Genomic DNA, 56,145 nt, shown 5'->3' with positions numbered 1-56,145 from the left:
GGCGATTGCTCCACCGGAGCTGGCCACCGCGCGGGCCGACGAAGATGTGTCCGTCACGGCCGGGCGGGGCAAACTGGTCCAGGTGGCGCGTGACGTCCTCGAGCAATTCGGCGGGGAACGAGACGACGCCGAACGGGTAGCCCGCTTGCAACGAGCCGCCGAAGACGGCCGACGCATTGCGGAAGCCCGCAGCCCAAAAACGGATCAAAACGGCGGCCCAGCGAGTGAGTTGCGACTTTTCTGTACGGGTTCGATGCGGCTCATTCCGCTCCCCGCGCGCACACGAGACGTGAGAAGTACCCAGGGGGTCTGCCCAGGCAGGTTCGCATCCTGCCGGGTGACACGATGAAGGGCCAGACCACGAGCCGCTGTGGCCCGGGCGTGTCATCAGCTCCGGATCTGCTGCCTGTACCCGGAAGGTCGTGGAGGTTCAACTCGCCTGCGACTCACCGGCTGCCACCCGAGCAGGACGTGACCGCATACCGCCAGGCGAAGCACGTGTCGTGTGCGCGCCGCGGGGTCGGCGAACTACCGGGTCCAGGCGCCGAGTCCCGTCAGCGGGGAGTCGGCGCCCTGTGCGTCACTGTCTGACGGTGAAGTACTGCCATACGCCCCAGGTGCTGAGGTTGCCGGCGTCCTTGCTGCTGTGGACGTACTCGGCCCGCATACGGAACTTGTTGTCGACCGAATGGATCAGGCTCAGAGTCGCGTAGCCGGTGCTCTTGGTGCTGAGGGTATGGCAGGGGGAGGTGCTCTGCGTGTGCCAGGCACCGCCGTAGTACCGCTGGGTCTGGAATCGCACGCACTGACCGGCCTTGTCGGGCGTGACCGTGGCGTTCAGCTTGGCCTTGGCGGTGTGCTGGTAGACGCGGTAGACGCGGCTGCCGTAGTGGGTGCTCCCGTAGTAGCCGCTCAGCGACTCGGACACCTTGGCGTGGGCCGACGCGGTGCGGGCAGCCGTGGCAGGGGCGTAACGGTAGTCACCGGCGAAGGCTGCGGTGAATGTGGTTTTGCGGGTGAGCTTGTAGGTCGCAGCCAGGTTGCCGTGGCTGTCCACCGTGCCGGTCTTGATCAACGCCTGCTTGCCGCCGTAGGGCTGGGCGTAGATCGCGAGAGTGCGGCCGTTGTAGGTCGTGCCAAGGTGGGCGGTGACCTTGGCGGTCGCGCCGTAGTCGTACGACGGAGCGTTGGTGGTGACGGACACCGCGGTGGCGCTGCGGGAGACCTGGACGGTCGCGGACGCGTTGACGGCCTGGTGGCCGTAGTCACCCGGGTAGGTCACGGTGTAGGTGTTGGCTCCCCCGACCTGCGGGACATCGGCGATCCGGAAGGTGCCGTCGGAGGACAACGGCGCATCGGGCAGTGCCACGCCCTCGGGATGGGCCAGGTCGTTCTTGACGACGTGCACGGCCTCACCGGATAGGTACGGAGCCGCCGACAGCTGACCGGAGACGTCCAGTTGGGCCGCTCGGCCGGATGTCGCCGGGGTGGTGAGGGCGAGGGTGGGCGAAGCCGGGGGCGGGAGCTGCGAAGGAACCGCGACCTCGTACCCGGTCGGCTGCGACCTGTTCCCGGCCGCGTCGACCCCCACGACCTTCAAGGTGTGGACACCCCAGGGGAGGGTGGTCGTGAGGCTCCCTTGTCCCTCGGCATCGGCAGGAACCTGAGCGGCGCCGGTGCCCGGCTCCTGGTCGAGGGCGTACTCGAAGTGTTCCAGGCCGCTGAGCCGGCAGTCCGAAGCTTCCGTCTCGGCGCACCCGCTGGGCAGGGAGTCGCTGGAGCCGAACTGGAACGTGGTGAGCTGGCCGGCAGCCTTCGTGGGCGTTCCCGGGCTGCCCACCGGGGGGAAGTCCGGGTCGGTGACGACGGGGGCGAGGGGCGCACTTCCGTCCACCCCGAAGTAGCAGGGTGTCGACGGATTCGAGTACGCCGTCCCGTCGTAAGTCGACGCGTGCCAGCCGTAGGTGTGCCCGTCCGACAAGGGCAGCGGGACGTACACGGTTTGGGAAAGCACCGGCAGCCCGGAGACGGACCCGTCCGCCGTCTGTGAACCGTCCACGTCCCACGCGTGGACGACTCCCTGATACGTCACCCCGTTCACTGTCGGCCGTGGTACGCCGATGGAGACGGTCATGCCCGCGGGAGGCGGACTGGACTGGGCGGTCCAGACCGGGGCGCTGTCGCTGCCGCAGTTCGCTCCGGCCGGCACCGTGGGTGTCGGCAGTGCCGGGTCGATCGGCGTCTCGTCGGCGGCTGCTGCCGCCGGTAGCGCCATCACCACCGCGCCGGCCAGCAGAAGCGCGAGCCAGCCGCGTTGGTGCACGGTTCGATGCACAGGTGTCTTCATTTCGGGCTGGGCCGAGCCGGCCGGTCGGTGTCGAGTGCCTACGCTCACGCGGGGGTCGACGCGCTGGATCCGGCCGCGCGTACGCGGGTTGCCCGTCTTTCCGGCACACCCGCGCGTCCGTCCCCCCTTTGCTACGGCACAGAACCGCAGAGCAGGCGGAGCCTAACACCGCCTCTGACCACCTCAGCGATCCTTGATCAACCATTTACTGGACGGGGTGCGGTGGCTGTCCGCGCGTCGTCCGCGGCGCCGCTGCCGAGCCTCTGGTCGGCCCCAGGCGGTCTTTCCAGCAGCTCCCTGGCGCTGCGCCAAGCAGCAGCCCCCCGGCATTCACTACTCCGGGTTCGTGCGGTTGTGCTGGTGGATGGCACGGCAGAGCTCGAAGCTCTCGCCACCGTCGTCGGCCCTGCGGGGGAGCTCACCGAGACCGACCATGCCTGCTGGACCGCTGGGACACCGACTCGGCCGCGGCCGCATCGCCGAGGGCCACGCATCCCTTGTCGCTGAGTCGGCTCATGGCGATGTCCCTGGGGAACGGAGCCGGCACATCGCCGACTTCGTGCCGATGAACGAGCGCAACGGCGGCTCGGCGCGCCTGTCCGATCGGCAGATACGGCAGCACATCCGGCTGGTCGCCCGGACCGACCGGTCGTTCACCGCGCTCGGTGGCCGGGACCTCTCGGTGGCTGTCATGACGGTCGTCGGCCGTCAGCTCCCAGGGCCGGCACTCGTCAGGATCACCAACCGCTGTGTCGCCCTGGTCATCGCCACATACCGGTCCACCGCCCCCTCGACGCCCTCGCCGAAGTTCTGCGGGTCCACGAGGATCACCAGGTCGAACTCGAGGCCCTTCGACAGGGCCGGGGTCAGGGAGCGGACCCGGGGGGCCGGCTCGAAGTCCGGGGCGCCGATGACGCAGGCGATGCCCTCGGGGTGGTCCGCGAGCCACGTGTCCAGCAGCGCGGTCAGGTCCGTCACCGGGCCGTACGTCACCGGGATGCCGGTGCTGCGGATCGAGGTGGGGACGTTGGCGTCCGGGAGGGCGGCGCGGATGACCGGCTCGGCCTCCTTCATGATCTCTTCCGGGGTGCGGTAGTTGACGGTCAAGGAGGCCATGTCGACGCGGTCCAGGCCCACCCGCTCCAGCCTTTCCTGCCAGGACTCCGTGAAGCCGTGTCTGGCCTGAGCGCGGTCGCCGACGATGGTGAAGCTGCGGGACGGGCAGCGCAGCAGCAGCATCTGCCACTCGGCGTCGGTCAGTTCCTGTGCCTCGTCCACGACGACGTGTGCGAACGGGCCGGCGAGCAGGTCCGGGTCGGCGATGTGCAGGGCGGCCTCGTCGACCAGCGCGTCGTGGAAGTCCTCGCCGCGGAGCATCGTCACCAGGCCCATCCCGTACTCGTCGTCGGCGACCGCGCTCAGGCTCTCCACGACCGTGGCCATGCGTTCGCGTTCGGCGGCGAGGGTGGTCTCGTTACGGCGTCTGCGGCGGGAGATCTCCGGGTCGCCGAGCCGCTGCCGTGCCGCGTCCAGGAGCGGCAGGTCGGACACCGTCCAGGCGTGGCCGTCCGCGCGCTGCAGGGTCCGTACCTCGTCGCGGTCCAGCCAGGGGGCGCACATCCGCAGATAGGCCGGGACGGTCCACAGGTCCGAGACCAGGTCGGCCGCCTCCAGGAGCGGCCACGCCCGGTTGAACGCGGTGAGCAGTTCGCGGTTCTGGCGCAGGGACTTGCGGAGGAGGGCCTCCGGGGCGTCGCCCTCGTGCTTGTCCACGAGGATCGTGAGGAGTTCGTTCCAGACCTGGTCGCGGGCGTCGTTGTGCGGGGCGCCCTCCGCCGCGTCGAACGCCTCGGCCCAGTCGGTGGCGGTCAGCCGGATGTCGGACCAGTGGGTGGTGACGGTCATGCCCTCGGTGGGCGGCTCCTCGTAGAACCGGACGGCCTTCTCGATCGCCTTGACCAGGTCCGCCGAGGACTTGAGGCGAGCCACCTCCGGGTCGGTCTCGACCCCTGCCGTGGCTCCTTCGGCCACGAGGTCCCTGAGGACGCAGGTCTGCACGCCCTCCTCGCCGAGGCTGGGCAGGACGTCGGAGACGTAGGCCAGGTAGGGCCGGTGCGGGCCGACGAACAGGACACCGCCGCGGCGGTGTCCCAGGCGCGGATCGGAGTGCAGGAGGTAGGCGGAGCGGTGCAGGGCGACGACGGTCTTGCCGGTGCCGGGGCCGCCGTCGACGACGAGCGCGCCGCGGGATCCCGCGCGGATGATGGCGTCCTGGTCGGCCTGGATGGTGCCGAGGACGTCGCGCATCCGTTCCGAGCGGTCGCTGCCCAGGCTGGCGATGAAGGCGGACTGGTCGTCGAGTGAGGCGTGGTGCCCGGCGAAGCCGTCCGGGGCGAACACCTCGTCCCAGTAGTCGCCGATCCGGCCGTTCTTCCAGCGGTACCTGCGGCGGCTGGCCAGGCCCATCGGGTTGGCGTGGGTGGCCCCGAAGAACGGCTCGGCGGCGGGGGAACGCCAGTCGACGAGCAGTCTGCGGCCCGTGCTGTCGGTGAGGCCGAGTCGTCCGACGTACACGGGCTCGGGGTCGTCGGCGCCGACCATGTGCCCGAGGCACAGGTCCAGGCCGAAGCGGCGCAGGGTGCGCAGCCGGGCGCTGAGGCGGTGGATCTCGGTGTCCCGGTCCATGGCTTCCTGGCCGATGCCGCCGGGCGCCCGGAGGGTGGTGGCGAGGGTGTCGGACAGTTCGGCGATCGTCTGCTCCAGGCACTCCGCGATGGCCGCGAAGTGCCGCTCGTCGGCGGCGATCAGTGCGGGGTCGGCCTTGGCGGCGAGGCGGTCGGGGAGATCGAACACGCTCGTGGGCAGGGAATTCAAGTCAGCAGCTCCGGTTTCGGGTACGGCCGGTAAGTGTGCGCCCACCCCGGGGCCTTGCCGCAAGCCCCCTAGTACGCTATACGTTGAACATGGCAAGGAGGTGCTGACCTCCCTGCCTTTTTCTTTTGCCTCAGCCGTCCGGAAGGTCTTCGAAACATTCGAAGAAATACATCGGTTCTTTGAGGTGCTCCGCACGAAAGATGATCAGGTATCGCCAGCTCACGGCTACCGAATCATTCGAAACATGTGCCGAAACTGTTGACGCTTGACAGGGGCAGACCAAAACTGTGGGGCATGACTCACACACCCGCACACCCCACGCGCCGCAGCGTCTGCGGCCTCCTGCTGGCCACCGGGGCCACCCTGGCCCTGCCCGGCACCGCCGAGGCGGCCACGGTCATCACCACGAACCAGACCGGGACCAACAACGGCTACTACTACTCGTTCTGGACGGACGCCCAGGGCACCGTCTCCATGACCCTCAACTCCGGCGGGAACTACAGCACTTCCTGGCACAACACCGGCAACTTCGTGGCCGGCAAGGGCTGGAGCAACGGCTCCCGCAGGACCGTGAACTACTCCGGCAGCTTCAACCCGTCCGGCAACGCCTACCTGGCCCTCTACGGCTGGACGTCGAATCCGCTCGTCGAGTACTACATCGTCGACAACTGGGGCACCTACCGGCCCACCGGAACGTACAAGGGCACCGTCACCAGCGACGGCGGGACGTACGACATCTACCAGACCACCCGGTACAACGCCCCGTCCGTGGAGGGCACCAGGACCTTCAACCAGTACTGGAGCGTCCGGCAGTCCAGGCGGACCGGCGGCTCCATCACCACCGGCAACCACTTCGACGCGTGGGCCCGCGCCGGCATGCCGATGGGCAGCTTCAAGTACTACATGATCCTCGCGACCGAGGGTTATCAGAGCAGCGGCAGTTCCAACATCACGGTGGCGTGATGCGGGCCCGGGCGCACCTGCCGTTACTGGCCGCCGCCGCTCTGGCCGCCGCCGGCACCCTCGCCGTCCCCGCCTCCGCCGCCCCCGCGCAGGCCGCCGCCTGCTCCGGATACGTCGGCCTCACCTTCGACGACGGCCCGGGCAGCGGCACCATCACCCTGCTCAACTCCCTGAGGCAGTACGGCCTCAGGGCCACCATGTTCAACACGGGCCAGAACGCCGCCGCCAACCCGGCGCTCGTCAGGGCCCAGGTCAGCGCCGGGATGTGGGTCGGCAACCACAGTTACACGCACCCGCATCTGACCCAGCAGAGCCAGGCCACGGTCGACTCGGAGATCTCCCGCACCCAGCAGGCGATCGCGAACGCCGGTGGTGGCACACCGAGGCTGTTCCGGCCGCCGTACGGCGAGACCAACGCGACGGTGAAGGCCGTGGAGGCCAAGTACGGGCTGACCGAGGTCATCTGGCAGGTCGACTCGCAGGACTGGAACAACGCCAGTACCGACGCGATCGTCGCGGCGGTCGGCCGGCTCACCAACGGGCAGGTCATCCTCATGCACGACTGGCCCGCCAACACCCGCGCGGCGATCCCGCGCATCGCACAGACACTGGCCGCCAAGGGGCTGTGCTCCGGCATGATCTCGCCCCAGACCGGCCGCGCGGTGGCACCGGGCTGATCCAAGGCCACGGCGATCCACCCGGTCGTCCGGCCACAGCGATCCGGCCTCGGCGATCCGGCCTCGGCGCGGCGGTCGTTCCCCCTCGGGCCGCCGCGCCGAACACGGGTCACCGAAACACCGCGCGTGTACGACGCCGGGGACCCCCTTCGGCTGTGAATACCGCGATTCCCCTTCGGGGCGGGCCGTTGCCCGCAATTATGAGCGGCGAGTGGGGCGAGCACGTACCACTGCATGCCCTTCCCGCGCCTCAACTCACGAGATTCGGCCTCTACTTGACGCGTTCTCGGCGCGTCGCCCGGAAGGAACCGCAGCCATGGCCACACCCCTGTCCGCCGCGAAGATGCTCGCCGCGCTGAAGGCCGAGGGCCTCACCGTGCACGAGCACGCCGGCTGGAAGACCCACAACCGCGACGCGGCGTCCGGCAAGCCCTTCGGACCCGTCATCGGGGTACTGATCCACCACACCGGCGGTCACAACGACAAGGAGCTCTGCTACAAGGGCAGATCCGGCCTGCCGGGACCGCTGTGCCACGCCTGGCTCGGCAAGACCGCCGGACTGTGGATGATCGGCAACGGCCGTACCAACCACGCGGGTTACGCCGACATCGATGTCCTCAACGCGCTCCGCAACGAGAAGCCGCTGCCCCACGACGACGCGGCGACGGCGGACGGCAACGACTGTCTGTACGGCCTGGAGATCGAGAACCTCGGCAAGAGCGGCGACCCCTACCCGACAGCGCAGTACCGGCAGGCCGTGCTGTGGGCGGCGGCGATCTGCCGGGCACACGGCTGGAGCGAGAAGTCCGTCGCCGGGCACAAGGAGTGCCAGCCCGGCAAGATCGACCCGAGCTTCGACATGGACGACTTCCGGGCCGCCGTGAAGAAGCAGTTGGCCGCGGGAGCCGGAAAGACGGAGCCGACGAAGCCGGCGGGCAAGCCCCGCGTCGACCTGTCCCGGCTGGTCAAGGCCGCGAAGACCGACCCCGGAGCCAAGCAGGGCCACGTCAGCTACATGGCCGGCACCAACCTCACGGAGGCCGCCCTCGTCGAACTCGGCTATCTCTCCAAGTCCCACGCCGGAGACGGCTCCTTCGGCACCACCACCGTCGCCGCCTACGCCAAGTGGCAGCGCCACCTGGGCTACAGCGGCGCCGACGCCAACGGCATCCCGGGCAAGGTCTCGCTGGCGCGGCTGGGCGAGAAGACGGGACTGTTCACGGTCGTGGCCTGACCGCCGGTCCGCCGCCGACCCGTCACCGGGCTCCGAGTTGCGGGTCGGCGCGGTCCCTGCGGTACTGGCTGTATCTGCCGAGCAGTCGTGCGGTCCTCTCCGCAGGGGCTACGGGTGGAGGAGGCACAGGATGGCCAAGCGTCTGGTGGTCTGCTGCGACGGGACGTGGAATCTCGCCGACCAGCCGAGCAAGACGAATGTCGCCAAGGTGGCCCTGGCCGTACGGCGACGCTCCGCTGACGGAACGGAACAGCGGGTGTACTACCACAGCGGGGTCGGCACGAACCGGCGGGAACGGCTGCGGGGCGGGGCCTTCGGGGTTGGTCTGTCACGCAACGTGCTCGACGCCTACCGCTTCCTGATCCACACCTACGAACCCGGCGACGCCCTGTATCTGTTCGGCTTCAGCCGGGGCGCGTTCACCGCGCGCAGCCTCGCCGGGATGGTGCGCAACTGCGGCATCCTGCGCCCGGAACAGGCCGACCGGATCGACGAGGCGTGGACGCTGTACCGCAGCCGCGCCCACAAACCGACCAGCGTGGCCGCCACACTGTTCCGCGGGGCGTACTCGTACGAGACGGAGATCCGTTTCGTGGGCGTCTGGGACACGGTCGGCTCCCTGGGCATCCCGGTTCCGGCGCCCCGGTTCCTCCAGCCGCTCGTCGACCGCTTCAACCACCGCTGGGCCTTCCACGACACCACCCTCAGCAAGTCGGTGAACGGTGCCTTCCAGGCCCTGGCCGTCGACGAGGAGCGCTCGGCGTTCCCGCCGACCCTGTGGCAGCAGGAGAAGGACGCCGGCAACCATCAGGAGCTGCTGCAGATGTGGTTCTCCGGGGTGCATCTCTCCGCCGGGGGCGGCGAGAAGGACTCGGGCCTGTCCGACATCACCCTCCTGTGGATGGTCCAGCAGGCCGTCCGGTACGGCCTGGAGTTCGAGCCCGGGATCCTCAGCGCGAAGGGGCCGGACAGCATGAACCCGCAGGAGTGCGTCGACTTCGCCGTCCAGCCGAACCCGATGGGGCCGTGGGTCCCCTCCCGGAAGGGCTTCTACCGGCTCTTCCGGCCCCTGCACCGCCCGATCGGACAGGAGAGGGACAAGCAGGGCCGCCTCGTCGGCGACGAGCACCTGGCCGACACGGTCCTGCGCCGCCGCGAGGGCGACCCCGGCTACCGCCCGCCGACGCTCGAGACCTACCTGAAGAACGTCAGGGACCAGGACATCGTGAAGGTCCCCCTCGCCTTCAACGACGTGCCCGTCCGCACTCCCTGAGATCCGTGCTCACGCCGCCCGGGCCATGACGCCTCTCCAGCGCGAAGAGCGTCAGGGTCACCGCGATCGACGCGGCCGCCATGAGGGTCATCGCCGTGGCCGGGGAGGTGAGTTGGGCCAGGGTGCCGGCCATGAGGGCGCCGATGCCCTGGAGGGCGACCATGCCGGTGGTGTGCAGGCCGAGCGCCTGGCCCGCGAGGTCGTCGGGGGTGAGCGACATCAGGCGTTCCTGGAGGACCAGGCTCGCGGCGAAGCCGACGGAGGCGACGGCGGCCGCCGCGGCCGACAGCGGCACGGAGGGCCGTAGGACGAAGAACAGATAGGGCACGGCCAGCAGCAGGCGCAGCGGGGTCGCGAGGCGGGGCCGCAGCGCGGGCGGCACCAGACGGCCGACCGCCAGATCGCCCGCGAACATGCCCAGCGCCCCGCACGCGTACATCGTGCCGGCGGCCGCGGGGGCGTAGGAGATGTAGAGCGAATCGCCGCCGACCACCAGGCCGTTGGGGACCCACAGGCCCAGGTAGACCAGGCGGCGGGGGCGGGAGGACCACAGGAGGGCGTTGGTGCGCCAGGTCGCGGAGAAGGACGGGCGGCCGGCCGAGCGCGGCGGGCGGGGCGTGAGGCCCAAGTGGTTGACGAGGGCCGAGGCCAGGTAGAACGCCGCCGCGAGGAGCAGGCACAGGCGCGGGGTCAGGAATGCCAGCAGGGCGCCGCCCGCCGCGAAGCCGGTCATCTGCACCAGGCCCCACCGCATGTTGAAGACCGAACGGCCCAGCACATAGCCGTTCGCGGGCAGGATCTCGTTCATCAGTCCGCCGCGCACTCCCCCGCCCAGCGACGCGACCAGGCCCTGCAGGAGCAGCACGACGAAGACGGCCCACACCGGCAGGCCGGGCAGCGCCAGCACCGCCGTACCGGCCGCGAAGGCGAGGGAGATGACGGTCAGGACCGCGCGCGGGGGCAGCCGGTCCGCGCCCGAGAGCAGGAACGCGGCCCCCAGTAACTGCGCGAGCTGCGGTCCGAACATGCTCAGCGCCGACAGCAGCGGAGAGCCGGTGGCCCGGTAGACCAGCGTGCCGAGGGCCAGGCCGCCGATCGTCTGGGCCGCGGCGTGGGCGGCGAAGGAGAGGAGGAAGGGGCTGTATTCCGGGGTGCGGAAGAGGGTGCGGTAGCTGCGCATGCGGGGGAGTCTCGGAGCGCGCGGCGGCTGACGGTTAGTGTTTCGCGCGGTCGCGAAACCACGGGGGGCTTCATGGGCTGGTGGCAGGTCGACGGGGACACCCTCGTCCGCAGCCGGTTCGTGGTCTGCCCGTTCACCGAGACCTTCGCGGCCCTGCGACTGCTGAACACGGGCACCGCTGCCCACCCGGGCGAGGAGGCCTGGCTCCGCGCCCATCTGCCCGGCTACCGCGCGCGCCTCGCGGCCGATCCGGTGACCGCGCTGCTCGTGCGCTCCGGGGTGGGCACGTCCTGGATCGCCGACTTCCTCGCGCCCCTGCCGCGTGACGGCACGCCCCTGGAGGAGACCCTGGCACGGATCCGGGCCACCGACCCCGCCGAGGCCCGCGCGAACCTCCGGGTCTCCCTGCGCGGCCCGCTGCCCGCCGCCCTGGAGCGCGACGACCTCCCCGAGCGGGCGGCCGCGCTCCTCGCCCACGTCTGGACGGCGACGGTACGGCCGTACTGGCACCGTCGGCGGCGGATCCTGGAGGCGGACGTCGTGGCCCGGACCGCGCAGGTGAGCCGGGGTGGCTGGGCGGCCGTCATCGACTCCCTGCTGCCGGGCCAGACCCGCTGGCTCGGCGACAACCGGCTCCAGGTGAACCGGCACGAGCGCCCGCCCCGCGACATCCGCGGGGCGGAACTCCTCTTCCTCCCGGTCACGGCCGGGCGCGGCTGGGCCACGTGGGAGGAGCCGGGACGGTACGCCCTGGTCTACGGCTGCGCGGGCGCCCTCGCCGACCCGGGCGCCCGGAGCGTGCCCGCGGGTCTCGGCACGCTGCTCGGGGCCGGGCGGGCCAGGGTGTTCGTCCTCCTGGACTCCCCGCTGAGCACCAGCCAGCTGGTCGCCGTGACCGGGCAGGGGCTGGGGTCGGTGGGACGGCATCTGCGGGTGCTGCGGGACGCGGGGTTGGTGGAGCGGCGGCGGGCCGGACGGTCGGTGCTGTATGTGCGGACGGCGGCCGGGGAGGTGCTGGTGAAGGCTTCGGGGGCCGCTATCGGCGAACGGGGGCCGGGGCCGGGAATTCGCTGAGCGGAGTTAGCATCCGCTCATGACGACTACAGATGGTTCCTCTCCCCTCGACACCGAGATCGGGGCCCTCACGGGCGGCTCCGCCGACCTCGCCCAGTACGCCGGCAAGGCCGTCCTCATCGTGAACGTGGCCTCCAAGTGCGGACTCACCCCGCAGTACAACGGCCTGGAGAAGCTCCAGGAGCGGTACGCGGAGCGGGGCTTCACCGTCCTCGGCGTGCCCTGCAACCAGTTCATGGGCCAGGAGCCCGGCAGCGCCGAGGAGATCGCGGAGTTCTGCTCGGCGACGTACGGCGTGACCTTCCCGCTGACCGAGAAGGTCGAGGTGAACGGGGAAGGGCGGCACGCGCTGTACGAGCGGCTCGTGGACTTCGCCGACGCGGAGGGGCACACCGGGGACATCCGCTGGAACTTCGAGAAGTTCCTGATCGGCCGGGACGGATCGGTCGTGGCGAGGTTCTCTCCGCAGACGGAGCCGGAGTCGGACGAGCTCGTCACCGCCGTGGAGGGCGCGCTGGCGTAGGCCAAAGCACCGCAGGCACGGGCACACGCCGAGCCCCCTCGGCAAGGACGGCGATCTGGTCGAGAGGGCTCTGTGGTGGTGCTTGTGCTGTTGTCGTGAGCAGTTGTGGTGTGCAGTTGTGGGTGAAGGGGGCGGGGATCAGACCGGTCCGCCCCTCACACCTTGACCGAGGCCACGAAGGCGCTCCACGCCTCGGCGGGGAAGGCCAGCTTGGGACCCTCGGGGATCTTGGTGTCGCCGAGTTCGAGTGCTTCCTCTTCGGTCGACCTCACCATCAGGCATGCCCCGTTGGCGTTGGTGTAGGTGGAGGTCGTCCATGTGTCCAGGTTGCCCAGACGAATTGCCATATTCGCTCCGTAGCCAGATGCGCAGTGTTCGGATTACGCCAACCTTTACTGATCGTTGGCGTGATCGACGCTACTCGCCGACTTCCTCTTTCGGAGCAGCCGTTCACTCTTCTGGTGGCATATTCCAAGGGACTCTTCCAGACGGGCAAGGCCGGGGTGTACCATCCGGCCCGCCCTGTCCGGAAGCGGCTCAGACGTGGTTCACCGGGCGTACTCCCGGGCGTACTCCTTGGCGATGTCCTCGATCATCTGGCGCGACTGGTCGACGTTGAGCGCCTGCGCCCTCAAGTGCTCGTACATCACGGTGTACTTCTGCACGTCGTGCGCCTTCTCCAGGTACAGGTCGCTGGTGACGCCCTCGATGTAGACGACGCTGGAGTCCGCCGCGTCCGAGAACTCCAAGATGGAGTACTGGCCGCTCAGCCCCGGATGGGCGCCGACGTCGAACGGCAGTACCTGCACGGTGATGTGGGGCTGCTGGGACATCTCCACGAGGTACTCCAGCTGCTCGCGCATCACCTGCCGGCTGCCCACGACCCGGCGCAGGGACGCCTCGTCCAGAACGACCCACAGCCGCAGCGGATCCCGTTCGGCCGCGACCCGGCTCTGCCGCCGCAGCCGTACCTCGACCCGCTTGTCGTTCTCCGTCTCGGTGGCCTCCGGCGCGCCGCCGCGCACGATGGCCTCGGCGTACGGCCGGGTCTGCAACAGGCCCGTGATGATCTGGGGTTCGTACACGCGCAGCGACTCGGCGTCGGTCTCCAGGCCGATGTAGACGCTGTACGGGATGTCCCCGAACGCGTGCCACCAGCCCTGCTGCCGCGAGTCCTTGGCCATCTGCATCAGGGATTCGACGATGCGCTGGTCCTCGACCTCGTAGACCCCGCACAGGTCGCGGACGTCGCGCTGGCTGATGCTGCGCCGGCCGTTCTCCAGCCGGCTGATCTTCGACTGCGACACGAGCAGCCGCTCCGCCACCTCTTCGGCCGTCATGCCCTTGAGCTCGCGGAGCCTGCGCAGCTCCTGGCCCAGCCGGCGTCGCCTGACGGTGGGATTGACACTGGACGCCACGGGACGTGCACCTCCGGCTGCTGCCTCGTTCTTGACTTTGCGTATCTGCTGTTGAGCAGACTGCCACCAAGGTGCTTATTACCGCTGGGAAACGGTGTATATGCGCCGCATGCAGGTCAGTTGGGGCCGCTCGTCCGGCAGTGCCCGGACATGCGGCCGGACATGCGGCCGCGCGGGGCGTCGGAACCCGGCGACGCCCGATGTACGGACGTACGGTTCCGTCGCCCCGCGCGGACCAGCGGCTCCCGAACCGGTCTCTGGGGACTGACGGTGCGGCGGCTCAGTGGTGCGTGGTGCGGGTCGTGCCTGGTCGTGCTGCCGACGGTGCGTGCCGTGGGACTGCGGCTCAGTGAGCCACGGCGCGCGCCATCGGTCCTCGGCGCGGTTGCATCGGAACGCCACGAGCGGGTTCCGGCGCGGGCCTGGCTCCGGGGGCGGCCTGACGGCCGGCCGGTGCCGGGCTGCGACGTGGCTGTGCGGCCACGCCGTTCTGGACGTCCATCACGGCGTGCGCGACGAGTCCGCCCATGGGGTCGTGCCTGATCAGGTCCCGCAGCCGGGAGCGCGAGGAACGTCCCTCGTTGCCCGGGTACAGGTGCTTGCCGAGGCCGACCGCGTGTGCCAGGGCGGCGAGCGCCGCGGTCCGCGGGTCCGGCGGTACGCCGGTGCGGATCGCCGAGTCCAGTCGGGCCTTGATCTCCCGGCTGATCTCGTTGTCCGTCGCCTGGTAGCGAGTCGTCGGCAGCACTCCGCACATCTGACCCGCCACGGCATGCACCATGCCGCACCGCTCCAGATGCGAGAGGTAGGTCTGGCGGAGCCCAAGGCGCGGCCCGCCGATCCAGTTCACTGCCCGCACGGGAGCGCCACGCCTTCGCAGCAACTCCAACGCGCAGTCCAAAGTCGGATCTCCTGTCGGCCGTGGGGCTACCACGGCTATACGATCCCCGTCTGGGGCTATCCGTCCGGCCAGCGCCAGCTCCACTAGCTGTGCTCCGGCCAGACCGAGGTCGAGCGACTGCGGCTGTGCGGTGGTACCCGTGGTCGGGTCCAACGCCAGCAGCAGAAGCTCTTCCGGAAGTGTTCTGCGGCTCCTGCCCATCCATGCCTCCCCGCGTGGATGAAAGACAGGGTGACCCCTCTCACATTGGTCTGTCGAGGGTGCGTGACCTGTTTGTAGTGGAACCAGTAGGTATGTCGTTCTCGTCTACCGCCTGGGACAGGGCCACACACAGGACACTGGTACATGGTTCGGACAGCGTGGTGTGGCGGCTGCCCGGGCGGCGATTCAACGGTTCGGCAGACGCAGGGTGACGGATACCGATCACCTGCGGCACATGGAGGAGGCATCGGTGGCGGGCGAGTCCCCCGACAGGTCGAAGCAGCGCGAGTCGTCGGCAGAACCGACGTCGGGGAGCGGGAGCCCGGTTCCCGGGGCGAGGAGTTCCGCACCCGACCCCCGGCTCGCGGTCGCACGCGAGTCCATCTCCCTCGCAGGCATCGACACGGCCACGAGGGTCTTCTCGGTACGCGACCTCCCGAAGACGCCCGAGGACGGCGCCGGCGGCCCCGCAGAGGCCGGGACGGGTGGTTCCGGGTCCGCGGGGGCCGGGGACACGCGTTCGGCCGTGGACGGGGCCGAGGAGCTCGAGGAGCTCGAGGACGAGGCTGAGGCCGGGAAGTCCGCGGGCGAGGCCGACGCCGAGGAGGAAGCCGGCGGGGCCGAGAACGAGACCGGGGCCGAGGCCGGCGGTTCGGACGCGGCGGAGGACACGGGCACGGCGGAGCCCCGGGACGATGTGGATACGACCGGGGACTCGGGCGACCCCGGGACGGCCGGGGGCCCGGACGACGCCGGGACGGGTGACGGCGGTTCGGACGCAGCGGAGGACACGGGCACGGCGGAGCTCAGGGACGATGTGGATACGACCGGGGACTCGGGCGACTCCGGGACGGCCGGGGGCCCGGACGACGCCGGGACGGGTGACGGCTTGAGCGGCACGGGCGGGGCGGCCGAGGGCTCGGAGGGCCCCGGTAAGGCCAAGGCGCCGGGCGCCACGGGCACGGCCGGAGGCGCGGGTGACACGGGTGCAGTCGGCGGCTCGGGCGATACGGGCACGGCGGAGGCTCCGGGCGCCACGGGCGCGGTCGGCGGCTCAGGTGCCGCCGAGGACTCGGGTGACACCAGCACGGACGATTCGGGCACGGCTGAGGTCTCGGACGACGCCAGTACATCCGGGGGCTCGGACGAATCCGGTACGGCCGGCGGCTCGGACGGCCCCGACACCGGGTCCGGTGACTCCGGTACCGGCGAGAGCGACGAGTCGGCCCCCTCGGGCGACGCGCGGCTGCGGGACGCGGTGGCGGCGTGGGTGGCCACGGGGGACGGGGCCGGTCCCACGGAGGGTTCCGGCAAGGCGGAGGCCGCGGAGAAGGCCGCGGGCCAGGACGGTGAACCCGCGGAGGACGAGCCCGGCCCCGACACCGGGTCGAAGACCGGCAGCGAGCCGACGCCGGCACCCGAGAGCGACGCCGCCGAGAAGGCCGTAGCCGAGGAAGCCCCTGCCGACGACGAGGATCAGGATCCGGACACCGGCGACTCGACCCCCTCAGGGGCGCGAGGAACTGCGCGACCGGCCCCCACCGACCCGCGCACGGACCACAAGCCCGGCCAAGCCGACGTAACCGACAAGGCACCCACCGACTCGCAGACGGACGACGAGGCCGGTGACGGTGACGCAGACGTGGCCGACGCGCCCCCCGTCGACCAGCCCACCGCCGTCTTCAAGGCACCCCGGCCCCCCGTGGACCAGCCCACCACCATGCTGAAGCTCGGCAAGGCACCGGAGGCCGCGCCGAAGACCGAGCCCAAGCCCAAGCCGGAGACCCCCGCGGAGCGGACGAGCAAGTTCGTCGCACTGAAGGGCCTCGACGAGCCCCGCGAGGCGCGGCCGAAGGTGGACGCGACCGCCGCCGTCCCCCAGGTCGGCCCGGAGCGGACCACGCAGCAGCCCCTGCCGCCGAAGCCTCCCCTCGACCTGCTCGCGGAGCTCACCAACACTCCGCCGCCCCCGCCCAGCCCCCTGCGCACCCTCGGCCGCCGGGTCAAGATCTGGACCCCGATCCTCATCCTCCTGGTCGTCGCGTTTGCGATCGCGCAGGCCCTGCGCCCGCTGCCGGACCCCACGCTCAGCCTCACCGCCAAGGACTCCTACACCTTCGACGGCAGCAAGGCGCCCCTCCCCTGGCCCACCCAGGGCCAGGGCTGGATGGACGTGACCGGCATCGGCACGATGGGCGACTTCGGCAAGCAGACCCCCGTAGCGATCGGCTCCGTGGCCAAGGCCATGACCGCCTACATCGTCCTGAAGGACCACCCCCTCAAGTCCGGCGAGGAGGGCGCGAAGATCACCGTCGACGCGCTCGCCGAGAAGGAGGGCGGCTACAACAAGCAGGGTGAGTCCACCCTCAACACCGTCAAGCAGGGCGACGTCCTCACCCAGAAGCAGGCGATCTCGGCGATCATGATCCCCTCCGCCAACAACATCGCCCGGCTGCTCGCCCGCTGGGACGCCGGTTCCGAGGCCGCGTTCATCAAGAAGATGAACGACACCGCCAAGGAACTCGGTATGAAGAACACGAAGTACACCGACGCCTCGGGCCTCAAGGAGACCACCGTCTCCACCGCCGAGGACCAGGTGAAGCTCGGCAACGAGCTCGTGAAGATCCCGGCGCTGATGGAGATCACCAAGCTGCCGTACTGGTTCGACCCGTCGGGCCAGAAGTGGAGGAACTACAACGAGCTGGTCCCCTTCAACGGCGCCATCGGCATCAAGACCGGCACCACCAGCGCGGCCGGCGGCAACCTCCTCTTCGCCGCCACCAAGGAGGTCGGCGGGCAGACGGTCACCGTGGTCGGCGCGATCCTCGGCCAGCACACGGCGCCGATCATCGACACCGTGAACGCGGTCAGCAAGACGGCGATGCTCGCCGCCCGGGACGCCCTGACCTCGACGAAGATCCTGAAGAAGGGCGACGTCGTCGGGTACGTGGACGACGGCCTCGGCGGCCAGACCCCCGTCGTGCTCACCAAGGACGTCACCGCCATCGGCTGGGCCGGCTACAAGGTGAAGCTGTCCTTCGCCGCCGACGACGTACCGCACACCGCGAAGGCCGGCACCAAGGTCGGCTCCCTCACCGTCGGTGACGGCGAGGGCGGCGCGGTCAAGGTCCCGGTCACCCTCCAGAAGGATCTGACGGAACCGGGTCTCACCGACAAGCTGACCCGCGTCGGCTGATCCGGAAACGGGACAGACGCCCCACCCGGCCCGTCGACCGGACCCCGCCCGGGGTTCCGGACGGCGGGCCGCGTGCTAGCGTCACGAAGCGGGGCAGGTCGACGCTGGGGCGCGGCCGAGAAACGAAGACGGGACACCACGGGGAGTGCCTTCAGGTGGCCACTGCGGAGCCGACACGCGCCGACGACACCGACCCGGGCCCGGGAACCGGCCCGCGAATAGGCGTGCCCGCGGAACCTGAGACCGGGAACGGCGGCCCTCCCGAGGACCCCAAGGACCCCAAGAGGACCAGAACCCGGACCGCCCTCCTCGCCCTGCGCGAGCGGCTGCTGCGTCACCCCGTCCTCTCCATGACCGCGCTCTCCGGCGTCCTCCACATCGTCTGGTTCTTCACGTTCGCGAACAGTGGCGGCGACCTCGCGGCACAGGACGCCTGGGCCGAGTTCGTCGGCCGGCACCCGGACTCCGCGTACAACCTGGCCTGGTACGGCGGCATGCACCCGGTGTCGTACAGCATCGTCTCGCCGTATCTGATGTCGGTGCTCGGCGTCCGTACGACGATGATGCTGGCCGGGACCGTCTCGGCCGGGCTGCTGACGCTGATCCTCATCCGCAGCCGGTCGGTGCGGAACCCGCTGTGGGCCTCGCTGGCGGGTGTGTTCGCCTTCCTGTGCAACGCGGCCTCGGGCCGGGTGACCTTCGGTCTCGGCACGATGTTCGCGCTCGGCGCGGTCGCCGTCGTCTTCTGCTGGCCGCACCGCTGGCGCTTCAAACGCTGGGCCAAGGCTTCCTGCGCGGCCCCGCTCGCCGCCCTCGCCACCATGGCCTCCCCCGTCGCCGGCCTGTTCGTGGGCCTGGTGGCGGTCGCCCTCTTCCTGCAGAAACGGCGTCCCGGCGCCTGGGCGCTGGGCATCGCGCCCACGGCCGTCGTCGCCCTCTCCGCCTGGCTCTTCCCGTTCGCCGGCACCCAGCCGATGAAGATCGCCTCGGTGCTGCTGCCGCTGGCGTACGGTCTCCTGGTCTACTTCCTCGTCCCGCGCGAGTGGACGACGGTCCGGATCACCGCCGGTGTCTACAGCCTGTCGGTCGTGCTGGTCTGGCTGGTCAGCTCCCAGATCGGCTCCAACATCTCGCGGCTGCCGATGCTGTTCGCGGGGGTGGCCCTGGCGGCCGCGCTGCCGTTCACGGTGCCGCGCTCCCGCAAGTGGTACGCCGTCGTCGTCGCCTTCGCCGGCTTCACCGTCTGGATCGGCTTCAAGTCGGTCGACGACGTCGTCCACACGACCCCCACGGCGTCCTGGGCACGCGAGCTGGCCCCCCTCGTCAACGAGCTCCAGGAGGTCGGCGCCGAGAAGGGCCGCGTCGAGGTCGTACCGGCCGCCTCCCACCGCGAGGCGTCCGCGCTCGCGCCGTACGTCAACCTGGCCCGGGGCTGGAACCGGCAGGCCGACATGGAGCGCAACCCGCTCTTCTACGACGACACCCTGAACTCCGCGAACTACCACGAGTGGCTCCAGCGCTGGGCCGTGCACTTCGTGGTCGTGCCGAAGGACGAGCCCGACGGGGACGGGGGCGAGCGGGAGCGGGAGCTGGTTCAGCGCGGGATGCCGTATCTGAAGCAGATCTGGGGCGACGCGAACTGGCAGCTGTTCCAGGTGACCGACCCGGCACCGCTGGCCTCCCCGAACACGGTCGTCGACCGGGCCGCGCAGGGCGAGATGACCATGCGGGTGAAGAAGGCCGGGCGGATTCTGATCCGGATCCCGTACTCGCCGTGGCTGTCGATCGTCGACGCCGAGGGCAAGAAGCTGCAGGCCCCGCAGGAGACGGACGCATCGAAGGAGCGGGGGGACGGGGAGCCGAAGACGTTCGACAACGTCAACGGCTGCCTGATGGAGACACCGGAGGACGCGGACGGGGACAAGTGGACGATGCTGCTCGCCCCGAAGGCGGGGACGTACCGGCTGGCCGCGCCCTACACCGTGCCGCGGGGTACGCCCTGTCCCGATGAGTGGAAGTAGTCGTGCGGCCCCGGGTCAGCGCAGCCGGTCCACGTAGGTGTCCGTGCCCGGAACTGTCGGGACGAACGGCGCCAGCAGCTCCACCCTGCCCATCGGCGGTTCCTCCAGGTCCGTGAAGTACTGCTCCCAGCGCTCCCTGGGGTCCGTCTCCAGGAACCACAGCAGCGTGAGCCGCGTGTCGACGCCCTCCACCTGCTTGACATAGGTCATGCGGTCGCCGGGGAGGGGGGTCGGGCGGAAGATCGTCACCATGGCCGCCGGGGAGCCCGCCAGACGCCTGGGCAGGTGCCGCGAGACCAGCCACTCCAGCAACTCCGGTCGCCGCTCCGGGGATTCGGCGTCGATGACCTCCAGCACCAGCCCGGCGTACGGGTGGTCCAGGGCGTGGAAGTCCCTCGGGCCCGCCGCCCCGTCGCGGTAGACCGTGGACTCGTGGTCCTGGAACGCGGTGAAGACGTGGGTGCGGTCGTGGTAGACGCGGGCGTCGCGGTTGAGGCGTTTGTTGATGGCCACCGTCCACTTCATGTGGTCGTCGTAGCGGCCGTCGGTGACCCAGTAGGTGGAGAGGTAGCAGCCCGCCGTCACCGGCTGGGCCACCGCCGACTTCTCCGGGACGCGCAGGAGTTGGAGGTCCCGGGTGGCCACCCAGCGGCGGCCCGCGAACATCCAGGGCATGGCCATCGCGCCCGCGTAGTAGTGGTCGTCCTCGTACCAGCGGTTGTAGGCGTACTCGTGGCCGGGATGCGGTTCGACCATGGTGATCAGCGCGTGGCCGGGTCGGACTCCGTAGGGTCCTGTGGCGGCCAGTTCGGCGTACGTCTCGCTGTTGGTCTCTTCTGACACGGTCTCTTCTGACATGGAACCTTCCCTCCTCCAGCGCTCGCCCATACTCTGACGCCCCGTCAGATAATGCGCCAGGGCAGGGAGGCCGCCGGTATGTCACTTCTCTCCGGGAAGACCGTCGTGGTGTCGGGAGTCGGTGCCGGGCTCGGTCATCAGGTCGCGGCGGCCGTCGTGCGGGACGGCGGGAACGCCGTGCTGGGTGCGCGGACCGAGGCGAACCTCGCGAAGAGCGCCGCGGAGATCGATCCGGACGGGGCGCACACGGCGTACCGGTCGACGGACATCACCGACGAGCAACAGTGCACGGCACTCGCGGAGTTGGCGCTGGAGCGGTTCGGGCGGCTGGACGCGATGGTGCAGGTGGCCGCGTGGGACAGCTACTTCGGCGGGCTCGAGGACGCGGACTTCGCGACCTGGCAGTCGGTCATCGATGTGAATCTGCTCGGGTCGCTGCGGATGACCCGGGCGTGCCTGGCGGGACTGAGGGCGGCGGGCGGCGGATCGGTCGTGTTCGTCGGGACACAGTCCGCCGTGTCCGCCCCCTCGCAGGTACGGCAGGCCGCGTACGCCGCCTCGAAGGGGGCGCTGACCAGCGCGATGTACTCGCTGGCGCGGGAGCTCGGGCCGTACCGGATCCGGGTCAACACCGTGCTGCCGGGCTGGATGTGGGGGCCGCCGGTGCAGGCGTACGTGCAGTTCACGGCGCACACCGAGAAGGTGCCGGAGGCCGACGTGCTGAAGCGGCTCACCGACCGGATGGCGCTGCCCGATCTGGCGACCGACGGGGACGTGGCGGACGCGACGGTGTTCCTGGCCTCGGACCGGGCGCGGGCGATCACCGGACAGTCGTTGCTGGTCAACGCCGGGGAGCTGATGCGGTGAGTTCAGATAGATGAACGCAGGCCATCAGCTCGAATATCTTTACCTCCCTTTGACCTGACGCCAGCTTGTCGTGTCCACGTGGTGGCACCCACGATGAGCGCCGGGCTGATCCGTGGGAGGGCGCATATGAACGGTCTCGACTGGGCCGTGCTCATCGGCTATTTCGGCGTGATGGTCGCCATCGGCGTCTGGTCGCACAAACGCGTCGACGACGTCAGCGACTTCTTCACCGCCGGCGGCAAGATGCCGTGGTGGCTGTCGGGCATCTCGCACCACATGTCGGGCTACAGCGCGGTGATGTTCACCGGGTACGCGGGCATCGCCTACACCTACGGCGTCACCTCCTTCATCACCTGGTCCTTCCCCATCGCCCTCGGCATCGCGATCGGCTCCAAGCTGTTCGCGCCGCGCATCAACCGGCTGCGTTCACGACTTCATGTGGCTTCCCCGCTGGAGTATCTGAAGAACCGTTACGACCTGAAGACCCAGCAGGCGCTGGCCTGGTCGGGCATGCTGCTGAAGATCGTGGACGTGGGCGCGAAGTGGGCCGCGATCGCGACCCTGTTGTCGGTGTTCACCGGGCTCTCGCTCAACCAGGGCATCCTGATCACCGGCGCCATCACCGCCGTCTACTGCACGATCGGCGGGCTGTGGGCCGACGCGCTCACGGAGCTGGGCCAGTTCGTCATCCAACTCCTCGCCGGCGTCGCGATGTTCGTCGCCGTCGTCCTCAAGCTCAACGACAAGGGCATCGGCTTCTTCGGCGCCTGGGACGAGCCGGCGCTCCAGGGTCACGGAAAGCCGCTGGTGGGACCGTACGGAACGGTCTTCCTGCTCGCCTTCCTCTTCATCAAGCTCTTCGAGTACAACGGCGGCATGCTCAACCAGGCCCAGCGCTACATGGCCACGGCCAACGCACACCAGGCCGAGCGGTCGGCACGGCTGTCGGCGATCCTGTGGCTGGTGTGGCCGGTCGTCCTGTTCTTCCCCATGTGGATGTCACCGCTGCTGGTCCGGTCGAACAAGCCGGACGGCTCCGACTCCTACGGCCTGATGACCGAACAACTGCTTCCGCACGGCCTGTTGGGCCTGGTGATCGTCGGCTTCTTCTCGCACACGATGGCCATGTGCTCCTCCGACGCCAACGCGATCGCGTCCGTCTTCACCCGGGACTGCGCACCGGTGGTCTGGCGCAGGGCGCGCAGCTGGAATCAGGGTCAGGGGCTGCGGGTCGCGCGTATCACGACGGTCGTCTTCCTCGGCCTGTCGATGGCGGCGGCCACCCAGGTCAACTCCCCCGCGTTCAAGGACATCATCACCGTCGTGATCAAGTGGGTGGCCGGCCTCATGGGCCCGATGGCCATCCCGATGATGCTCGGCCTGCTCCGCCCGTTCCGCCGCTCCGGCCCGACGGCCGCGCTCACCAGCTGGTCGATGGGCCTGCTCACCTTCTGGCTGGTCAACTACCCGATCAACTGGAACGTCGACGGCGGTGTCCCGCTCCAGTACCAGGTCTCGATCCCGCTGGCCGTCTCCCTGGTCCTCTACATCGCCATCGGGTTCATCAAGCCCGAGGACACCCCGGAGCGCCTCGCGATCATCGAGAAGATCAACACGGACGACGACGGGGCGGCGGGTGTGGCGATCCCGGCTCCGGTGGGCCCGGCGGACCGTACACCGGTGAAGGACTGACCTCGGCCTCCTGACGCACCCCCTCTCCTCCAACACTCGATCCCCTCAACCTCCCCGCCTTCTGGGACGGTTGAGGGGATTGCTTTGCCGGATCATTGCCGCCTGTGTACTCCAGAGTTCAAGCAGCTCCTGTGTGATCACTGGCATGAACCTGAGCCTCCCCCCAACGGGCGTACGGGCGGCCGTCGTTGCCGCCTGCGCCCTGCTCCTGGTCGCGGGCCGCGCCGATGCCGCCTCGCCCGCCCCCCACGACCACCTCAGATCGGGCCCGGTCGACCCCACGACGACCACCGCCGTCACCGCCCTGACCGCCCAGGCCGACGACGGCGACGGCGACGGCACCGACCGCGACGACCCGACCGCCGGGTTCGCCCAGCAGGCCCGTATGAAGACGGCTCCCGGCGACTCGATCGGGCCCGGTGCGCTGACCCACGCCTACGCGCAGGCAGGGAAACTGCCGACCGTGCCGACCCGGTGGTCGGAGGTCACGAACGTCCCGCTCCAGCAGGAGGACAAGGAGTACGCCGACCCGGTCTCGTCGAACTTCGGCTCCGGGTTCGGCCTCGTCAGCGGCCGGGTCGCCTCGCTCGCCGTGGACGGGCACACCGTGTACGAGGGTGCCGCCGACGGTGGCCTGTGGCGTTCGGACGACGACGGGCGGCACTGGAAGCCGCTGTCCGACCAGCAGCAGACCCTCGCCATGGGCGCCCTGGCCGTGAACCCGGCCGACCACTCCCTGTGGATCGGCACCGGCGAGCCCAGCAACTCCGGCGACTCCTACACCGGCCTCGGCATCTACCGCTCCACCGACCGGGGCCGGACCTGGAAGCAGGTGGGCAGGCGCATCGACGGCAGCATCGTGCCCCGGATCACCTTCGACGGCCGGGGACACGTCTACGCGGCCACCAACGAGGGCGTCCTGCGCCGGGCCGCCGACGACATCCGCGCCGACTGGACGGTGGCCCTCGCCCCCGGCGCCCCGGACACCAGCTGGTCCTCGGCCGCCACCGACGTCGCCGTACGCCCGGGGACCGGCGGACGGCAGGTGACCGCCGTGATCGCGCGCCAGTTCACCGGCCCCGGGGACGCCAACGGCGTCTACGAGTCCGACGATTACGGAAAGCCCGGCACCTGGCACAAGGTCACCCCGACCGGTGATCTGGCGGGCGTCGTTCCCGGCCGGTCGACCCTGTCGTACTCGGCCGACGGCCGTGAACTGTTCGCCGTCGTCGGCGACGCCACGAACGGCAGCAGCGACGGCGACGTCTTCCGCTCGGCCACCGGTGACGCGGCCGGCCCCTGGACGACGGTCGCCGACGAGGACGTCCTCAAGGCCTCGGGCGCGCAGAACAGCGACGCGGCCGGCGCCGCCTGGTACAACCAGTACGTCGCCGTGGACCCCGCCGACCCCGACCACGTCTACGCCGGCTTCTCCGAGGTGTTCGAGAGCTGGGACGCCGGGAAGACGTGGGCGACCATCGGCCCGTACTGGAACTACGGCCTGAAGTGCTACACCGACGGACTGATAGCGGGCGGCTGCCCGATGACCACCCATGCCGACCAGCACGCCATCGCCTTCGGCCCGGGCCACCGCGTCTACTTCGGCAACGATGGCGGTGTGTACGAGCGTTCGGCGACCCTGCGTCCGGACCCCGAGCTGCCCTCGAAGGGCTGGAGCAACCTCAACCAGGACCTGCGCACCCTCCAGTACTACGACGCCGCCTACGGGACCGACCCGAAGACCGGCGCCCTGTCCACCTGGGGCGGCACCCAGGACAACGGCAACGTGCTGAGCCTGCCCGGCGCCCATGAGCTGTACCAGCCCTCGGGCGGTGACGGCGGTTTCGTCGTCGTCGATCCGCACGACGCCGACCGCGCCGTCAACGAGTACGTGGACCTGGACATGGTGCTGACCACCAACGGCGGCCGCTCCGACGGCACCACGCCCTCCTTCACCGGCATCTCCCCCGCCTGCGACTGGAACGCCGACCTCGAGGGCTGCGACCCGGGCCCCGAGTTCATCGCCCCCTACACCTCCGACCTCGCCGACGTGAACCACTGGGTCGCGGGCGGCCGTTACGTGTGGGACAACGCCGGCAAGGGCTGGGACACCCGCTGCACCGCCGACTCCTGCGACTGGACCGCCGTCCACGACACCGGCGAGGACCACTCGATCACCGCCCTCGGCGTGAACGGCTCCGTGACGTACGCGGGCTGGGAGGACTGGAGCGGCGAGCAGTACGCCAGCGGTATCGACACGAATGCGGGCGGCACCTGGCACCGGCTCACCGCGCCGCTGCCGAACCGGTACGTCACCTCGCTCACCGTCGACCCGCACGACGCCCGCCATGTCTGGGCCACGTACGGCGGCTTCACCCGCTCCTACGTCTCCGGCGCGGGCGAGGGTCACGTCTTCGAGAGCACCGACGGCGGCACCACCTGGACCGACCGCACCGGCGACCTGCCGGACGCGCCGACCGGGGCGCTCGCCCTGTGGCACGGGCACGTGGTCGTCGGCACGGACGTCGGCGTCTTCGCCGCCGCACCCACCGCGACCGGCTCGTGCACCTGGCACCGGCTCGGCGGCGCACTGCCGCACGCCGGGATCGTCTCCCTGGACGTCTCGCCCGACGGGGGACGCTTGCTGGTGGCGACCCACGGACGCGGGCTCTGGTCCGCGCCGCTGTAAGAGCAGCGGGTCTCACCCCCGCGGGTAGCGCGCCAGCCACCCGGGAGACGCTCCCGCGGGACCGTGCAGCGCGGGCCCCTGGGTCATCTCCATGGCGAAGTCGTCGGCGAGTTCCAGGAGTGTGGGGCGGCCCTCCAGTTCGGCCAGCCAGGCCGGCGGGAGGGCCGTCTCCCCGTGCAGGGCACCCAGCAGACCGCCCGTGAGCGCGCCGGCCGCGGCGGAGGGCCCGTCGTGGTTCACGGCGAGGCACAGGCCGTGCCGTACGTCCTCCCCGACCAGCGCGCAGTACACGGCGGCGGACAGCAGCCCGTCCGCCGAACCGTCGGCGGCGAGTTCCTCGACCCGCGCCGGGGTGGGCATCCCCTGCCGTACGGCCCCGAGCGCGTGCTGGAGCGCGTCCGACACGGGCTCGTGCCCGGGCCGCGCGGCCAGCAGTGCGAGGGCCCGCTGCACCGCCCCGTCCAGGCTGTCGCCGAGGGCCAGCGCGTGCACGATCAGGGCGTACGCGCCGGCCGACAGATAGGCGACGGGGTGCCCGTGGGTCTGCGCCGCGCACTCGACGGCCAGCTGTACGACGAGCTGCGGCTCCCATCCGACGAGGAGCCCGAAGGGCGCGGAACGGGCTGTGGCCTCGGGCCCGAGTTCGTTCGGGTTCTTGGGCGACTCCAGGGTCCCCATGGTGTCGTCGCCGAACCCGACCAGCAGGGACCGGGTCGGGTCGCGGCGGGCGTACAGCCACTCCTCCCGGGCCAGCCAGCCGTCCTCCTTGCGCCGCTCGTCGGGCCCCCAGTCCCGCTGGGTGGCGGCCCAGCGCAGATACGCCCGGTGCAGGTCGGTGGGCGGATGCCAGGCGCCGGTGTCCCGGCGGACCTGGGCCCGTATGAGCCCGTCCACGGTGAAGAGGCTGAGCTGGGTGAGATGGGTGACGGCGCCGCGCCGGCCGTATCCGAACCCGAGGTCCACGAGGCCCTCGGCGCCGTACGCCTCGCGGATCTCGTCCAGTCCGAGCCCGTCGACCGGCGCGCCCAGCGCGTCACCCACGGCCACCCCGAGGAGCGTCCCGCGCACCCGGCTCCGGAAGTCCTGCTGCTCGGCACGCCCCCAGACGACGGCCCCGGTTGTCGCACCCACCAAGACCTCCCATGGCGACCGTCCGTATGTACGACGCCCTGCACTGTAATCGACGGGAGGTGGGAGGTTCAGGGGGCGTGGGGGTATGCGGGGTGTGACCCGGTTGGTCCTCGAACGGACCGATCACCCCGCATAGCGAGCCCGTATCGCGTCCCTCGCCTCGGTCACCGCTGTCAGGCAGGCGTGGACGTGGTGACGGTCCCCGTCGGGGCCTGTCAGCAGTTCGGTGAGGATGCCGGCCAGGGAGGCCAGGTCGTCCCATTCCGGGGCGAGGACGAGGAGTTCGGACAGGCCCCGGTCCGCCGCCGGGCCGTCGGACAGGGCGCAGCCCAGGAAGCAGTGGGCCTGGGCCCGCATCACCGGGGTGATGTCGGGATCCTGCTCGACCAGGCGGGCGAGGTCGCGCCACAGGGGTTCGGCGGCGGCCGGGCCTTCGGAGCCGTGGACCGTCATGGCCAGTTGGAAGGTGCCGACGAGGGGGTTGGTGGTGCGCAGGTGCTCGGCGAGAGCGCGGGCCTGCGCCCACTCGCCGTAGTGACGGTGGAGTTCCGCCCCTACGTCGTCCACCTCCGTGGAGTGGGTCGACGCCAGCCGCTCCCTCGCCTCCTCCCATCTCCCGCACCACATCAGCAGTTCGATCGCCGCGCCCCGCTCCCACGTCACCTCGGCGTCCAGCTCCACGCAGCGGTCCAGGTCGGACAGAGCCTGTTCCGTGCGGCCGATCGCCAGGCACACCCGGCCTCGCAGGCCGTAGGCCCACGCGTACTCCGGGTCGGCCGCCAGGGCGCGGTCCAGGTGGTGCAGGGCCTCCTCGTAGGACTTGCGGGCGTGGTGAATCGCTCCCAGGCCGGCCAGGGCGGTCTCGTGGGCCGGGTCCTGTGCCAGGAGGGCGTGGAAGACGGCCACCGCCTCGTCGGGCCGGCCCGCGATCCGGTACGCCGAGCCCAGCTCGGCCTGGATCCAGTGGGCGCCGGGCTCCGCTCCCGCCGCTCGCCGCAGGTCCTCCAACATGCCGTCCTGGTCGTCCAGTCGGCGCCGCACCCGGGATCTCATCACCAGCGCCCAGGCGTAATCGGGGATCATCCCGACGGCCCGGTCGAAGTCGGCCAACGCGGCCTCGTACCGGCCGAGTTCGTACAGAGTCTGAGCGCGGCTCGCCAGTGCCGACGCGTAGCCCGGCTCCAGGGTCACCGCGCGCCCCAGTTCTGCCACCGCCTCCTCGTACCGCCCGGCGAGCCGGTACGCGTCGCCGCGTTCCGACGCGACCCAGGCCACCTCGGGCGCGAGCGCGGCCGCCCGGTCGAGGTCGGCGAACGCCTTGTCCAGGTCGCCGCGTGCGCGGTGCAGCCGGGACCTGCGCACGAGCGCCCACAGGTACTCGGGGTCGATGCTCAGCGCACGGTTGAAGTCGGCGAGTGCCTCGTCGAGCCGGCCCATGGTGTGCCGGCACACCGCCCGCCCGGTCAGGGCGATGTCGTCGGTGGGGTCGAGGGCGACGGCACGGCTGAAGTCGGCGTCCGCCTCGTCGAGCCGGGACGCCAGACGGTAGGTCTCGGCCCGCTCGGCGAGGATCCACCCGGTGTCGGGGGCCAGTTCGACGGCCCGGTCGAGGGCGGCCAGGGCCGCCGGGTAGTCCTCCAGGAGCTGGTGGGTGAGGCCTCGGCCGTAGTGGGCCAGCGGTTGGAGCGGGTCCAGTTCGACCGCACGGTCGTACTCCTCCAGGGCCTGCGCGTACTCCTGGCGGTTGCGCAGGTCCCTGCCGCGCAGCACGTGCGCCTCCGCCCGGCCGGCCGGGTCGAGACCGGGGCGGGCCAGGAGCAGGTCCGTCGCCCTGGTCACTCCGGCCTCCTCGTCCGCGAGCGCCGCGGCCAACGACCGTCCCCACTCGCGAAGTACGGCGTGGTCCGCCGCGTCGCCCGCCTCCTCCAGCATCCGTGCCCAGCGTCGGGCGACGACCTCGTCCTCGCGGCAGGCCACGACGAATCCGCGCAGCGCCTCGGCGAGCGCCGCGGGCGGGCGGGCGCACAGCAGGTGGTACATCTCCTCCAGGCGCAGCTCGCACCATTCCTCGTCGGCCCACAACTCCTCGGCGCTGCGGCCGAATCCGGTGTCCTCACGCCACTCGGCGAACGCCTCGGCGAGCCGCCGGTGCCGGGTCGTCCACTCGGTGCGGGACCGGCGCCGCTCCAGCCGGAGCATCTGCGCGCGTACGACGTCGTGGTACTGGAGCCGGTCCCCGCGCTGTGCGACGAACGGCAGCCCGGTCAACCAGGCGTACTCGGCGTCGAGTTCGCCCTCGGGGGAGGCGACGAGCAGCCGGAAGACGTCCGCGTCCAGCCGTCTCGGCAGCGCGCAGGCCCTGGCGACCTTCCGGCGGGCCTCCGGTTCCGGCTTGAGGAACCGCTCCACCGCGGTCGTGCTCGGGTCGATCACGTCGTCCAGGCCTTCGGGGCGTCTGGCCGCGAGCGTCGACACGAGGACCGGGAGGCCGCCCGTGAGGCGCAGCACCTCCTCCACGACCGGTTCGGCCACGACGCCCCGCGCGGCGAGCAGGCGGCGGGACTCGGCCTCGGTGAAGGGAGCGAGCGGCACCTCCGCCACCGAGTCCAGGCCGCCCCAGCGGGCCGTGTCCAGGGGGCGCTGACCCGCGGTGACCACGACGACGGCGGCGGGCAGCCGGCCGTGCTCGCGGGGCTTGGTGAGGACGTCGTACAGCCATGGATCGAGGAAGGGGCCGGTCCGCTCGTACGTGTCGAAGAACAGGACGATCCACGGTACGGCGGAGGCGGCGGCCCTCAGTTCGCCGAGCAACACCGGGGTGAGGACCCGCTCCGGGGTGAGGACCAGGTCGACGTCGTCGAGGTTGCGGAAACGGGCGCCGAGGCCGGCCCGCAGCCGGTCGGCCCCCTGGGCGAGCCGGTCGGCGGGAAGGGCCCGGGTGACCAGGCCGGCGCCCGGCAGGGCGGCCTCCAGTGCGCCCAGGCCGACGTCCACCGCCATCCTGCTCCCGGCCGACGCCGACGCCGGCTCCGGCGCGGACTCGGGTGCGAGCGCGGCGAGTGTGGCCGCCTCCGCCTCGCGCCGCCGCTCCCGCCAGGTCGCGAGGCGCCGCTCCAGCTCCTTCAACCGCCGCCCCTGCTCGGCGAATTCACGACAGAGGGTCTCCATCGCCTCCGGCACGCTGCCGACGCTGTCGTCGATGTAGGCCGTGAGTGCTCCGCGTTCACGGGCGAGTTGCGCCAGCTCCTGGACCAGGGAGGTCTTTCCGATGCCCGCGCTGCCGTGGACATGGAACCGGAAGCGGTGCCGGGCGTCGGTGGCCGGGATGTCGAAGTTCCGCAGGAACACGGCCCGTTCGGTCTCGCGGCCCACGAATCCGGCCCGGGTGCGCCGCAGGATCAGCTCCTGCGCCGACGGCTCCGCCTGCGCCATGCGTCTGTCCCCTCGTCGCGGCCCGTCCGGCTCCCATTCTGGCGCAACCGATCTGGATCACGCCGCCCCGCACAGGGAAGATGGCCCCCATGGCATCGACACCCCCACGCACCACACGCAGCGCACTCCACCTCTCCGCCACCCTCCTCACCGCCACCGTCGCGCTGTACATAGCGCTCGTGGCGTTCGGGAACATCACCGACTTCGGGACCAATCAGGCGTTCGTGCAGCATGTTCTCGCGATGGACACGACGTTCAAGGACGACGATCTGATGTGGAGAGCGATCACCAGCAAGGGACTTCAGAACACGGCGTACGTCGCGATCATCGTCTGGGAGACGCTGGCCGCGCTCGTGCTGATCTACGGCACGTGGCTGTGGGTGCGCGGGGACGATCCGCGGGCCCGGCGCTTCTCCACCTACGGGCTGCTCATGCTCATGCTGCTGTTCGGCGCCGGGTTCATCGCGATCGGCGGGGAGTGGTTCTCCATGTGGCAGTCGGACACCTGGAACGGGCTGGACGCGGCGCTGCGGGTGTTCGTGCTGAGCGGGCTCGTGCTGCTGGTGGTCAATCTCCCGGACCGCAACTCCAGTTGAGTCAGTTGACGACGACTACCTTCGTTCCCGTCTCGCCGAACGTCCACAGTGCCGACCCGTCCGCCGCCTTCATGCGGATGCCGCCGGTCCGGGTGCCGTTCGCGGGCGGGGGCGAGGAGCCGTCCACCGCGTTGGAGAAGGCGACGTTCACGCCGTCCACGGCGGTGAAGTACACGATGTGCTCGATCTTCACGCCGTCGGATCCGGTGGTCGGATCTCCCCGGCGCAGCGACACCGAGTAGGTGCCGGGGGCCGGGTTCACCGTCCCCGGCCAGACGGCGAAGGTCCGCCGGGCCGACTCGCTCGCGTCGATGAGCCAGACCCGCTTGTCGGCGAGCGAGTAGACGATCCGGCGGCCGGTCCCGGAGGCGTCCGGGACCGCGGTCGCCGACGGCTCGGGCCGCGCGGACGCGCTCGGGGACGCCGACACGCTCGGCCGGGCGGTGGCGGCCAGGCTCGGCTTCGTTCCCTTGTCGGCCTGTACGGCCAGGGCGACGACGGCGGCGATCGCCCCCACGGTCAGACCCGTCACCCAGACCTTCGGGGCTGGCACGGCACGCATCTCCTCGGCTAAGGATCCCCGTCGAACGGGGGTCGGATCATCGTACCGGCCCCCGCCGAGACACCTTCCGCCTCACTCAGTCCAGCACCGGCAGCAGCTCCGGCAGATGTCCGTCGGAGACCTGCGCCGCCTTCTGCCGTTCCTCCGACACCTCCCCGTACAGCGTGGTGCGCGGCCGTGCGGGACGGCCCGCCGCCTCCGCCACCGCGATCAGGTCCTTCACCGACTTGTACGAGCCGTACGACGAGCCCGCCATCCGCGAGATCGTCTCCTCCATCAGCGTGCCGCCCAGGTCGTTCGCCCCCGAGCGGAGCATCTCGGCCGCGCCCTCGGTGCCGAGCTTGACCCAGCTGGTCTGGATGTTCGGCACCCAGGGGTGCAGCAGCAGGCGGGCCATCGCCGTGACCGCCCGGTTGTCCCGCATGGACGGGCCCGGGCGGGCGATGCCGGCCAGGTACACCGGGGCGTTGGTGTGGATGAAGGGGAGCGTCACGAACTCCGTGAAGCCGCCGGTGCGTTGCTGGATCCCGGCCAGCGTGCGCAGGTGGCCCAGCCAGTGCCGCGGCTGGTCCACATGGCCGTACATCATCGTGGAGGAGGACCGGAGGCCGACCTCGTGCGCGGTCTCGATCACCTCGATCCAGGTGGCCGTCGGCAGCTTGCCCTTGGTCAGCACCCAGCGGACCTCGTCGTCGAGGATCTCGGCGGCCGTGCCGGGGATGGAGTCGAGGCCGGCCTCCTTGGCCGTCGTGAGCCACTCGCGGATGGACATGCCGGTGCGGGTCGCGCCGTTGACGACCTCCATCGGGGAGAACGCGTGCACATGCATGCCGGGCACCCGCTCCTTCACCGCCTTCGCGATGTCGAAGTACGCCGTCCCGGGCAGGTCCGGATGGATTCCACCCTGCATGCAGACCTCCACCGCGCCCACCTCCCAGGCCTGTTGGGCGCGGTCGGCGACCTGGTCCAGGGAGAGGGTGTAGGCGTCGGCGTCGGTGCGCCGCTGGGCGAAGGCGCAGAAACGGCAGCCCGTGTAGCAGACGTTGGTGAAGTTGATGTTCCGCGTGACGATGTAGGTGACGTCGTCGCCGACCACCGACTTGCGCACGTCGTCGGCGATCCCGGTCAGCGCGTCCAGGGCGGGCCCGTCGGCGTGCAGCAGCGCGAGGGCCTCCGCGTCGGTCAGCTTCGTGGGGTCGTCGGCGGCTGTCCGCAGCGCGTCCCGTACGTCCGTGTCGATGCGCTCCGGCACCATGCCGGGGGCGGCCGCCTCGCGCAGGGCGCCCCAGTCGCCGTAGACCTCGTCGAAGTCGTCGCGGCGGTCGGACGTACGGCCCTCGGTGTCGATCGTGGCGTGCAGGTCCGTGCGGCCGGACGGGACGAAGACCTCCTCCGGCTCCTGCCACGGCAGCCCCTGCGGGAGGGCGTCGGGGCGGGCGAGGCCCGTCTCCGGGTCGGCCAGCGCATCCACGTGCGGCCGCAGCCGCGGATCCAGCCAGGGCTCGCCGCGCTGCACGAACTCGGGGTACACGCAGAGACGTTCCCGCAGCTCGAAGCCGGCGGCGCGCGAGCGTTCCGTGAGCTCCTCGATCTGCGGCCACGGGCGCTCGGGGTTCACATGGTCGATGGTGAGCGGGCTGACCCCGCCCCAGTCGTCGATCCCCGCCCCGATCAGGCGCTCGTACTCGCTGTCGACGAGATTCGGCGGGGCCTGGATGTTGGCGGCCGGGCCCATGATGAGGCGGGCGACGGCCACCGCGGCGACCAGTTCGTCCAGCTCCGCGTCCGGCATGCCCCGCATCGCGGTGTCCGGCTTGGCGCGGAAGTTCTGGATGATCAGCTCCTGGACGCTGTGGTACGCCCGTGCCGTGCGCCGGAGCGCGAAGAGGGACTCGGCGCGCTCCTCGTACGTCTCCCCGATCCCGAGGAGGATGCCGCTCGTGAAAGGCACCGAGGAACGCCCGGCGTCCTCCAGGACCCGCAGCCGTACGGCGGGTTCCTTGTCCGGGGAGCCGTAGTGCGGTCCGCCGGGCTCGGACCACAGCCGCTCGGCGGTCGTCTCCAGCATCATGCCCATGCTCGGCGCGACGGGCTTCAGCCGCTGGAAGTCGGTCCAGGACAGCACGCCCGGGTTGAGGTGGGGCAGCAGGCCAGTCTCCTCCAGGATGCGGATGGAGATGGCCCGGACGTAGGCGATGGTGTCGTCGTAGCCGTGCGCGTCCAGCCACTCCCTGGCCTCCGGCCAGCGGTCCTCGGGCTTGTCGCCGAGGGTGATGAGGGCTTCCTTGCAGCCCAGCGCGGCGCCCTTGCGGGCCACGTCCAGGACCTCGTCGGGGGACATGAACATGCCGTGGCCGGCCCGGCGGAGCTTGCCGGGCACGGTCACGAAGGTGCAGTAGTGGCACTTGTCCCGGCACAGCCGGGTGAGGGGGATGAAGACGCTCTTCGAGTACGTGATGACACCGGGGCGGCCCGCCTGCGCGAGGCCGGCGTCCCTGACGCGGGCGGCGGACGCGGTGAGGTCGTCCAGGGCCGGGCCGCGGGCCTGGAGCAGCACCGCGGCCTCGGAGACGTCGAGGGCGACGCCGTCCCGGGCACGTTTGAGAGCGCGACGCATGGAGTTCTCGGTGGGGCCGGTACCGCCGGGGCGGTCGGTGGGTCCGGTTCCGGAGGCCGCGGAAGTCGTCATCCTTCGAGCATACGAGCGGTGTGATCAGGGCAGCGGTGCTGCACGGAGGTGGGTGACGTCACACACCTTCGCCCTCACCCTGGACATAACGGGCATACTCATCAAGCACCTTGAGCACGTCTCCCTCCCCCGCCGGAGGCAGCTGGAGCACGACCTCCTCGATGCCGAGCTCGGCGTAGTGGGCGAGCTTGCCGGGGGTGGGGACGACGGCGTACGGGACGACCTGGAGGGCGGCCGGGTCGCGGCCCGCGTCGGCCCAGGCGGTGCGCAGCACGGGCAGGGACTCGGCGAGGCCGCGGCCGCCGATGGGGAGCCAGCCGTCGGCGTACTCGCAGATGTGGGAGAACAGCTTGGGTCCGGCGGCGCCGCCCACCAGGGTCCGCTTCCGGACGGGCTTGGGGAAGGCGTGGCTGGCCCGGACGCTCCCGAACTGCCCTTCGTAGGCGGTCGGTTCGTCCGCCCAGAGCGCCTGCATGAGCGCCATCCGGTCCCGGACGAGCTCGCGCCGGGTGCGCCACTCGACGCCGTGGTCGGCGGCTTCCTCGACGTTCCAGCCGAACCCGAGTCCGAGCGTGAACCGCCCGCCGGAGAGGTGGTCGAGGGTGGCGATCTGCTTGGCGAGGTCGATCGGGTCGTGCTGGGCGACGAGCGTGATGCCGGTGCCGAGACCGAGCCGTTCGGTGACGGCGGCGGCCTGACCGAGCGCGACGAAGGGGTCGAGGGTGCGGCCGTACTCGCGCGGCAGGTCGCCGCCCGCCGGGTACGGGGTGGTCCGCTCGACGGGGATGTGGGTGTGCTCGGGCAGATACAGCCCGGCGAAGCCCCGCGCCTCCAGCTCACGGGCGAGCCGGGTCGGGGTGATGGTCTCGTCGGTGAGGAAGATCGTCACGGAGATACGCATGACTGCATCTGTACCGGGCCGGGGCCGGGATGTCCATACCGACTGGTCGGCATCGGGTTCGGTGGCGCGGTTGTCGGTGGTCTGTCGGGACTGTCGGTGCGATGTCGGGGGTCTGTCGACGGTGGCCCGGAGTGTGTGGGGAGACGGCCGACCGGAACCCACCGGGAGGCCCCTTCCCTGAGGAGCCACCATGACGAAAAACCCTGTCACGATCATCGGCGCCGGACTCGGCGGCCTCACGCTCGCCCGCGTCCTGCACGTCAACGGCATTCCGTCCACCGTCTACGAGGCGGAGTCCTCGCCGACGGCGCGTGCGCAGGGCGGGATGCTCGACATCCACGACTACAACGGACAACTCGCGCTGGAGGCGGCGGGCCTGATGGACGAGTTCCACGATCTGATCCTGGAGGGGCGTGAGGCGACGCGGTTGCTCGACCGGGAGGGGACGGTCCTGTTCGAGAAGGCCGACGACGGCACCGGCGGCCGCCCCGAGGTGCAGCGCGGCGAGCTGCGGCAGCTCCTGATCGACTCGCTGCCGGCCGGCACGGTCCGCTGGGGCCACAAGGTCGGCGGCACGCGTGCGCTCGGGGACGGCAGCCACGAGGTGACGTTCGCCGACGGGACCTCGGTCGTCACCGGTCTGCTGGTCGGGGCGGACGGCGCGTGGTCACGGGTGCGGCCGCTGCTGTCGGACGCGGTGCCCGAGTACACCGGCATGTCCTGCGTCGAGGTGTACCTGTACGACTCCGACACCCGGCACCAGGTCAGCGCGAAAACGGTCGGAGGCGGGGCGCTGTTCGTGCTCGCACCGGGCAAGGGCTTCGTGACGCACCGGGAGAAGGGAGGCAACCTGCACACCTACGTGATGTTCGTCCGCCCGCAGGACTGGTTCGCGGACATCGACTTCACCGACTCCGCCGCGGCCACCGCGCGGATCGCGGCGGAGTTCGACGGCTGGGCCCCGGAACTGACCGCGCTGATCACCGACACCGACACCGCACCGGTCCTGCGTCCCCTCGTCGCCCTGCCCGTCGAGCACCGGTGGGAGCGGGTGCCGGGAGTGACGCTGATCGGCGACGCCGCCCATGTCGCCGCCCCGAACGGCGAGGGTGCCAACCTCGCCATGTTCGACGGCGCAGAACTCGCCCAGGCCCTCGCGGCCCACCCGGACGACATCGAGACCGCGCTCACCGCGTACGAGCGGGCCATGTTCCCCCGCAGCGCAGCAACCGCCACCGAGGGCACGGAGCTCTACGCCCTGATGTTCGGCGAGAGCACACCGCACGGCTTCATCACCATGTTCACGGGGCAGCAGCGGGGGGACTGAGCGTCTGCGCCCAACCCCGCGCAACCGGGGGTACTACGGCAGTACCAGTCGGCCTCGAGGACAGTGAGAGACGACGACCGTACCGGTGGCACCGTCGGCCCGGCCGGCGGCCCGGGTCCTGGCGTCCGGCGCCGCCAGTACGGCGGCGAGACGTAATCCGTTCCCGCAGGCCCCATGGATTGGTCGCGCAGCCCGCCGGCTGTGGCCGACGGGCTGCACGCGGGCTGTGAGGTCACTTGTGGTGACAGTCCCAGTGGCCCTTCACCCAGAAGTAGTGCCAGTGTCCGTGGACGTAGACCCACGTGTAGTGGCGGTCGTAGGACCAGTAGCCCTCGTGCCGCGAGCCGTGCTTGTCGTAGTGGCCCTGGTGCCAGGTCTTGGTGTACTGGACCTTCTTCTCCCAGTGGCCCTTGACCCACTCCTTCTCCCAGTGCCCCTTGACCCACTCGCACCGGTCGTGGTGATCCCCGACCGGCGCCGTGGGCGCGGTCGTGGGCGCCGGCGCGGCCACGGCCGTGCCGGAGAGGCCCAGGGCGGCGCCGCCGGCCAGCAGCCCGGTAGCAGTCGCACCGGCCACCAGTCGGCGGACTCGCATGGATACAACCATGAAGGCTCACCTCATCCTTCGAAGTCGATTGCATTGGCGCAAGGGGTTCGAGGCACGGAGGCCCGCGTATGACATACGGCCGGAGAAAACTTCATCCGGGACGCGGGGCATGCGACGTCACCAGGAGTCATCCACGGCCGGAGCGGCATCGAATCCCTGGCGAAGCCGCGTCACTGCCCATCGCTCAAGGGGCCGGTCATGACCACCATCGCTACGCCACCCATCGCCACGCCCCCCGTCCACAGCACCGATACCGGTCACCGTGTCGCGCTGGCCCGCAGCCGTCACGCTCCTGAGGTCGCCCGGAGGATCACTGCGCGGTGGCTGGCCGCGCGCGGCGTGTCTCCCGGCTCGGCGCCCGACGTACTGCTCATCGTCTCGGAGCTGGTGACCAACACCCTGCGTCACACCAGCGGCACCTGCACTCTCACGCTCGCCGCGCACGCCACCACGGTCGGCATCACCGTCACCGACACCAGCACCCGGCTCCCGAGGATGCGGTCGGATCCGGCGGCGAACGGGGACGGCGGGCGGGGCCTGGCGCTGCTGTACGGCATGGGAGCCCGGCTCACCGTCACCCCGACCCTCCGGGGCAAGGCGGTGGAGGCCACTTACGACCTCGGCGGTGAAGCACCCCCATGACCTCGTGGAGTGAGCCTGCTGAGCCGGATGAGGGGCCCTGGGCTGCGGGCTCAGGCCGTGGGGCGCACGATCGATCGGGGACGAGCACGTCGACGGAACGTGAGAACCATGCCCAGCACAGCCCATGAGGAGTCATCCGAGCCGCCTGCCGACGACGCCCAGAGCGCCGAGGCACTGCTGGTCCGGGTCGCGAACGGTGACAAAGACGCGTTCACCGGCGTGTACGAGGCCTTGGCGCACCCGGTCATGGGGCTGGCCTGCCGCATTTTGCACGACCCGGCACAGGCGGAGGAGGTCACGCAGGAGGTGATGGTCGAGGTCTGGCGCACGGCCCGGCGCTACCGGCCCGAACGCGGGAGCGCCAAGGGCTGGGTGCTCACCCTCGCCCATCGCCGGGCGGTGGACCGGGTCCGTTACGCACAGGCGGCGACACAGCGTGAGCGCCGTGCGGATGCCGTGCTCGCGGGCCGCGAGCACGACGAGGTGGCCGAGGCCGTGGAAGACCACGACGAACGCCGGCGCGCCCAGGAGTGCATGGCCCGGCTCGCCCGTATGTACCGGGTCCCCCTTGTGCTGGCCTACTACCAGGGGCTGACCTACGTCGAAGTGGCGGCCGCCCTGTCCACACCGGCCGGCACCGTCAAGTCCCGGATGCGCACCGGGCTGCGCCTGCTGCGCGACTGTCTGGAGGCCCGGTGATGACCACCGAGGAAGTCCCGCACCAGCCGGTCGGCGCCTACGTCCTGCACGCTCTCCCCCCGAACGAGACAGCCGCCTTCGAACGGCACCTCTACGGCTGCCCTGCCTGCCGGCGCGAAGTGGCCCAACTCGCCGAAGCGGCAGCCCGCCTCGCGCCCACCCCCGCCGAGGACGCTGCCGTACCGGACGCCCTCCTCGGCCGCGTCCTGGACGCCATCGGCCGGACCCAGCAGGAACACGCGCTCACCGGCCGGCCACCCGGCCGACGTAGAAGGCGCCTCACGTCCTGGGCCCTGGCCGCGAGCCTCGCAGCCGCTGCCGCGTTCGGCGGGATCGCCGCCTGGCAGGCCGTCCAGGCCGACGACGCCCGCGAGCAGGCCACCGCACTGCAGCACGGAAACAACGCCCTGACCAGCGTGCTGACCGCACCTGACGCCACCTTGCACACCACGAAACTGGCCGACGGCGGCTCCGCCACGGTCATCGTCTCCCGCGCCGCCGACCGGGCCGCCTTCGTAGCCGCGGACCTGCCCGCTCTCAGCGGCGACAAGGTCTACGAACTCTGGTACGCGGCTCCCTCGGGCGACCTCCGCCCAGCGGGCCTCCTGCCGGGAACCGGAGATCGCTCCGCCCGCGTTCTGGACCGACCGCTCGGCCGGACGGTGGCCGTCGGCATCACCGTCGAACCCGCCGGCGGATCCCACCGGCCCACCACCGAACCCCTCGGCATCATCCCCGTCGGCTCCTAGCACGGTCGTCGGCAGAAATAGGCGGGGAGGTCCGCTGCAAGGTTCACGGCGCCGGTACCGCACCGATCTGCCGCATCACCCCGAGGAGATCGGGCTGGCCCCGTTCGCCGACGATCCGGCCGTCGGCCAGGTAGTAGAAGTTCATGGCCTGCACCGAGATCTTGTTGCCGCTCGCCGGGATCCCGAAGAAGTCACCGTCGTGGGTTCCCCGCATGGTGAACCGCGCGGCCACGGTGTCGCCTTCGGTGACCGTCTCCTCCAGCGTCCACTCCACATCCGAGAAGCCGCCGCGCATCATCCCGAGGACTTCCAGGTACCCATGGGGTCCCCGCAGCAGTTCCGGGTGGCTCGGCGCGTGGAACACCGCGTCCGGAGAAATGACCTCGCGGGCGAGATCCTCGTTGCCCGTGTTGATGAACTCGACGAAGCGGTTCATCACTGACTCGGTGGACTGCGACGGCATCTTGCTGTGCCTCTCCAGAGACGTTTGGGCGGATACCCGCGAGCTTAACATCGAATCGATGTGCACATCGATTCGATGTTGAGTGCGACAATGGACCCATGCTGGAACTCGCGATACTCGGCTTCCTCGCCGAGGGACCCCTGCCCGGACACGAGCTGCGCCGCCGCATCTCACAGCTGACCGGCTATACGCGTCCGGTCAGTGACGGCAGCCTGTATCCGGCGATCAACCGTCTGACCCGGGCGGGCCTGATCGAGCGGCGCGCCGACCCGGCCGCGGGGGCGGCCCGGTACGTGCTCAGCCTGACCGCGGCCGGACGGGCCGACATGCTGCAGCGCCTGCGCAAGCCCGCCGACCACGAGATCACCGACTTCACCCGGTTCTACGTCGTCCTGGCCTTCCTCTCCCATCTGCCCGACGTGGCCGAACAGCACGCGGTGCTGCGCAGACGGCTGGAGTTCCTGGAGGAACCGGCGAGCTTCTTCTACGACAACGAACGGCCCCTGCGTGCCGAGCAGATCGCCGACCCCTACCGGCGGGGCATGCTGCTCACCGCCCGCGCCACCAGCCGCGCCGAACGGACCTGGCTGCGCGAGGCCCTCGGGGAGGAACCACCCGTATTCGACACCGGATGCACCGACAACGATCCGCATGCGCCCGCCGCTCCCGCGAGCTGACCGTCCACGGAGGTACTCCCATGCTTGCTTCCTGGTACGACGACCAGGGCCCCGCCGCCGATGTCCTGCACGTCGGTGAACTCCCTGATCCCGTCCCCGGCCCCGGCGAGGTCCGCGTCCGTGTCACCGTCTCGGGCGTCAACCCCGGCGACACCAAGAAGCGACGCGGCTGGCTCGGATCGTCCATGCCCTTCCCGCGGGTGATCCCACACAGCGACGGCGCCGGAGTCATCGACGCCGTGGGCGCCGGAGTCGACGCCCACCGCGTCGGACAACGGGTCTGGGTGTACGGCGCCCAGTCCTACCGCCCCTTCGGCACCGCCGCCCAGTACACCGTCGTACCCGACCACCAGGCCGCACCCCTGCCCGACCACCTCAGCGACGAACTGGGCGCGAGCCTCGGCATCCCCGGCGTCACCGCCCACCGCACCGTCTTCGCCGACGGCCCGGTCGACGGGCAACTGGTCCTGGTCCACGGAGTTCTCGGCGGCGTCGGCTCCCTGGCCGCCCAGCTCGCCCACTGGGCCGGCGCCACCGTGCTCGCCACCGTCCGCCGCACCGCCGACCTCGACCGCGTCGACCCGGCCGTGGTCTCCCACGCCGTCGCCCTGGACGCCGGCGACCCCGCCGCAGCCATCCACTCGTACACGCCGCGGGGCGTCGACCGGATCATCGAGGTCGCGCTGTCCGACAACGCCGATCTCGACAACGCCGTCGCGGCCCAGGGGGCCGTCATCGCCGCCTACGCCACCCGCACGGACCGCACCGAGATCCCCTTCTGGCCTCTGCTGTTCAACAACGTCACCCTGCGACTGCTCGGCAGCGACGACTTCCCCGCCGCGGCCAAGCGTCAGGCCGCCCGCGACCTCACCTCCGCCGCTGCCGTCGGCGCCCTCACCGTCGCCGTCGGCGACCGTTACCCGCTGGACGACATCGCCAAGGCCCACGACCACGTCGACGCCGGCGGTGGCCACGGCCGCGTCCTGCTCACCATCCCCCGATAGCGCAGGTTCCTGATCAGGACCCGGTGCCGGCAGGCCCGGACCCGCACTCCGCCCACAACAGCTTCCCGCCCTTCGACGCGCCCAGTTGCCGCAGTACCGAGACGCCCGTCGCGTCCGCGCAGGCCCGTACGAGGTGCAGGCCGCGGCCGTTCTCGGCGTCCGGTGCGGCGGGAGGCTTGTCGGTCGTGAAGCCGGGTGGAACTCGGGGGTCGGTGTCCCAGACGGCCACCCGGACCCGCCCCGGGGACGGTGACAGGAGACGGAAGGCGTAGGGCCCCTTCGTGTGGCAGTGCGCGTTCGCCAGCAGCTCTGCCGCGAGCAGCTCCGCGGTGGGGGTCAGGTCGGGGAGGTCGTGCGCTGCCAGGATCAGCCTGAGGGCGCCCCTCGCGATACCCGGTGCGCGTGGATCGTGCGGGAGATGCAGGGTGTAGTTCCATGACGGGGATACGGTGGCCATCGGAAGTCTCCGGTCACTGAGGGGAGTTGGACACATGCCTGGTGTCTCCGCCGTGGCGTCCCACGGTGCGCTTCCAGGTGGGGTGGCGCCTGAGCAAGAAGATAGGGGGTCAGCAAATGTCATTTGCTGCCTCTGGAGATACTTCGGCGCATTTCCCTCGTGTGAGTGACGGCTCATGGAACGTGCGTCCGGGAGGAGTTCACCCATGCCCGCCAGACCCCCGCTGACGGCCCGCCGCCTCCGGATCGCCGTGGAGCTGCGCAAGATGCGGGAGCGGTCGGGAATGACGGCGACCGAGGCCGCGCGCACCCTCGGTACGAGCCAGGGACAGCTCAGCAACGTGGAGTCCGGCCGGTTCGGGGTGAGTCCCGAACGGATCCGGGCACTGGCCGGCATCTACTCCTGCCCGGACCCGGCCTTCGTGGAGGCGCTGGTCGCCATGGCGACCGAAAGGACCTTCGGCTGGTGGGAGTCATACCGCGAGGTCCTGCCGTCCGGACTCCTCGACCTCGCCGAGTTGGAGCACCACGCCACGGCCATACGCACCGCGTACACCTCCCACATGCCCGGACTGCTCCAGACCGCCGACCATGCGCGCGAGATCTTCCGGCACGTCATCCCGGAGCCCGCGCCACCCGAGATCGAGCACCGCGTCTCGCACCGGATCAAGCGGCAGGGCCTCCTCTACGGCGCGGACCCGACGCCGTATCGCACGACCGTGCACGAGGCGGCCCTGCACATGCGGGTCGGCGGCCGGGACGTGGCCCGGGCCCAGTTGCGGCATCTGCTCGACATGAGCGAGCAGGAGCACATCACGATCCGGGTGCTGCCGTTCGACGTCGGCGCCTTTCCCGGCTCAGGGCAGTCCATCAACTACCTGTACGGGCCCGTAGCACAGCTCGACACCGCGCAACTCGACCAGTTCCACGGGCCGGTGCTCCTGGATGCCGAGGCGCTTCTGACGAAGTACCGGAACCTGCTCGACATCGTGGAAGCCACCGCCCTCAGTCCCGAGAAGTCCCGGGATCTGATCCATTCCATCGCCCAGAACCTGTGAGGGAGCCGACATGATCACGGACCGTTGGCAGAAGTCGTCCTACTGCCAGGAAGGCGACGCCTGCGTCCACATATCCACCGACCCCGACAACGTCCACATCACGGACTCCGACGCCGCCCACACCATCGTCACCGTCAGCCACGGCGCCTTCGCCGCCCTGGTGAAGTCACTCTGAGCCGTCCGCCAGGTCCGCCACCACCGCCGCGTGGTCCGACGGCCAGACCCCGTCCACCGGCCCGTCGCCCGCGCGCCGGACGCCCAGAACATGGCCCAGCCCCCTCGCCCCCGGCAGGCCCACGTGGATGTAGTCGATGCGGACCGGCGGGTCCCCGTGGATGTACGGGTTCGCCGGGTCCCAGGTCGCCGAGGGGGCCGTCGGATCCGCGTACTCCCAGGCGTCCAGGAAGAGTTGGTCCGGGGCGGCCGGGGCCGTCTTGTAGCCGCCGAAGAGGCGGACCTCGTCGGAGTCGGGCCACGCGTTGAAGTCGCCGGTGACGACGGGCGGGAAGTCAGTGCCCGACCGGTGCGCCGCCACGAACTGAGCCAGCGCGGTGACCTGTTGGCAGCGGATCGCCGACGCGGTGGGCGCGGAGGTGAGGTGGGTGGTGAAGAAGGGGATGTCGTACGACGGTCCCGCCAGGCGGGTGTGGAAGGCGAGGCGGCCGTCGTCCAGGGCATCGGGGGCGGGGAGCCGGAGAACCGCCTGGTCGGCCACCGGCCAGCGGCTCAGTACCGCGTTGCCGACCTCCACCCCCGGGTCGCCGATCCGCCGCTGCCAGCGCTCCGAGGCGGGCGAGGCGGCCCACGCCCAGTGCAGGCCCAGTTCCCCGGCCAGCCACTCCGCCAGGTTCTCGGAGCCGGCCGACCACACCTCCTGGAGGCCGACCACATCCGGCCGCAGCTCCCGCAGCACCGCAAGAATCGCCTTCTGCCGTGCCTCCCACGGGCCGAAGCGCCACCACAGGTTCCAGGTCACCGCGCGCATCGCCGACACCCCTTCGTCCGTCCGGCCCGCACCCTGAGATCATCGAGGCCGCCGGTCAGGTTACGGAAGACAAGAGACAGGAGTCTCACCACCCATGTCCCGCGACGCCGAGCGCAAGTACCGCACCGCCAGGGCCGTTCAGCGCCTGCTCAACCCCGTCATGCGCCGAATGCCCCTCCAGACCGTCCTGGAGACCACCGGCCGCACCTCGGGCCTGCCCCGCCGGACCCCGGTCGGCGGCAAGCGGGTCGGCGGGTCCTTCTGGCTGGTCTCCGAGTTCGGCGAGCGGTCGCAGTACGTCCGCAACATCAAGGCCGATCCGCGGGTGCGGGTGCGCATCCGGGGGCGGTGGCACACCGGGACCGCCCATCTCATGCCGGACGACGACACCGCCGTACGGCTGCGCTCGCTGCCCCTGATGAACAGCGCGGCGGTACGGGCCATAGGGGCCGGGCAGTTGACGGTTCGGGTGGATCTGGACCGGTGAAGGGATACGGTGGATTCGCCGACCGGACATCCCTCGGCGTGTGGCTCGTTCGCGGAGGATGAGAGAAGGATGGACCGGGCGTTGCTGGCCGACTTCCTCCGGGCACGCCGGGAGGTGCTGCAACCGGAGGACGTGGGGCTTCCCCGCGGGCCCCGGCGCCGTACCGGCGGGCTGCGGCGCGAAGAGGTCGCCGCGCTGGCCGGAATGTCGGTCGACTACTACAGCCGGATCGAGCAGCAGCGCGGCCCGATCCCGTCCGAGCAGGTGCTCGCCGGGATCGCCCGAGGCCTGCACCTCAGCCTCAGCGAGCGCGACCACCTCTTCGACCTCGCCGGACACTCGGCGCCACGACGGCAGCTGCGCGAGGATCACGTCAGCCCCACCATGATGCGCATCGTCGAACGGCTCGCGGACACACCCGCGTTGGTGATGTCCCGGCTCAACGAGACGCTGTTGCAGAATCAAACGGCGGTGGCCCTGCTGGGCGACTACACCCGCTACACCGGAATGTCCCGCTACCTGGTCTACCGCTGGTTCACCGACCCCGCGCAACGTGACCTCTACCCCGCCGAGGACCACGACCTACGAGGCAGGGTCTTCACCGCGGAGATCCGAGCGGCGTACACGGCGGACCCCGAGGGAACCGCCGGCGAGATCGTCGCCGCTCTGCTGGAGGTCAGCCCCGAGTTCGCCGAGGTCTGGCGGTTGCACGAGGTGGACGTCACCCACCACCACGACCTCAAGCGCTACCGCCATCCCGAGCTGGGTGAGTTGGAGCTGTACTGCCAGCGCCTGGTCGACCCCGACCAGGCCCAGGAACTGCTGGTCTTCTCCGCCACGCCGGGCACACCCAGCTACGAAAAACTCCAACTCCTGTCCGCCGTACGGGACTAGAGCACGCGGTGAACGTGTGAATGGGACTCACAGTCCCACGAAATTGCTGGAGGGCCAAGGACGTTGATCACGTCATGACTCAAGGACCAGCGCCCCGACCACTGTCCGACGAAGCCCTCTCCCACCTGCTTTGCAAGCAGCAGTTCGGCACGCTCGCCACCGTCAAGCGCAGTGGCCATCCCCACCTGACCACCATGCTGTACAGCTGGGATGCCGAGGCCCGCATCGTGCGGTTCTCCACGACGGCCGACCGCATCAAGGTCGGGCATTTGCGGCGCGATCCGCGTGCCTCACTGCATGTGCAGGGCGGCGACGTGTGGTCGTTCGCCGTGGCCGAGGGCGAGGCCGAGGTCTCGGGGACCACGACGGTTCCTGGCGATGCGGTTGGCCGGGAACTGCTCGGAATGATCCCGCAGGCCACGCAGCCGGAGGACGTCGACGCGTTTTTGGAGCAGTTGGTTGCCGAGCGCCGAGTGGTCATCCGCTTGAAGGTGGACCGACTGTACGGAACAGCACTCGACATCAAGGGCTAGGAAGCATCAGAGAGGAAGCCGATGCTCCCTGGCTGTGTCGCGGACTCGCCACGTGCCGGTGACTGACGACCAGCGAGTCACCGCTGCCTGCACCCCCTTGCTCTGCCACGGACAACTTGTCCGTGGATAAGTACGCCCTTCCTCTCGTTTCCGGTGCACGCCACGCTTGGTCCGTCGAACACGGGAGGTCGAGATGGACCGGGCGTTGCTGGCCGACTTCCTCCGGGCACGCCGGGAGGTGCTGCAACCGGAGGACGTGGGGCTTCCCCGCGGGCCCCGGCGCCGTACCGGCGGGCTGCGGCGCGAAGAGGTCGCCGCGCTGGCCGGAATGTCGGTCGACTACTACAGCCGGATCGAGCAGCAGCGCGGCCCGATCCCGTCCGAGCAGGTGCTCGCCGGGCTCGCCCGGGGCCTGCACCTCAGCCTCAGCGAGCGCGACCACCTCTTCGACCTCGCCGGACACTCGGCGCCACGTCGGGTCCTGCGCGAGGATCACGTCAACCCCACCATGATGCGCATCGTCGAACGGCTCGCGGACACACCCGCGTTGGTGATGTCCCGCTTCAACGAGACGCTGCTGCAGACCCGTCCGGCCATCGCTCTGCTGGGCGACTACACCCGCTTCACCGGAATGTCCCGCTACCTGGTGTACCGCTGGTTCACCGACCCCGCGCAACGCGAGCTCTACCCCGTCGAGGACCACGACCTGCGCGGCAGGGTCTTCACCGTGGACCTGCGGACGGTGTACACCGCGGACCCGCAGGGCCGGGCCGGCGAGATCGTCGCGGCGCTCCTGGCCACCAGCGCCGAGTTCGCCGAGGTCTGGCGCTTGCACGAGGTGGACGTCACCCACCACCACGACCTCAAGCGCTACCGCCACCCCGAGCTGGGCGAACTGGAGCTGTACTGCCAGCGCCTGATCGACCCCGACCAGGCCCAGGAACTCCTCGTCTTCTCCGCCACCCCCGGCACACCCAGCCACGAAAAGCTCCAGCTCCTGCCCGCCGTGGGCGGCCAGGCACGGCATGACCCGACAGTGCTTCGAAAGGAATTCCCATGAAGGCAGTGCGTTTCCACGAGTTCGGCGACCCGAGCGTCCTGCGTTACGAGGACGTCGCGCAGCCCGTACCCGGCGCGGGCCAGGTTCTGATCCGGGTCGCCGCGACCTCGTTCAACGGTGTCGACGGCAACATCCGCGGGGGCTTCATGCAGGGCCCCATCCCGGTGACGCTGCCGCACACTCCCGGCATCGACGTCTCCGGGACGGTCGACGCGCTGGGCGAGGACGTGACCGGCCTGGAGATCGGCGAGCAGGTCGTCGGCTTCCTGCCGATGACGGGGGCCGGTGCCGCCGCGGAGTACGTGGTGGCTCCTGCCGGGATACTGACGCCCGCGCCCCGGAGCATCCCGCTGCCCGACGCCGCCGCGCTGCCCTTGGTGGGGCTCACCGCCTGGCAGGCCCTGTTCGACCACGCGAAGCTGGCGCCGGGGCAGCGCGTGTTCATCAACGGCGCGGGCGGCGCGGTCGGCGGCTACGCCGTGCAACTCGCCAAGAACACCGGCGCGTACGTCATCGCCACGGCCGGTCCGCGCAGCAGGGAGCAGGTCGCGACGGCGGGTGCCGACGAGGTCGTGGACCACACCGTCACCGAGGTGACCGCGGCGGTGACCGAGCCGGTGGACGTCGTACTCAACCTCGCGCCGATCGACCCGGCGCGGCTGGCCGCGCTGCTCCCCCTGATCCGTTCCGGTGGAGTGCTGGTGAACTCCACGGTGTGGATGCCCGCGCCCAGCGACGAACAGCGCGGCGTGCGCGGCATCGACCTGTTCGTCGACAGCGACGCCGAACAGCTGGCGCGGCTGGTGGCGCTGGTCGACTCGGGCGAGCTGCGTGTCGACGTGGCGCAGCGGGTGCCGCTGGCCGAACTGCCGGCGATCCACACCCGGGCCGCCGCGGGCGAGCTGCACGGCAAGGTCGTCATCGCCGCGCCCGGCGCCTGACCTGACCCCTGACCTCTGACCTCTGACCTTCGAAGGAGACGACACCCGATGATCCCTGACGACGACCCGTCCCGCTCGCTGACCGTGGCGGACCCCGACGATCCCGGCACGACGTACATCTCCCTGGTGGGCAACACGTACGCCATGCTGGTCACCGGCGAGCAGACCGACGGCCGGTACTGCCTGATCGACATGCGTGTCCCCGACGGCGGCGGCCCGCCGCCGCACCGGCACGACTTCGAGGAGATGTTCACGATCCTGGAGGGCGAGATCGAGTTCACCTTCCGCGGCGAGCAGCACACCGTACGGGCCGGGTCCACGGTCAACATCCCGGCCAACGCCCCGCACAACTTCCGCAACGTCTCTGGTGCGCCGGCCCGCATGCTGTGCATGTGCACCCCCGCGGGCCAGGACGAGTACTTCACGCGCATCGGCGATGTCGTCGCGGGCAAGGACGCGCCGCCGCCGCAGCTGTCGCAGGACGAGCTCGCGGAGCGCCGCCGCCGCGCGGCCGAGCTGGCCTCGACCTACCGGAGCGAGTTCCTGTGAGTGGCGGGAGCACCTGAGCAGGCGGCGGCGCGGCGGCGGCCCCGCTCCGACGGGAGCCACCGCCGCGCCGCTCAGAGACTCACCCGCGTCACTTCGCCGGCTTGTAGAAGGCGTACGTCGCCGTGTACGCCACGCTCACCTGGTCCGTTCCGGTGCAGGCGGTGGCCGGGGCCACACCGCCGGTGGTGTTCAGGCGCTGTATGTAGGAGACGCCCCCGAAGACGCCCGCGCCCCGGGTCGCGGTGGCCTGGAGCAGCAGCTCGGGAATGGTGCCGGTCTTGGGGGAGTTGGCGATCGCCGCGGCGTTCACCGCGCTGCCGTCCACCGTGGAGACCCAGACGGGGCCACGGGAGTGCAGGGCGACCGTACGGCCTCTCCGGTCCGACAGGGTGGCGGCCGGCTCCAGGAGCTTCCAGGCACCGTCGGTGCAGGTGTACGTCTGCACGCCCCGGGCGGGGTACACGCCGGTCAGCTTGTTGCCGTCGGGCACCTTGAGGGCCGCGGGGGCCTTCACCGGCTTCGGCGCGGGTTCCGAGGGGATCGCGTAACCGGTGGTCGTGCCCAGCAGGGCCGTCGCGGCGGCGAGGCCCGCCGTGGTCAGAACGAGTCGCTTGGTGAGCTTCAAGTCGGTTCTCCGGAAGGGATTTTGACTGTCGGTCAGGGCGGCGACATCGATGCCACCGCCCTCCGGTCCGGGACTCTACGGGCCGAACCGAGGGTTACCGGCCAGTTGGCCGAACTCCGTCCCAGAGACCCGCTCACCCCGGCCAGACGATCGACTGCACCTCGCTGTAGGCGTGCAGCGCGTACGAGCCGCAGTCCCGTCCGACCCCGCTGCTGCGGAAGCCTCCGAACGGTGCCTCCATGTTGCGGCCGACCGTGTTGACCCCGACTCCCCCGGCCCGCAGTCGCCGTGCCACGCGGAAGGCGCGGGCCACGTCCGCCGACCAGACGTAGTCGATGAGGCCGTAGTCGCTGTCGTTGGCGAGCGCGATGCCCTCCTCCTCGTCGTCGAAGGGCGTCACGGTCACGACGGGGCCGAAGATCTCCTCGCGGACCACCCGCATGTCCGCTCCACAGCCCGCGAGGAGGGTGGGGGCGACGTAGAAACCCCGGTTCAGAGGGGGCCGTTCACCTCCGGCAATGACGGAGGCACCCTCCTTGCGCCCGAGTTCGACATACGACTCCACCCGCTCCCGGTGCGCGGCGGAGATCACCGGGCCGACGACGGTGTCCGGCTCCCGTGGATCCCCCACCTTCAGCCGCCCGGCGTACCCGGCCAGCCTCTCGACCAGCCTCTCGTACACCCCCCGCTGCGCCAGTACCCGGGTCGGTGCCGTGCAGATCTGTCCGCTGTAGAAGGAGAAGGTGGTCCCGATCCCGGCCACGGCCGACCCGAGATCCGCGTCCTCGAAGACGAGTGCCGCTCCCTTTCCGCCCAGCTCCATCAACTGCCGTTTCATGGACCGCCCGCACACCTCGCCGATGCGCTGTCCGACCGCGGTGGAGCCGGTGAAGCTGACCATGTCGACGTCCGGCGAGTCGACGGCGGCCTCGCCGACCTCCACCGCGCGCCCGCTGACCACGTTCACGACCCCGCGCGGCACCCCGGCGGCCTCCAGCGCCTCCGCCATGCGGTAGACGGAGAGGGGGTCCTGCGGGGCGGGCTTCACGACCACCGTGTTGCCCATGGCGAGCGCGGGGGCGATCTTGCCCGCCGGGTTCGCCCAGGGGTTGTTGTACGACGTGACGCAGGTGACGACCCCCACGGGCTGCCGGACGGCCAGCGCGCCCATCACCGCGGCCCGCCCCATCGGCCCGGCCTCGTTGATCTGCGGCGGGATCGCCCACTCGGCGGGCTCGACCTGCGCGTACCGCCGGAAGCGGGCGGCGGCGACACCGACCTGCATCGCGCGGGCCGTGGCGGTGGTCGCCCCGGTCTCGGCCTGGGCGAGTTCGGCGTACGGGACCAGGCGGGAGCGGATGAGGTCGGCGGCGCGGGCGAGGATCGCCGCCCGTTCCCCCGGCGCCGTACGCGACCACGGCCCGAAGGCCTCGCGGGCCGCGGCACAGGCCGCGTGCACCTGATCCCGCGAGGCCTCCGGAGCCCACCCGACGGTCTCCTCGGCGGCCGGATCGACCACGGCGTAGTGCCCGCCGTCCGGCGCCACCCACTCACCGCCGACGAACAGCTTCTGCGCGCCCGCGGAACCACCCGAACCGGTCACCCGGCGGGCACCGCTCAAGGAACCACCCGAGCCCGTCAAACCCGTCACCTCCCGGTCACCCCCCGAAGGACGCCCGGAGAACCATCGGAGCCACCGGAGCCACCAGTCGAAGCACCGCCCGACGGAGTCACCTCGTGCTCACCGTCCGGGTGTCCCGCCCGGACCGCAGCACCCGGCCCGGTACGGCCCCGCTCACCACGTCGTCCCGGATCGCCTCGACCCCGTTGACCCACACGGCCCGTATCCCGATCGCCTTGGAGTCCAGCCGCGGACTGTCGCCCGGCAGGTCGTGCACCAGGGTGGCCGTGCCCGCGGCGATCCGCTCGGGGTCGAAGAGGACGAGGTCCGCATGGAAGCCCTCCTCGATCCGCCCGCGCTCCCGCAGCCCGAACAACTCGGCCGGGTCGTCGGTGAGCATCTTCACGGCCTTCTCCAGGGAGGTCAGCTTCCGGCCGCGCAGACAGTCCCCGAGGAAGCGGGTCGTGTACGGGGCCCCGCACATCCGGTCCAGGTGGGCGCCCGCGTCGGACCCGCCGAGCAGGACGTCCTCGTGCTGCCAGGCCTCGGCACGCATCGCCCAGGACGCCGGATCGTTGTCGGTGGGCATGGGCCACAGGACCGTACGCAAGGAGTCGGCCGCGCAGATCTCGACCAGCGCGGCGAACGGCTCCTGCCCGCGCTCGGCCGCGATGTCCTCCACGACCCGCCCGCTGAGCCCGCGGTTGGCCTCGCTGTAGGTGTCGCCGACGACGTACCGCCCGAAGTTGGTCAGCCGCCGGAAGACGCCCGCCTCCTTGGCCTGGGACTGCCGGAGCAGTTCCTTCTGTACGTCCGGATCGCGGAGCTTCTCGATCCGCTCGGGGACCGGGAGCGCGAGGACCGGGCCCCAGCCGGGGATGAGGTTCAGCGCGCAGAAGGTGCCCAAGGACATGTTCATGGGGGTGAGGATCGGCATGGTGAGGGCGACGACCCGGCCGCCCGCCTTCCTCGCCCGCTCGCTCGCGAACAGCTGCCTCGGCACCCGCTCCGGCACGGACGAGTCGATGGTCAAGACGTTCCAGTTCAGCGGCCGTCCGGCCGCCGCGCTCATCTCCACGAACAGGTCGATCTCGGCGTCGCTGAACTGGTCGAGGCACCCGGCGACGATCGCCTCGATCTGGGTCCCCTCGTGCTCCGCGACGGCCCGGGACAGGGCCAGGAGTTCGGCGGGCAGCGCGTGCCGGGACGCCACGGGCTTTCCGTCCCCGTCGGAGTGCGTGGACGACTGGGTGGTGGAGAACCCCCAGGCGCCGGCGTCCATGGCCTCGTGGAACAGCCGCAGCATCGCCGCGAGTTGCTCCTCGGACGGCTGCCCTCCGACGGCGTCCGGTCCCATGACGTACCGCCGCAGCGCGCAATGGCCCACCATGAAACCGGCGTTGACCGCGATCCGGCCTTCGAGCGCGTCCAGGTACTCGCCGAAGGAGTGCCAGCTCCAGGGTGCGCCCTCCTCCAGGGCGACCAGCGACATCCCCTCGACCTTGGACATCATCCGGCGGGTGTAGTCGGCGTCGTCGGGGCGGTCCGGGTTCAGCGGCGCCAGGGTGAAGCCGCAGTTCCCGGCGGCGACCGTGGTGACCCCGTGATTGAGGGAGGGGGTCGCGTACGGGTCCCAGAACAGCTGGGCGTCGTAGTGGGTGTGGGGATCGACGAAACCGGGGGCGAGGACGAGCCCGGTGGCGTCCTCGCCGGTCCGGGCGTCTTCGGTGGCCCCTTGGCCGATCACGGCGATACGACCGTCCCGGATGCCGACGTCGGCGGTGAAGGCGGGCGTCCCGGTCCCGTCGACGACGGTCGCCCCCTTGATGACGTGATCGAGCATGGAACCGACCCCCCTCAGACGGATTCGCGGAACCGGGTCGTCCGATGCACCGGATCCGTGTCGATCTTCGGGATCACGTGCTCCCCGATGAGCCGGATCGTCTGCAGCGTCTCCTCCTTGGGCACCCCCACCGGCAGCCCGAAGCTCAGCTGGTCCGCCCCGGCCTGCTCCCAGCGCTTGCACTGCCGGACCACCTCGTCCGGGTCCCCGCAGATCAGCAGCTCCTCCTCGATGAGCAGCTCGACGAACTCCGCGGTGTACTCGGGCAGGGTCTCCGGCCACACCGGGAACCCCTCGGGCCGCGGGAAGGTGTCGTGGTACCGGAAGACCAGGGACGGCAGGTAGTGCAGGTCCCCGCGCACGGCGATGTCGATCGCCTCGGCGTGCGTCGGCGCGCAGATCGCCGTCGTCGTCACCATGACGTTGTCGTTGACGAAGTCCCCGATCGGCTCGGCGTCGACCACCGCCGTCTTGTACTGCTCCAGCACCCACTCCATGTCGGAGACCTTCTGCACGCTGAAGCCCAGCACCCCGAGCCCCTTGCGCGCGGCCATCGCGTACGACGGCGGCGACCCGGCGGCGTACCACATCGCGGGGTGCGACTTCCCGTACGGCTTGGGCAGGACCTTCCGGGGCGGCAGCTGCCAGTGCTTGCCCTGGAAGCCGGTGTACTCGTCCTGGAGCCACATCTTGGGGAACTCGGCGATGGTCTCTTCCCAGATCTCCTTGGTGTGGTTCATGTCGGTCACCCCGGGGATGAACCCGAGGATCTCGTGCGACCCGGCCCCGCGCCCGCTGCCGAACTCGAAGCGGTTCTGGGTGAGATGGTCGAGCATGGCCACCTTCTCGGCGACCTTCACGGGGTGGTTGACCTGCGCAAGGGGGTTGAAGATGCCGGAGCCGAGGTGGATCCGCTCGGTCGCGTGCGCGAGGTAGCCGAGGAACACGTCGTTGGCGGAGAGGTGCGAGTACTCCTCCAGGAAGTGGTGCTCGGACGCCCAGGCGTACTTGAAGCCGGACCGGTCCGCCTGGATGACGTACTCGGTCTCCTCCATCAGCGCCTTGTGCTCGGCCAGCGGGTCGGTCTCGGCGCGCTTGCCCACGTATCCCTGTACAAAGAGCCCGAATTCCAAGGAGGTTCACCGTCCCCAGTCTGTTCCCGACCGTTTCTGACACTCCGTCAGATTTCTGATCTGCCGCCGACTGTGGCACCGGGCGCATACAGCGTCAATAGCTGATGGCCAGTCAGATGACGGCGAGGGCCTCAGATGACGGAGACCCCGGCGAGCCAGCCGCCGTCGATCACGAAGGGCTGGCCGGTGATGTACGAGGAGTCGGCGGAGGTCAGGAACAGCGCGAGCGCCGCCACCTCCTCCGGCCGCCCGATCCGGCCCAGCGGCACGAGCTTGCGGTAGAACCGGTCGAGCCCCCGGGAGGCCTCCTCGGCGTCCGCGGACGGGTCCAGGACGGCCGGGTTGGACATCGCGGTGTCGACGGCCCCGGGACACATGGCGTTGACCCGGATGCCGCGCGGCGCCAGCTCCAGCGCGGCGACCCGGGTGAGCCCGAGGATCGCGTGCTTGGAAGCCGCGTAGGCGCCCACGCCCGCCATCCCGGTCACCCCGGTGTAGGAGGCCGTGTTGACGATCGTGCCCCCGTCGGACAGCACCGGCCCGACGGTCCTGATGCCGAGGAAGCAGCCGACCTGGTTGACGTTCACGATCTGCATGAACTCGTCGAGCGGTGTGTCCAGGAGAGAGTTGAAGCGCAGGATGCCGGCGTTGTTGACGAGCCCGTCGATGTGCCCGTACTCCTCGACGACGGCCTGGGTCGTCCGCCGCCAGTCGGCCTCCTGGCTCACATCCAGGTGGACGTACAGCGCCCCGATCTCCTCGGCGAGCGACTTCCCCTGCTCGTCCAGCACATCGCCCACGACGACCTCGGCGCCCTCCTTGCGGAACAGCCGGGCCTCCTGCTCGCCCTGCCCGCGCGCCGCGCCGGTGACGAGCACGACACGTCCGTCCAGCTTGCCCATGCGGTGACTCCTCAGAGGTGGGGGGCGATGTCGGCGCCGAACGCCGAGATCTGGTCGATGAGTTCGGTACGGCCGCGGCTGCGGAAGCGCACCTGGATCTGGTCCACGCCCATCGCGCGGTAGGCGCGCAGGGACTCGGCGAGCTCGTCGGGGCCGCCGCTGAGCGTGCGGCGGCCGACGTCCCACGTGGGCGTGCCGAGGTGGAGCGGCTCGGCGATGGCCCCGACGGTGAACGGTCCTTCGCGGCCCGCCTGTGGCCGCAGCCGCCGTATCCGCTCGATCTGCGCGGGCAGCCGGTCGCGGGGGTCGCCCTGGGGCAGCCATCCGTCGCCCTTGAGGGCGGCCCGGCGCACGGCGGCCGGGGAGGAACCTCCGACCCACACCGGTACGCGGGACTGCGCGGGCCTCGGACGCTGACCGAGGCCCTCGAAGTCGTAGAACTTGCCGTGGTGTTCGGGGTACTCCTCGGGCCCGAGGGCTGTGCGCAGCGCGTCGATCGACTCGTCGAGTACGGCCCCGCGCCCGGCGAAGTCGACCCCGAGCGCCTCGAACTCCTCCCGCACATGTCCCGCGCCGACGCCGAGGATCAGGCGCCCGCCGCTGAGGTGGTCGAGGGTGGCGTACTGCTTGGCGGTGAGCAGGGGGTGCCGCAGCCCGACCACCGCCACATGACTCAGCAGGCGCACGCGTTCGGTCACGGCCGCCAGGTGGGCGAGGGTGGCGACCGGGTCGTACCAGACCGTGCTCATCGCGGGGGCGAGGCGGCGCGGGATCGCCACATGGTCGCAGGCGGCGATGTACGCGAACCCGGCGCGGTCGGCGGCCCGGGCCACCTCGACGAGGTCCTCCGGACCGGCGCCGGCCTCCCAGGGCTCGGCGTAGATCGTGGACTGGGACTGGACGGGGAGCTGGATGCCGTACTCCATCACTTCGGGCCGCCCCAGAGGCCGTCCGGGGTGAGCCCGAGCAGCTCGATGGCGTTGCCGCGGACGATCCGCTCCACCACGTCGGCGTCCAGGTGCCCCATCTGGGCCTCGCCGACCTCGCGGGACTTCGGCCAAGTGGAGTCGGAGTGGGGGTAGTCGGTCTCGTACAGCACGTTCCCCACGCCGATCGCGTCGAGGTTCCTCAGCCCGAACGCGTCGTCGAAGAAGCAGCCGTAGACGTGCTCGGTGAAGAGTTCGGACGGCGGGCGGTGGACCTTGTCGGCGACGCCGCCCCAGCCGCGGTTCTCCTCCCAGACGACGTCGGCGCGCTCCAGGATGTAGGGGATCCAGCCGATCTGGCCCTCGGCGTACATCACCTTGAGGTTCGGGAAGCGCTCGAACTTGCCGCTCATCAGCCAGTCGACCATCGAGAAGCAGCAGTTGGCGAACGTGATGGTGGAGCCGACGGCGGGCGGGGCGTCGGCGGAGGTGGAGGGCATACGGCTGCTGGAGCCGATGTGCATCGCGATGACCGTGCCGGTCTCGTCGCAGGCGGCGAGGAAGGGGTCCCAGTCGTCGGAGTGGACGGAGGGCAGGCCCAGGTGGGGGGGTATCTCGGAGAAGGCGACGGCGCGGACGCCGCGGGCGGCGTTGCGGCGTACCTC

The 56,145-nt window shown here is 70.8% G+C and carries 49 protein-coding genes (1 of these 49 cut by a window edge); 26 read left to right on the top strand and 23 right to left on the bottom strand.

What is annotated here, in order from left to right; genetic code table 11:
* Window positions 1–580: 580 nt before the first annotated feature.
* Together ACIRP7_RS04170 and helR are read right to left on the bottom strand one after the other, a co-directional pair.
* Window positions 581–2,335, bottom strand: coding sequence for a hypothetical protein (locus ACIRP7_RS04170; RefSeq protein WP_403653671.1), 1,755 nt, complete (start codon window positions 2,333–2,335; stop codon window positions 581–583).
* A gap of 720 nt (window positions 2,336–3,055) precedes the next feature.
* Window positions 3,056–5,221 (bottom strand): RNA polymerase recycling motor ATPase HelR, encoded by a 2,166-nt coding sequence (gene helR / locus ACIRP7_RS04165; RefSeq protein ID WP_403653668.1) that lies wholly within the window; start codon window positions 5,219–5,221, stop codon window positions 3,056–3,058.
* 294 nt (window positions 5,222–5,515) lie between these two features.
* On the opposite strand from helR, the gene ACIRP7_RS04160 reads away from it, so the two are divergent.
* From ACIRP7_RS04160 to ACIRP7_RS04145, 4 genes are all read left to right on the top strand, one after another.
* A complete protein-coding gene (locus ACIRP7_RS04160; RefSeq protein ID WP_403653666.1) occupies window positions 5,516–6,184 on the top strand; it encodes a glycoside hydrolase family 11 protein in 669 nt (222 codons plus the stop codon).
* Entirely contained in the window at window positions 6,184–6,861 is a 678-nt protein-coding gene (locus ACIRP7_RS04155; protein WP_403653663.1) for a polysaccharide deacetylase family protein, read from the top strand. Before ACIRP7_RS04160 ends, ACIRP7_RS04155 begins: the two co-directional genes overlap by 1 nt.
* Before the next feature lie 316 nt (window positions 6,862–7,177).
* A complete protein-coding gene (locus ACIRP7_RS04150; protein ID WP_403653660.1) occupies window positions 7,178–8,095 on the top strand; it encodes an N-acetylmuramoyl-L-alanine amidase in 918 nt (305 codons plus the stop codon).
* A 130-nt stretch (window positions 8,096–8,225) separates the two neighbouring features.
* The gene (locus ACIRP7_RS04145) at window positions 8,226–9,368 is read left to right on the top strand and encodes a DUF2235 domain-containing protein (protein ID WP_403653657.1); all 1,143 of its coding nucleotides are present in this window, start codon (window positions 8,226–8,228) and stop codon (window positions 9,366–9,368) included.
* Here the strand turns inward: ACIRP7_RS04145 and ACIRP7_RS04140 are convergent.
* A complete protein-coding gene (locus tag ACIRP7_RS04140) occupies window positions 9,340–10,548 on the bottom strand; it encodes an MFS transporter (protein WP_403653654.1) in 1,209 nt (402 codons plus the stop codon). The two genes, ACIRP7_RS04145 and ACIRP7_RS04140, sit on opposite strands and share 29 nt — an antisense overlap.
* 72 nt (window positions 10,549–10,620) lie before the next feature.
* Here ACIRP7_RS04140 and ACIRP7_RS04135 point away from each other — a divergent pair, with 72 nt between their 5' ends.
* Window positions 10,621–11,622 (top strand): ArsR/SmtB family transcription factor, encoded by a 1,002-nt coding sequence (locus ACIRP7_RS04135; RefSeq protein ID WP_403653651.1) that lies wholly within the window; start codon window positions 10,621–10,623, stop codon window positions 11,620–11,622.
* A 19-nt stretch (window positions 11,623–11,641) separates the two neighbouring features.
* Window positions 11,642–12,145 carry a glutathione peroxidase gene (locus ACIRP7_RS04130; RefSeq protein ID WP_403653648.1) on the top strand — a complete coding sequence of 168 codons (504 nt, stop codon included), beginning with the start codon at window positions 11,642–11,644 and terminating at the stop codon, window positions 12,143–12,145.
* 155 nt (window positions 12,146–12,300) lie between these two features.
* Here ACIRP7_RS04130 and ACIRP7_RS04125 read toward each other — a convergent pair whose 3' ends face one another.
* The 3 genes from ACIRP7_RS04125 to ACIRP7_RS04115 all read right to left on the bottom strand — a co-directional run bounded on the left by ACIRP7_RS04125 (window position 12,301) and on the right by ACIRP7_RS04115 (window position 14,665).
* Entirely contained in the window at window positions 12,301–12,492 is a 192-nt protein-coding gene (locus ACIRP7_RS04125) for a DUF397 domain-containing protein (protein ID WP_266518024.1), read from the bottom strand.
* Between the two features lie 201 nt (window positions 12,493–12,693).
* Window positions 12,694–13,563, bottom strand: a complete 870-nt coding sequence (locus ACIRP7_RS04120; RefSeq protein ID WP_352388492.1) for a helix-turn-helix transcriptional regulator — start codon at window positions 13,561–13,563, stop codon at window positions 12,694–12,696.
* Window positions 13,564–13,909: 346 nt separating this feature from the next.
* Window positions 13,910–14,665: a GPP34 family phosphoprotein gene (locus ACIRP7_RS04115; RefSeq protein WP_007382717.1), complete on the bottom strand. Its 756-nt coding sequence runs from the start codon at window positions 14,663–14,665 to the stop codon at window positions 13,910–13,912.
* 208 nt (window positions 14,666–14,873) lie between these two features.
* Here ACIRP7_RS04115 and ACIRP7_RS04110 point away from each other — a divergent pair, with 208 nt between their 5' ends.
* Window positions 14,874–17,861, top strand: a complete 2,988-nt coding sequence (locus ACIRP7_RS04110; protein ID WP_403653644.1) for a D-alanyl-D-alanine carboxypeptidase — start codon at window positions 14,874–14,876, stop codon at window positions 17,859–17,861.
* 155 nt (window positions 17,862–18,016) lie between these two features.
* Window positions 18,017–19,882, top strand: coding sequence for an MFS transporter (locus tag ACIRP7_RS04105; RefSeq protein WP_403653641.1), 1,866 nt, complete (start codon window positions 18,017–18,019; stop codon window positions 19,880–19,882).
* Window positions 19,883–19,897: 15 nt separating this feature from the next.
* On the opposite strand, the gene ACIRP7_RS04100 is transcribed toward ACIRP7_RS04105, so the two are convergent.
* Window positions 19,898–20,740, bottom strand: coding sequence for a hypothetical protein (locus ACIRP7_RS04100; protein WP_403653638.1), 843 nt, complete (start codon window positions 20,738–20,740; stop codon window positions 19,898–19,900).
* A gap of 78 nt (window positions 20,741–20,818) precedes the next feature.
* On the opposite strand from ACIRP7_RS04100, the gene ACIRP7_RS04095 reads away from it, so the two are divergent.
* From ACIRP7_RS04095 to ACIRP7_RS04085, 3 genes are all read left to right on the top strand, one after another.
* Window positions 20,819–21,607 carry an SDR family oxidoreductase gene (locus ACIRP7_RS04095; protein WP_403653636.1) on the top strand — a complete coding sequence of 263 codons (789 nt, stop codon included), beginning with the start codon at window positions 20,819–20,821 and terminating at the stop codon, window positions 21,605–21,607.
* 126 nt (window positions 21,608–21,733) lie between these two features.
* Window positions 21,734–23,299: a sodium:solute symporter family protein gene (locus ACIRP7_RS04090; RefSeq protein ID WP_403653633.1), complete on the top strand. Its 1,566-nt coding sequence runs from the start codon at window positions 21,734–21,736 to the stop codon at window positions 23,297–23,299.
* A gap of 145 nt (window positions 23,300–23,444) precedes the next feature.
* Window positions 23,445–25,988 (top strand): hypothetical protein, encoded by a 2,544-nt coding sequence (locus tag ACIRP7_RS04085; protein ID WP_403653630.1) that lies wholly within the window; start codon window positions 23,445–23,447, stop codon window positions 25,986–25,988.
* 12 nt (window positions 25,989–26,000) lie between these two features.
* On the opposite strand, the gene ACIRP7_RS04080 is transcribed toward ACIRP7_RS04085, so the two are convergent.
* Complete coding sequence (locus ACIRP7_RS04080; RefSeq protein ID WP_403653627.1) at window positions 26,001–27,119, bottom strand: ADP-ribosylglycohydrolase family protein; 1,119 nt, start codon at window positions 27,117–27,119, stop codon at window positions 26,001–26,003.
* A 123-nt stretch (window positions 27,120–27,242) separates the two neighbouring features.
* Entirely contained in the window at window positions 27,243–30,551 is a 3,309-nt protein-coding gene (locus ACIRP7_RS04075) for a tetratricopeptide repeat protein (RefSeq protein ID WP_403653624.1), read from the bottom strand.
* A gap of 89 nt (window positions 30,552–30,640) precedes the next feature.
* On the opposite strand from ACIRP7_RS04075, the gene ACIRP7_RS04070 reads away from it, so the two are divergent.
* A complete protein-coding gene (locus ACIRP7_RS04070; RefSeq protein ID WP_403653621.1) occupies window positions 30,641–31,147 on the top strand; it encodes a DUF2165 domain-containing protein in 507 nt (168 codons plus the stop codon).
* A 1-nt stretch (window position 31,148) separates the two neighbouring features.
* Here ACIRP7_RS04070 and ACIRP7_RS04065 read toward each other — a convergent pair whose 3' ends face one another.
* The 3 genes from ACIRP7_RS04065 to ACIRP7_RS04055 form a co-directional block, all read right to left on the bottom strand.
* On the bottom strand, window positions 31,149–31,709 hold the full coding sequence (locus ACIRP7_RS04065) for a hypothetical protein (protein WP_403653618.1): 561 nt from the start codon (window positions 31,707–31,709) through the stop codon (window positions 31,149–31,151).
* A 76-nt stretch (window positions 31,710–31,785) separates the two neighbouring features.
* Window positions 31,786–34,398, bottom strand: coding sequence for a bifunctional FO biosynthesis protein CofGH (locus tag ACIRP7_RS04060; RefSeq protein ID WP_403653615.1), 2,613 nt, complete (start codon window positions 34,396–34,398; stop codon window positions 31,786–31,788).
* A 58-nt stretch (window positions 34,399–34,456) separates the two neighbouring features.
* Entirely contained in the window at window positions 34,457–35,299 is an 843-nt protein-coding gene (locus ACIRP7_RS04055; protein ID WP_403653612.1) for an LLM class F420-dependent oxidoreductase, read from the bottom strand.
* Window positions 35,300–35,489: 190 nt separating this feature from the next.
* On the opposite strand from ACIRP7_RS04055, the gene ACIRP7_RS04050 reads away from it, so the two are divergent.
* Window positions 35,490–36,626 (top strand): FAD-dependent oxidoreductase, encoded by a 1,137-nt coding sequence (locus ACIRP7_RS04050; RefSeq protein ID WP_403653609.1) that lies wholly within the window; start codon window positions 35,490–35,492, stop codon window positions 36,624–36,626.
* A gap of 232 nt (window positions 36,627–36,858) precedes the next feature.
* On the opposite strand, the gene ACIRP7_RS04045 is transcribed toward ACIRP7_RS04050, so the two are convergent.
* Complete coding sequence (locus tag ACIRP7_RS04045) at window positions 36,859–37,221, bottom strand: hypothetical protein (RefSeq protein WP_403653606.1); 363 nt, start codon at window positions 37,219–37,221, stop codon at window positions 36,859–36,861.
* Window positions 37,222–37,431: 210 nt separating this feature from the next.
* Here ACIRP7_RS04045 and ACIRP7_RS04040 point away from each other — a divergent pair, with 210 nt between their 5' ends.
* The 3 genes from ACIRP7_RS04040 (at window position 37,432) to ACIRP7_RS04030 (ending at window position 39,323) form a co-directional block, all read left to right on the top strand.
* On the top strand, window positions 37,432–37,875 hold the full coding sequence (locus tag ACIRP7_RS04040; protein ID WP_403653603.1) for an ATP-binding protein: 444 nt from the start codon (window positions 37,432–37,434) through the stop codon (window positions 37,873–37,875).
* A gap of 108 nt (window positions 37,876–37,983) precedes the next feature.
* The gene (gene sigK / locus ACIRP7_RS04035; RefSeq protein ID WP_403653600.1) at window positions 37,984–38,574 is read left to right on the top strand and encodes an ECF RNA polymerase sigma factor SigK; all 591 of its coding nucleotides are present in this window, start codon (window positions 37,984–37,986) and stop codon (window positions 38,572–38,574) included.
* A complete protein-coding gene (locus ACIRP7_RS04030) occupies window positions 38,574–39,323 on the top strand; it encodes an anti-sigma factor domain-containing protein (RefSeq protein ID WP_403653597.1) in 750 nt (249 codons plus the stop codon). The genes sigK and ACIRP7_RS04030 overlap by 1 nt, the downstream gene beginning before the upstream one ends.
* Before the next feature lie 43 nt (window positions 39,324–39,366).
* Here ACIRP7_RS04030 and ACIRP7_RS04025 read toward each other — a convergent pair whose 3' ends face one another.
* Window positions 39,367–39,759, bottom strand: coding sequence for an ester cyclase (locus ACIRP7_RS04025; protein ID WP_403653594.1), 393 nt, complete (start codon window positions 39,757–39,759; stop codon window positions 39,367–39,369).
* A 125-nt stretch (window positions 39,760–39,884) separates the two neighbouring features.
* Between ACIRP7_RS04025 and ACIRP7_RS04020 the strand changes: the two genes are divergently transcribed.
* Both ACIRP7_RS04020 and ACIRP7_RS04015 read left to right on the top strand, forming a co-directional pair.
* Window positions 39,885–40,463: a PadR family transcriptional regulator gene (locus ACIRP7_RS04020; RefSeq protein WP_403653591.1), complete on the top strand. Its 579-nt coding sequence runs from the start codon at window positions 39,885–39,887 to the stop codon at window positions 40,461–40,463.
* Window positions 40,464–40,483: 20 nt separating this feature from the next.
* A complete protein-coding gene (locus tag ACIRP7_RS04015; protein WP_403653588.1) occupies window positions 40,484–41,467 on the top strand; it encodes an NADPH:quinone reductase in 984 nt (327 codons plus the stop codon).
* Window positions 41,468–41,480: 13 nt separating this feature from the next.
* Here ACIRP7_RS04015 and ACIRP7_RS04010 read toward each other — a convergent pair whose 3' ends face one another.
* On the bottom strand, window positions 41,481–41,924 hold the full coding sequence (locus tag ACIRP7_RS04010) for an ATP-binding protein (protein WP_403653585.1): 444 nt from the start codon (window positions 41,922–41,924) through the stop codon (window positions 41,481–41,483).
* A 205-nt stretch (window positions 41,925–42,129) separates the two neighbouring features.
* Between ACIRP7_RS04010 and ACIRP7_RS04005 the strand changes: the two genes are divergently transcribed.
* Window positions 42,130–42,981 (top strand): helix-turn-helix transcriptional regulator, encoded by an 852-nt coding sequence (locus ACIRP7_RS04005; RefSeq protein WP_403653582.1) that lies wholly within the window; start codon window positions 42,130–42,132, stop codon window positions 42,979–42,981.
* Window positions 42,982–42,991: 10 nt separating this feature from the next.
* Complete coding sequence (locus ACIRP7_RS04000) at window positions 42,992–43,156, top strand: DUF397 domain-containing protein (RefSeq protein ID WP_403653579.1); 165 nt, start codon at window positions 42,992–42,994, stop codon at window positions 43,154–43,156.
* Here ACIRP7_RS04000 and ACIRP7_RS03995 read toward each other — a convergent pair.
* Entirely contained in the window at window positions 43,148–43,966 is an 819-nt protein-coding gene (locus tag ACIRP7_RS03995) for an endonuclease/exonuclease/phosphatase family protein (protein ID WP_403653576.1), read from the bottom strand. The two genes, ACIRP7_RS04000 and ACIRP7_RS03995, sit on opposite strands and share 9 nt — an antisense overlap.
* A gap of 94 nt (window positions 43,967–44,060) precedes the next feature.
* On the opposite strand from ACIRP7_RS03995, the gene ACIRP7_RS03990 reads away from it, so the two are divergent.
* The 6 genes from ACIRP7_RS03990 to ACIRP7_RS03965 all read left to right on the top strand — a co-directional run bounded on the left by ACIRP7_RS03990 (window position 44,061) and on the right by ACIRP7_RS03965 (window position 48,430).
* Window positions 44,061–44,453: a nitroreductase/quinone reductase family protein gene (locus ACIRP7_RS03990; RefSeq protein WP_403653573.1), complete on the top strand. Its 393-nt coding sequence runs from the start codon at window positions 44,061–44,063 to the stop codon at window positions 44,451–44,453.
* 69 nt (window positions 44,454–44,522) lie between these two features.
* On the top strand, window positions 44,523–45,347 hold the full coding sequence (locus ACIRP7_RS03985; protein ID WP_403653570.1) for a helix-turn-helix transcriptional regulator: 825 nt from the start codon (window positions 44,523–44,525) through the stop codon (window positions 45,345–45,347).
* A 74-nt stretch (window positions 45,348–45,421) separates the two neighbouring features.
* On the top strand, window positions 45,422–45,880 hold the full coding sequence (locus ACIRP7_RS03980) for a TIGR03618 family F420-dependent PPOX class oxidoreductase (RefSeq protein WP_403653567.1): 459 nt from the start codon (window positions 45,422–45,424) through the stop codon (window positions 45,878–45,880).
* 193 nt (window positions 45,881–46,073) lie between these two features.
* On the top strand, window positions 46,074–46,940 hold the full coding sequence (locus ACIRP7_RS03975; RefSeq protein ID WP_403653564.1) for a helix-turn-helix transcriptional regulator: 867 nt from the start codon (window positions 46,074–46,076) through the stop codon (window positions 46,938–46,940).
* Window positions 46,937–47,881 carry an NADP-dependent oxidoreductase gene (locus ACIRP7_RS03970; RefSeq protein ID WP_403653561.1) on the top strand — a complete coding sequence of 315 codons (945 nt, stop codon included), beginning with the start codon at window positions 46,937–46,939 and terminating at the stop codon, window positions 47,879–47,881. The genes ACIRP7_RS03975 and ACIRP7_RS03970 overlap by 4 nt, the downstream gene beginning before the upstream one ends.
* A 48-nt stretch (window positions 47,882–47,929) precedes the next feature.
* Window positions 47,930–48,430, top strand: a complete 501-nt coding sequence (locus tag ACIRP7_RS03965; RefSeq protein ID WP_403653558.1) for a cupin domain-containing protein — start codon at window positions 47,930–47,932, stop codon at window positions 48,428–48,430.
* Between the two features lie 88 nt (window positions 48,431–48,518).
* Here the strand turns inward: ACIRP7_RS03965 and ACIRP7_RS03960 are convergent, their stop codons facing one another.
* The 7 genes from ACIRP7_RS03960 to ACIRP7_RS03930 all read right to left on the bottom strand — a co-directional run.
* Window positions 48,519–49,055, bottom strand: a complete 537-nt coding sequence (locus ACIRP7_RS03960) for a DUF3455 domain-containing protein (protein ID WP_403653555.1) — start codon at window positions 49,053–49,055, stop codon at window positions 48,519–48,521.
* A gap of 133 nt (window positions 49,056–49,188) precedes the next feature.
* Entirely contained in the window at window positions 49,189–50,622 is a 1,434-nt protein-coding gene (locus tag ACIRP7_RS03955; RefSeq protein ID WP_403654240.1) for an aldehyde dehydrogenase family protein, read from the bottom strand.
* Between the two features lie 163 nt (window positions 50,623–50,785).
* Window positions 50,786–52,519 (bottom strand): amidohydrolase family protein, encoded by a 1,734-nt coding sequence (locus tag ACIRP7_RS03950; protein WP_403653552.1) that lies wholly within the window; start codon window positions 52,517–52,519, stop codon window positions 50,786–50,788.
* Between the two features lie 14 nt (window positions 52,520–52,533).
* The gene (locus tag ACIRP7_RS03945; RefSeq protein ID WP_403653549.1) at window positions 52,534–53,652 is read right to left on the bottom strand and encodes an LLM class flavin-dependent oxidoreductase; all 1,119 of its coding nucleotides are present in this window, start codon (window positions 53,650–53,652) and stop codon (window positions 52,534–52,536) included.
* Window positions 53,653–53,783: 131 nt separating this feature from the next.
* Window positions 53,784–54,554, bottom strand: a complete 771-nt coding sequence (locus tag ACIRP7_RS03940) for an SDR family NAD(P)-dependent oxidoreductase (RefSeq protein ID WP_403653546.1) — start codon at window positions 54,552–54,554, stop codon at window positions 53,784–53,786.
* 11 nt (window positions 54,555–54,565) lie between these two features.
* Window positions 54,566–55,480 (bottom strand): LLM class F420-dependent oxidoreductase, encoded by a 915-nt coding sequence (locus tag ACIRP7_RS03935; RefSeq protein ID WP_403653543.1) that lies wholly within the window; start codon window positions 55,478–55,480, stop codon window positions 54,566–54,568.
* Window positions 55,480–56,145: the 3' portion of an amidohydrolase family protein gene (locus tag ACIRP7_RS03930; protein ID WP_403653540.1), read on the bottom strand. 576 nt of this gene lie beyond the right edge of the window; 666 of the gene's 1,242 nt are visible here — the last part of the coding sequence; its start codon lies off the right edge, out of view — the gene reads right to left on this strand; the stop codon is at window positions 55,480–55,482. The genes ACIRP7_RS03935 and ACIRP7_RS03930 overlap by 1 nt, the downstream gene beginning before the upstream one ends.

This window comes from Streptomyces sp. NPDC102270 (genome assembly GCF_044766405.1).
Taxonomy (GTDB): Bacteria; Actinomycetota; Actinomycetes; order Streptomycetales; family Streptomycetaceae; genus Streptomyces.
This window is presented reverse-complemented; position numbering and strand designations above follow the sequence as displayed.

What these genes read in the sequence shown, in the direction of transcription:
- ACIRP7_RS03995 (WP_403653576.1), bottom strand. Translation starts at nt 43,966, where the DNA reads ATGCGCGCGGTGACCTGGAACCTGTGGTGGCGCTTCGGCCCGTGGGAG.
- ACIRP7_RS04030 (WP_403653597.1), top strand. Translation starts at nt 38,574, where the DNA reads ATGACCACCGAGGAAGTCCCGCACCAGCCGGTCGGCGCCTACGTCCTG.
- ACIRP7_RS04075 (WP_403653624.1), bottom strand. Translation starts at nt 30,551, where the DNA reads ATGGCGCAGGCGGAGCCGTCGGCGCAGGAGCTGATCCTGCGGCGCACC.
- ACIRP7_RS03985 (WP_403653570.1), top strand. Translation starts at nt 44,523, where the DNA reads ATGGACCGGGCGTTGCTGGCCGACTTCCTCCGGGCACGCCGGGAGGTG.
- ACIRP7_RS04095 (WP_403653636.1), top strand. Translation starts at nt 20,819, where the DNA reads ATGTCACTTCTCTCCGGGAAGACCGTCGTGGTGTCGGGAGTCGGTGCC.
- ACIRP7_RS04010 (WP_403653585.1), bottom strand. Translation starts at nt 41,924, where the DNA reads ATGGCCACCGTATCCCCGTCATGGAACTACACCCTGCATCTCCCGCAC.
- ACIRP7_RS04065 (WP_403653618.1), bottom strand. Translation starts at nt 31,709, where the DNA reads ATGCGTGCCGTGCCAGCCCCGAAGGTCTGGGTGACGGGTCTGACCGTG.
- ACIRP7_RS03935 (WP_403653543.1), bottom strand. Translation starts at nt 55,480, where the DNA reads ATGGAGTACGGCATCCAGCTCCCCGTCCAGTCCCAGTCCACGATCTAC.
- ACIRP7_RS04100 (WP_403653638.1), bottom strand. Translation starts at nt 20,740, where the DNA reads ATGTCAGAAGAGACCGTGTCAGAAGAGACCAACAGCGAGACGTACGCC.
- sigK (WP_403653600.1), top strand. Translation starts at nt 37,984, where the DNA reads ATGCCCAGCACAGCCCATGAGGAGTCATCCGAGCCGCCTGCCGACGAC.
- ACIRP7_RS04060 (WP_403653615.1), bottom strand. Translation starts at nt 34,398, where the DNA reads ATGACGACTTCCGCGGCCTCCGGAACCGGACCCACCGACCGCCCCGGC.
- ACIRP7_RS04005 (WP_403653582.1), top strand. Translation starts at nt 42,130, where the DNA reads ATGCCCGCCAGACCCCCGCTGACGGCCCGCCGCCTCCGGATCGCCGTG.
- ACIRP7_RS04125 (WP_266518024.1), bottom strand. Translation starts at nt 12,492, where the DNA reads ATGGCAATTCGTCTGGGCAACCTGGACACATGGACGACCTCCACCTAC.
- ACIRP7_RS03975 (WP_403653564.1), top strand. Translation starts at nt 46,074, where the DNA reads ATGGACCGGGCGTTGCTGGCCGACTTCCTCCGGGCACGCCGGGAGGTG.
- ACIRP7_RS04115 (WP_007382717.1), bottom strand. Translation starts at nt 14,665, where the DNA reads ATGGGCAGGAGCCGCAGAACACTTCCGGAAGAGCTTCTGCTGCTGGCG.
- ACIRP7_RS04135 (WP_403653651.1), top strand. Translation starts at nt 10,621, where the DNA reads ATGGGCTGGTGGCAGGTCGACGGGGACACCCTCGTCCGCAGCCGGTTC.
- ACIRP7_RS04145 (WP_403653657.1), top strand. Translation starts at nt 8,226, where the DNA reads ATGGCCAAGCGTCTGGTGGTCTGCTGCGACGGGACGTGGAATCTCGCC.
- ACIRP7_RS04025 (WP_403653594.1), bottom strand. Translation starts at nt 39,759, where the DNA reads ATGAACCGCTTCGTCGAGTTCATCAACACGGGCAACGAGGATCTCGCC.
- ACIRP7_RS04070 (WP_403653621.1), top strand. Translation starts at nt 30,641, where the DNA reads ATGGCATCGACACCCCCACGCACCACACGCAGCGCACTCCACCTCTCC.
- ACIRP7_RS03950 (WP_403653552.1), bottom strand. Translation starts at nt 52,519, where the DNA reads ATGCTCGATCACGTCATCAAGGGGGCGACCGTCGTCGACGGGACCGGG.
- ACIRP7_RS04045 (WP_403653606.1), bottom strand. Translation starts at nt 37,221, where the DNA reads ATGCGAGTCCGCCGACTGGTGGCCGGTGCGACTGCTACCGGGCTGCTG.
- ACIRP7_RS04040 (WP_403653603.1), top strand. Translation starts at nt 37,432, where the DNA reads ATGACCACCATCGCTACGCCACCCATCGCCACGCCCCCCGTCCACAGC.
- ACIRP7_RS04055 (WP_403653612.1), bottom strand. Translation starts at nt 35,299, where the DNA reads ATGCGTATCTCCGTGACGATCTTCCTCACCGACGAGACCATCACCCCG.
- ACIRP7_RS04020 (WP_403653591.1), top strand. Translation starts at nt 39,885, where the DNA reads ATGCTGGAACTCGCGATACTCGGCTTCCTCGCCGAGGGACCCCTGCCC.
- ACIRP7_RS04130 (WP_403653648.1), top strand. Translation starts at nt 11,642, where the DNA reads ATGACGACTACAGATGGTTCCTCTCCCCTCGACACCGAGATCGGGGCC.
- ACIRP7_RS04150 (WP_403653660.1), top strand. Translation starts at nt 7,178, where the DNA reads ATGGCCACACCCCTGTCCGCCGCGAAGATGCTCGCCGCGCTGAAGGCC.
- ACIRP7_RS04000 (WP_403653579.1), top strand. Translation starts at nt 42,992, where the DNA reads ATGATCACGGACCGTTGGCAGAAGTCGTCCTACTGCCAGGAAGGCGAC.
- ACIRP7_RS03940 (WP_403653546.1), bottom strand. Translation starts at nt 54,554, where the DNA reads ATGGGCAAGCTGGACGGACGTGTCGTGCTCGTCACCGGCGCGGCGCGC.
- ACIRP7_RS04160 (WP_403653666.1), top strand. Translation starts at nt 5,516, where the DNA reads ATGACTCACACACCCGCACACCCCACGCGCCGCAGCGTCTGCGGCCTC.
- ACIRP7_RS04085 (WP_403653630.1), top strand. Translation starts at nt 23,445, where the DNA reads ATGAACCTGAGCCTCCCCCCAACGGGCGTACGGGCGGCCGTCGTTGCC.
- ACIRP7_RS04140 (WP_403653654.1), bottom strand. Translation starts at nt 10,548, where the DNA reads ATGCGCAGCTACCGCACCCTCTTCCGCACCCCGGAATACAGCCCCTTC.
- ACIRP7_RS03990 (WP_403653573.1), top strand. Translation starts at nt 44,061, where the DNA reads ATGTCCCGCGACGCCGAGCGCAAGTACCGCACCGCCAGGGCCGTTCAG.
- ACIRP7_RS04015 (WP_403653588.1), top strand. Translation starts at nt 40,484, where the DNA reads ATGCTTGCTTCCTGGTACGACGACCAGGGCCCCGCCGCCGATGTCCTG.
- ACIRP7_RS03980 (WP_403653567.1), top strand. Translation starts at nt 45,422, where the DNA reads ATGACTCAAGGACCAGCGCCCCGACCACTGTCCGACGAAGCCCTCTCC.
- ACIRP7_RS04050 (WP_403653609.1), top strand. Translation starts at nt 35,490, where the DNA reads ATGACGAAAAACCCTGTCACGATCATCGGCGCCGGACTCGGCGGCCTC.
- ACIRP7_RS04090 (WP_403653633.1), top strand. Translation starts at nt 21,734, where the DNA reads ATGAACGGTCTCGACTGGGCCGTGCTCATCGGCTATTTCGGCGTGATG.
- ACIRP7_RS03970 (WP_403653561.1), top strand. Translation starts at nt 46,937, where the DNA reads ATGAAGGCAGTGCGTTTCCACGAGTTCGGCGACCCGAGCGTCCTGCGT.
- ACIRP7_RS03965 (WP_403653558.1), top strand. Translation starts at nt 47,930, where the DNA reads ATGATCCCTGACGACGACCCGTCCCGCTCGCTGACCGTGGCGGACCCC.
- ACIRP7_RS04155 (WP_403653663.1), top strand. Translation starts at nt 6,184, where the DNA reads ATGCGGGCCCGGGCGCACCTGCCGTTACTGGCCGCCGCCGCTCTGGCC.